The sequence below is a fragment of the Winogradskyella sp. genome (genome assembly GCF_013213835.1).
GTDB lineage: Bacteria > Bacteroidota > Bacteroidia > Flavobacteriales > Flavobacteriaceae > Winogradskyella.
Genome location: NZ_JABSSU010000010.1, coordinates 1 through 57,671 on the forward strand (window position 1 = coordinate 1; position 57,671 = coordinate 57,671).

42 protein-coding genes (1 of these 42 running past the window's edge) are annotated in these 57,671 nt (G+C 33.5%); 14 read left to right on the top strand and 28 right to left on the bottom strand.

The window, feature by feature from the left end; genetic code table 11:
• Positions 1–238: 238 nt before the first annotated feature.
• A complete protein-coding gene (locus HRU50_RS13875; protein ID WP_296351703.1) occupies positions 239–859 on the bottom strand; it encodes a MarR family transcriptional regulator in 621 nt (206 codons plus the stop codon).
• Between the two features lie 84 nt (positions 860–943).
• On the opposite strand from HRU50_RS13875, the gene HRU50_RS13880 reads away from it, so the two are divergent.
• Positions 944–3,292 (top strand): TonB-dependent receptor, encoded by a 2,349-nt coding sequence (locus HRU50_RS13880; RefSeq protein ID WP_296351704.1) that lies wholly within the window; start codon positions 944–946, stop codon positions 3,290–3,292.
• A 226-nt stretch (positions 3,293–3,518) separates the two neighbouring features.
• Here the strand turns inward: HRU50_RS13880 and HRU50_RS13885 are convergent, their stop codons facing one another.
• The 8 genes from HRU50_RS13885 to HRU50_RS13920 all read right to left on the bottom strand — a co-directional run bounded on the left by HRU50_RS13885 (position 3,519) and on the right by HRU50_RS13920 (position 11,201).
• On the bottom strand, positions 3,519–4,094 hold the full coding sequence (locus HRU50_RS13885; protein ID WP_296351705.1) for a hypothetical protein: 576 nt from the start codon (positions 4,092–4,094) through the stop codon (positions 3,519–3,521).
• A 496-nt stretch (positions 4,095–4,590) separates the two neighbouring features.
• Entirely contained in the window at positions 4,591–5,541 is a 951-nt protein-coding gene (locus tag HRU50_RS13890; protein WP_296351706.1) for a hypothetical protein, read from the bottom strand.
• A gap of 125 nt (positions 5,542–5,666) precedes the next feature.
• Entirely contained in the window at positions 5,667–6,383 is a 717-nt protein-coding gene (locus HRU50_RS13895) for an AraC family transcriptional regulator (RefSeq protein ID WP_296351707.1), read from the bottom strand.
• Between the two features lie 634 nt (positions 6,384–7,017).
• Positions 7,018–7,896 carry a hypothetical protein gene (locus HRU50_RS13900; protein ID WP_296351708.1) on the bottom strand — a complete coding sequence of 293 codons (879 nt, stop codon included), beginning with the start codon at positions 7,894–7,896 and terminating at the stop codon, positions 7,018–7,020.
• Positions 7,897–7,956: 60 nt separating this feature from the next.
• A complete protein-coding gene (locus HRU50_RS13905) occupies positions 7,957–8,544 on the bottom strand; it encodes a Crp/Fnr family transcriptional regulator (RefSeq protein ID WP_296351709.1) in 588 nt (195 codons plus the stop codon).
• A 177-nt stretch (positions 8,545–8,721) separates the two neighbouring features.
• On the bottom strand, positions 8,722–9,285 hold the full coding sequence (locus HRU50_RS13910; protein WP_296351710.1) for a hypothetical protein: 564 nt from the start codon (positions 9,283–9,285) through the stop codon (positions 8,722–8,724).
• A gap of 154 nt (positions 9,286–9,439) precedes the next feature.
• Positions 9,440–9,838, bottom strand: coding sequence for a hypothetical protein (locus HRU50_RS13915; protein WP_296351711.1), 399 nt, complete (start codon positions 9,836–9,838; stop codon positions 9,440–9,442).
• Between the two features lie 127 nt (positions 9,839–9,965).
• Positions 9,966–11,201: a serine hydrolase gene (locus tag HRU50_RS13920; RefSeq protein WP_296351712.1), complete on the bottom strand. Its 1,236-nt coding sequence runs from the start codon at positions 11,199–11,201 to the stop codon at positions 9,966–9,968.
• Here HRU50_RS13920 and HRU50_RS13925 point away from each other — a divergent pair.
• Positions 11,187–11,846 carry an IS6 family transposase gene (locus HRU50_RS13925; RefSeq protein WP_296351713.1) on the top strand — a complete coding sequence of 220 codons (660 nt, stop codon included), beginning with the start codon at positions 11,187–11,189 and terminating at the stop codon, positions 11,844–11,846. The genes HRU50_RS13920 and HRU50_RS13925 overlap by 15 nt on opposite strands.
• 60 nt (positions 11,847–11,906) lie before the next feature.
• Here HRU50_RS13925 and HRU50_RS13930 read toward each other — a convergent pair whose 3' ends face one another.
• On the bottom strand, positions 11,907–12,635 hold the full coding sequence (locus HRU50_RS13930; RefSeq protein WP_296351714.1) for a response regulator: 729 nt from the start codon (positions 12,633–12,635) through the stop codon (positions 11,907–11,909).
• The gene (locus tag HRU50_RS13935) at positions 12,632–13,681 is read right to left on the bottom strand and encodes a histidine kinase (RefSeq protein WP_296351715.1); all 1,050 of its coding nucleotides are present in this window, start codon (positions 13,679–13,681) and stop codon (positions 12,632–12,634) included. Before HRU50_RS13935 ends, HRU50_RS13930 begins: the two co-directional genes overlap by 4 nt.
• A gap of 187 nt (positions 13,682–13,868) precedes the next feature.
• Between HRU50_RS13935 and HRU50_RS13940 the strand changes: the two genes are divergently transcribed.
• Together HRU50_RS13940 and HRU50_RS13945 are read left to right on the top strand one after the other, a co-directional pair.
• Entirely contained in the window at positions 13,869–16,271 is a 2,403-nt protein-coding gene (locus HRU50_RS13940; protein ID WP_296351716.1) for an outer membrane beta-barrel family protein, read from the top strand.
• 14 nt (positions 16,272–16,285) lie between these two features.
• Entirely contained in the window at positions 16,286–16,879 is a 594-nt protein-coding gene (locus tag HRU50_RS13945; protein WP_296351717.1) for a hypothetical protein, read from the top strand.
• A 389-nt stretch (positions 16,880–17,268) separates the two neighbouring features.
• On the opposite strand, the gene HRU50_RS13950 is transcribed toward HRU50_RS13945, so the two are convergent.
• From HRU50_RS13950 to HRU50_RS13980, 7 genes are all read right to left on the bottom strand, one after another.
• Entirely contained in the window at positions 17,269–18,477 is a 1,209-nt protein-coding gene (locus HRU50_RS13950) for a serine hydrolase (RefSeq protein WP_296351718.1), read from the bottom strand.
• Between the two features lie 203 nt (positions 18,478–18,680).
• Positions 18,681–19,286 (bottom strand): hypothetical protein, encoded by a 606-nt coding sequence (locus HRU50_RS13955; RefSeq protein ID WP_296351719.1) that lies wholly within the window; start codon positions 19,284–19,286, stop codon positions 18,681–18,683.
• Positions 19,279–19,773: a sigma-70 family RNA polymerase sigma factor gene (locus tag HRU50_RS13960; RefSeq protein ID WP_296351720.1), complete on the bottom strand. Its 495-nt coding sequence runs from the start codon at positions 19,771–19,773 to the stop codon at positions 19,279–19,281. The genes HRU50_RS13955 and HRU50_RS13960 overlap by 8 nt, the downstream gene beginning before the upstream one ends.
• A complete protein-coding gene (locus HRU50_RS13965) occupies positions 19,763–20,356 on the bottom strand; it encodes an alpha/beta hydrolase (protein WP_366927381.1) in 594 nt (197 codons plus the stop codon). The genes HRU50_RS13960 and HRU50_RS13965 overlap by 11 nt, the downstream gene beginning before the upstream one ends.
• A 9-nt stretch (positions 20,357–20,365) precedes the next feature.
• A complete protein-coding gene (locus HRU50_RS13970) occupies positions 20,366–20,602 on the bottom strand; it encodes a hypothetical protein (protein WP_296351721.1) in 237 nt (78 codons plus the stop codon).
• 234 nt (positions 20,603–20,836) lie between these two features.
• Positions 20,837–21,535 (bottom strand): LytTR family DNA-binding domain-containing protein, encoded by a 699-nt coding sequence (locus HRU50_RS13975; protein WP_296351722.1) that lies wholly within the window; start codon positions 21,533–21,535, stop codon positions 20,837–20,839.
• Positions 21,532–22,482 carry a histidine kinase gene (locus tag HRU50_RS13980; protein ID WP_296351723.1) on the bottom strand — a complete coding sequence of 317 codons (951 nt, stop codon included), beginning with the start codon at positions 22,480–22,482 and terminating at the stop codon, positions 21,532–21,534. Before HRU50_RS13980 ends, HRU50_RS13975 begins: the two co-directional genes overlap by 4 nt.
• Positions 22,483–22,710: 228 nt before the next feature.
• Here HRU50_RS13980 and HRU50_RS13985 point away from each other — a divergent pair, with 228 nt between their 5' ends.
• The 3 genes from HRU50_RS13985 (at position 22,711) to HRU50_RS13995 (ending at position 26,146) form a co-directional block, all read left to right on the top strand.
• Entirely contained in the window at positions 22,711–23,802 is a 1,092-nt protein-coding gene (locus HRU50_RS13985; protein ID WP_296351724.1) for a serine hydrolase, read from the top strand.
• A 287-nt stretch (positions 23,803–24,089) separates the two neighbouring features.
• Complete coding sequence (locus HRU50_RS13990) at positions 24,090–24,653, top strand: hypothetical protein (RefSeq protein WP_296351725.1); 564 nt, start codon at positions 24,090–24,092, stop codon at positions 24,651–24,653.
• 560 nt (positions 24,654–25,213) lie between these two features.
• The gene (locus HRU50_RS13995; protein WP_296351726.1) at positions 25,214–26,146 is read left to right on the top strand and encodes an NAD(P)-dependent alcohol dehydrogenase; all 933 of its coding nucleotides are present in this window, start codon (positions 25,214–25,216) and stop codon (positions 26,144–26,146) included.
• A 3-nt stretch (positions 26,147–26,149) separates the two neighbouring features.
• On the opposite strand, the gene HRU50_RS14000 is transcribed toward HRU50_RS13995, so the two are convergent.
• Complete coding sequence (locus HRU50_RS14000; protein WP_296351727.1) at positions 26,150–26,731, bottom strand: Crp/Fnr family transcriptional regulator; 582 nt, start codon at positions 26,729–26,731, stop codon at positions 26,150–26,152.
• 956 nt (positions 26,732–27,687) lie between these two features.
• Between HRU50_RS14000 and HRU50_RS14005 the strand changes: the two genes are divergently transcribed.
• Positions 27,688–32,088, top strand: a complete 4,401-nt coding sequence (locus HRU50_RS14005; RefSeq protein WP_296351728.1) for a CheR family methyltransferase — start codon at positions 27,688–27,690, stop codon at positions 32,086–32,088.
• A 179-nt stretch (positions 32,089–32,267) separates the two neighbouring features.
• On the opposite strand, the gene HRU50_RS14010 is transcribed toward HRU50_RS14005, so the two are convergent.
• The 6 genes from HRU50_RS14010 to HRU50_RS14035 form a co-directional block, all read right to left on the bottom strand.
• Positions 32,268–32,609 (bottom strand): n-acetylglutamate synthase, encoded by a 342-nt coding sequence (locus tag HRU50_RS14010; RefSeq protein ID WP_296351729.1) that lies wholly within the window; start codon positions 32,607–32,609, stop codon positions 32,268–32,270.
• Between the two features lie 5 nt (positions 32,610–32,614).
• A complete protein-coding gene (locus HRU50_RS14015; protein ID WP_296351730.1) occupies positions 32,615–33,862 on the bottom strand; it encodes an FAD-dependent oxidoreductase in 1,248 nt (415 codons plus the stop codon).
• 84 nt (positions 33,863–33,946) lie between these two features.
• The gene (locus tag HRU50_RS14020) at positions 33,947–35,509 is read right to left on the bottom strand and encodes a response regulator (RefSeq protein WP_296351731.1); all 1,563 of its coding nucleotides are present in this window, start codon (positions 35,507–35,509) and stop codon (positions 33,947–33,949) included.
• A gap of 6 nt (positions 35,510–35,515) precedes the next feature.
• A complete protein-coding gene (locus HRU50_RS14025) occupies positions 35,516–36,082 on the bottom strand; it encodes a chemotaxis protein CheB (protein WP_296351732.1) in 567 nt (188 codons plus the stop codon).
• Entirely contained in the window at positions 36,075–36,911 is an 837-nt protein-coding gene (locus HRU50_RS14030; RefSeq protein ID WP_296351733.1) for a protein-glutamate O-methyltransferase CheR, read from the bottom strand. Before HRU50_RS14030 ends, HRU50_RS14025 begins: the two co-directional genes overlap by 8 nt.
• 1 nt (position 36,912) lies before the next feature.
• Positions 36,913–40,794 (bottom strand): response regulator, encoded by a 3,882-nt coding sequence (locus HRU50_RS14035; RefSeq protein WP_296351734.1) that lies wholly within the window; start codon positions 40,792–40,794, stop codon positions 36,913–36,915.
• Positions 40,795–41,575: 781 nt separating this feature from the next.
• Between HRU50_RS14035 and HRU50_RS14040 the strand changes: the two genes are divergently transcribed.
• The 4 genes from HRU50_RS14040 (at position 41,576) to era (ending at position 51,179) form a co-directional block, all read left to right on the top strand.
• Positions 41,576–43,099, top strand: coding sequence for a hypothetical protein (locus HRU50_RS14040; RefSeq protein ID WP_296351735.1), 1,524 nt, complete (start codon positions 41,576–41,578; stop codon positions 43,097–43,099).
• A gap of 59 nt (positions 43,100–43,158) precedes the next feature.
• The gene (locus tag HRU50_RS14045) at positions 43,159–49,737 is read left to right on the top strand and encodes an Ig-like domain-containing protein (RefSeq protein ID WP_296351736.1); all 6,579 of its coding nucleotides are present in this window, start codon (positions 43,159–43,161) and stop codon (positions 49,735–49,737) included.
• Positions 49,738–49,809: 72 nt separating this feature from the next.
• Positions 49,810–50,268: an RNA methyltransferase gene (locus HRU50_RS14050; protein ID WP_296351737.1), complete on the top strand. Its 459-nt coding sequence runs from the start codon at positions 49,810–49,812 to the stop codon at positions 50,266–50,268.
• Positions 50,269–50,294: 26 nt separating this feature from the next.
• A complete protein-coding gene (gene era / locus HRU50_RS14055; RefSeq protein ID WP_296351738.1) occupies positions 50,295–51,179 on the top strand; it encodes a GTPase Era in 885 nt (294 codons plus the stop codon).
• A 9-nt stretch (positions 51,180–51,188) separates the two neighbouring features.
• On the opposite strand, the gene HRU50_RS14060 is transcribed toward era, so the two are convergent.
• Positions 51,189–51,719, bottom strand: coding sequence for a hypothetical protein (locus tag HRU50_RS14060; protein WP_296351739.1), 531 nt, complete (start codon positions 51,717–51,719; stop codon positions 51,189–51,191).
• 123 nt (positions 51,720–51,842) lie between these two features.
• On the bottom strand, positions 51,843–52,361 hold the full coding sequence (locus HRU50_RS14065; RefSeq protein WP_296351740.1) for a GTP-binding protein: 519 nt from the start codon (positions 52,359–52,361) through the stop codon (positions 51,843–51,845).
• A gap of 139 nt (positions 52,362–52,500) precedes the next feature.
• Here HRU50_RS14065 and der point away from each other — a divergent pair, with 139 nt between their 5' ends.
• Both der and HRU50_RS14075 read left to right on the top strand, forming a co-directional pair.
• Positions 52,501–53,805 (top strand): ribosome biogenesis GTPase Der, encoded by a 1,305-nt coding sequence (der, locus tag HRU50_RS14070; protein WP_296351741.1) that lies wholly within the window; start codon positions 52,501–52,503, stop codon positions 53,803–53,805.
• A gap of 271 nt (positions 53,806–54,076) precedes the next feature.
• Positions 54,077–56,854, top strand: coding sequence for an outer membrane beta-barrel protein (locus HRU50_RS14075; protein WP_296351742.1), 2,778 nt, complete (start codon positions 54,077–54,079; stop codon positions 56,852–56,854).
• A gap of 68 nt (positions 56,855–56,922) precedes the next feature.
• On the opposite strand, the gene HRU50_RS14080 is transcribed toward HRU50_RS14075, so the two are convergent.
• Positions 56,923–57,671: the 3' portion of a YgcG family protein gene (locus HRU50_RS14080; protein WP_296351743.1), read on the bottom strand. Its footprint extends 103 nt past the window's final position; 749 of the gene's 852 nt are visible here — the last part of the coding sequence; its start codon lies off the right edge, out of view; the stop codon is at positions 56,923–56,925.

The window sequence follows — 57,671 nt, forward strand, 5'->3', positions numbered from 1 at the left end:
AACACATCTACTTTAAGATGCATTGTCTGCGAAGCAGCGCAGATTGAAGTTCGCCTTTGGCGAATGTGTTATCATCGTGTTCGTGTATGGTTTGTGGTGTTGTGACCTAAGTTAGCAAAAAAGGAGGGAAGAGTGATTGGATTTTGCAAGAAATCCACGAGTCATCTTTAAACACCATGAACTATACACGTTGTTGTAGCTAGTTCTTTGACTGAATGCTAAAAATCTTTAAGTTCATTTATTCTAATATATCTGTGGCATCAAACTTATTATCCAGGTAATTATTTAAATGATAATCATCCAACTTGTTTAATATTTTTATTAGCTGTTTTTTTTCTAATTCGTTCAGTGGAAAACTCACAACTTTTGCAGCGGGTCTGGCATTATTATAAGCTCTGAAAATTTCTTGTTCTCCCTTATTGGTAAGCTTAATCAATTTACTTCTTTTATCATTGGGATTATCTATTTGTGTAAATATATTTTTTTCGATTAATCGATTAATGATTTGCATACCAGATGATTTTTCATAAACCATCTTTCTAATAAGTTCCATTTTACTTAAAGGACCATACTGATGAATTATCGCAGTAAATGGAAATTCCATATCTGTAGAAAAACCTGTTTGTTTCAAAGCATCTTTCAGGTACAAATTTGCGTAACGATTTAAACGTGCTAAATGCACTATAATTTCTTGATTTATTTCTTCCTCTTGAAGTTTTAAAATTTTCCTGTATTCCTGTTTATGATCTTTATTTCTTAAGAATTCCATATAAGATTCCAATGAAATATCAGAGTTAACCTCCAATTTATATTTTATCGCTTCATCTACCAGAAGTTTTATTAATGTCTCTATTTTCATAATTAAGTATTATTTAACACTAAAAAATATAAATATAGTACAAAATAGAACTAATATTGCAAAAAAAAAAAAAAATTGAAAGTTATGAAAAGATTAGTTACAACAATTTGTGTTTTTTTTCCATTCATCTTTTTTGCTCAGGTTACAGGCGAAATCTATGGGACAATAGTTGACGAAAAAAACATCCCAGTGGCAGGAGCTTCGGTTATACTGGAAAATACAACAAAAGGAGCACAAACCGATTTTGACGGAAAATATATAATTACCAACATCGAACCTGGTTCTTATAATTTAATTGCCAGTTATATAGGCTATGAAACTCAAACCAAGTTTAATATTCTTGTAAAGTCTAAGGGAAATCAATCTTACGATTTTGTTTTGGTGGATTCCGCAGAAGCCTTAGAACAAGTGGTTATTTCTAATAAGAATAAAATAAGTCGCCCACGAGAAACACCACTTTCAACCCAAACCTTATCAGCGGTAGAGATAGCTACTTATCCCGGAAGTAATAATGATGTTGTTCAAGTTGCTCAAACTTTACCAGGAGTATCTCCGTCTATCGGAGGGTTTAGAAATGACCTAATAATAAGGGGAGGAGCTCCCAACGAAACAGTTTATTATCTCGATGGAATGGAAATACCAAACATAAATCACTTCAGTACGCAAGGCAGTGCAGGAGGTCCAGTAGGAATGGTGAATGTATCCTTTATTAGTGATGTCACATTATCTACTTCGGCGTTTGGCGCACAATACGATAATCCATTATCGGGTGTTTTGCAATTCAAACAGCGAAATGGAAATGCTCGAAATTTTACTGGAAATTTTAGAATTAGTGCAAGTGAAGCCGCTTTGACTTTAGAAGGGCCCTTATTTAAAAAGGAAAATGAAGAATCTAAAACGACATTCATAGCATCGGTTCGTAGAAGCTATTTAGAATTTCTCTTTGAAACCATTGGACTTCCATTTAGACCGAACTACTGGGATTATCAATATAAATTGAACCATAAAATAGATGACTATAATTCGATAAGCTTGATTGGTATTGGATCTATAGATGATTTTTCTGTTGAGGCACCAGATGATTTTGATGCCGAACAACAAGCTCAATTAGAGCAGGCGCCTTTCATTAATCAAAGAACTAATGCAATTGGTATTACTTGGAATAATCGATTTAAAGATGGTACGGGTTTTATGCAAACCACAATGAGTAATAACTATTTAAACAATCAATTTACCAGATATGAGGATTCCGAGAATGAATCAGGAGTTCTCTTTAATAACGATGCTATTGAGAATGAAACTAAGTTGAGATATGAACTAACAAAGTTTTACGGAGACTGGAAGATTAAGGCAGGTTCTAATTTACAGTATTCGTTATATGAGAATAACACCATAAATGTACAGGATAACAATCAATTTAATACTGAAATAGACTTTTTGAAATACGGTTTATTTTTGAATGCAACTCGATCTTTTTTTGATAATACTTTAGACGTGTCTTTTGGATTTAGAATGGATGATGATACGTTCACAAATGAAGACAATTTATTATCTACATTCTCTCCGAGATTATCTGTCTCCTACGAGTTCATTGAAGATTGGAAAATCAACGCCTCTGTTGGACGATATTATAAAATTCCACCATATACCATCTTAGGGTTTAGAAATAATCAAAATCAGTTGGTTAATGAGAACGTAAATTATACTTTAAGCGACCATTTTGTTATTGGAATTCAAAACTATTTAAGTCCGTCTGCCAGTATATCACTTGAAGGTTTCTATAAACGCTATGATGATTATCCTGTTTCTGTTCTGGATGATGTTTCATTGGCAAATAAAGGTGCTGATTTTGAAGTTTTGGGAAGTGAAGATATCGAGAGTGTTGGTCGTGGGAGAAGTTATGGTGCTGAACTTCAATTTCAGCAAAAGTTGACCAATAATTTTTATGGCATATTTGCGTATACCTTTTTCTACAGTGAATTCACTGGGTTTGATCGTGACAGATATTTGCCTTCTGTTTGGGATAGTCGTCATCTTATTTCATTTACTGGAGGTTATAAATTAAATCGGAATTGGGAAATTAGTGCACGTTATCGTTTTGCTGGAGAAACACCCTTTGTACCTACAGATATTGATGCCACATTAAATGCCTATCCTGAAATTGTTTTGGATTATAACCGCTTAGGTCAAGAAAACCTGAATGTTTTTAGTCAGTTGGACGTCAGAATCGATAAGAAATGGAATTTTGAAAAATTATCACTTAATATTTTTGCAGAAGTGCAAAACCTTTTGGCACAAGAGATTCCTCAGCCTACTCAATTTGGTCTCGCAAGAGATTCGAACGGACAGATTCAAAATCCAAGAAGTTTAGTAGCAATTGAAACCGACACAGGACAAATAATTCCAAGTTTAGGAATAGTTTTAGATTTTTAATATCCAGTTCGAATAAAGGATTAGCTACAACGGTTTAGCTATGGTGTCGTTGCGGCTGGCAACGCAGCGTAGCGCCACTCCGGTGTGATTGGCGTTTTCTAATCGGTAGCGAAGCGCGTTGCATTACGCAAATATTCATGCTTTACTTTATAGACTAAAAGTAGGAAATATTCTCAAAGCACCTAATAAGTAGCAATGCATTATAGGTGTTGTTACCTACAGTATTTTAATCCAGTGAGTTGTAGATTATATCGAGAAATGATTTACGGTATGCTATGTCACTAAATTGATCTGCAGGAATTTTATCCAAAGCGTTTATTAAATCTTTGACATTTGTATAAAGGTCACCAGAAGCTTCATATTTCCAATAAGCATCTCGAAAATCAAATTCCCAACTTGAGTTATCTAAAATTTTTAATTGGTTAATTAAATAGTCGTAACATCCCATTTGAGAACCGACTGGAAACAATAAGTCAGGATTGAATCCCAAGTCCAATTTATATTTTTTTAGAATCTTTTTGTTTAATTCTCTACTACTAACTTTTTCTAATAGTACAGCATATCCGCTTTTGCTTATGTCGGTCAGATAGTTTTCCGTAAGCAAGTAGTTCTCGAAGAGGCTATGAACATTGTTTTTATAGATTGGTAGCCCCTCAATCGGTCCGTCCTGAGTTATTAGTCGATTGTATTTAATATCAGAGCATAGCTTGAATTTTTCTTTGGCGGCACGGTCAGAATTACTTTTGGTTGAGCTACAACCTGTGATTAAGAGAACTAATGATATTTTGAGTAGTCTTTTCAATATTGTAGGTAACTAAAGGGTTAAACGTAGTTCTGATTAGAGAATGAAAAGATAATAAATTCCATAGCAATAATTAGAGAAAATTACATCCTTATAGTCTCTAATTATTGATTGTCAATTAGCTTCGCATAGCGAAGTGTAAATTGAAGAATTTATTAGATTGGGAATTCGATGATCAGGGCCAAATTACTTTTAACCGGCGATGTCGCACGTTTTGGCTCGAAGCCCGTAGAAGGCGATTGACTTAGGTAAAGCTGTAATAGTAATTTGGTTTAACCCTTTAGATGATAACACATCTACTTTAAGATGCATTGTCTGCGAAGCAGCGCAGATTGAAGTTCGCCTTTGGCGAATGTGTTATCATCGGGTGTGTGTATGAGCAGTAGCGCATATATAGCTACGACTTTTCAGTAAGAAATATACTTAAATAAAAGTAAAAACGGTTCGAGTTAACACCCAAACCGCTATTGCTTATACACGTTGTTACCTGCTGGCTTTATTCTGTTACTAAGCCATATTCATTTATTTCTTGAGTTGTCATTTGGTGCATTCCATTGAAAGGTGCTGAATTTATTGTGAAAAAATAAAAATCTCTACCTTTTGTTTCTCCAAGCATTTCGGTAAAATAATCTAATTGCTCAATGTGACCTTCAGAATCCTCAGGTAATTGGTCGGCTGTCAGTCCTTCATAACAGCACCAAGAATGGACTCCTAAAATGGCGCCTGCTTCCATAGTTCTAACTTTACCTGAACAAAATAAATCTACACCACCAGAAAATATCATACTGTTCAATTTTAAGTGTGTACGATATCCTGCCTGACGAATAAGTCTACCTGTTTGAACATTTACTTCATCGTTGATTGAACCATCAATTAATCCTAGTTCAATGGTATTTACATTAGGATATTCGGCATTAATTTCAAGTATTTGATTATAAGTTAGACTGCCTAAAGTACCTGATATTCTTGCAATATTACCGAGTACTTCAAATTCAGAATCTCCAGCTTCGAATTGACTTTCTTGTAATGTAATTTCTAAATCTTTAGTCTCTGAGCCATTTGAGACTTGACCTGTTAGGGTTAAAGAATTCTCGTTTTCGATAATTGTAAAGTTATGTCCAATATATTCACTCGTTTCATTTGGTTTAAATAAAACTATTGCTCCATTAGGAAAGAAAGTGTCATCTAATGATATAGCAAATTGACCACTAGATGTTATATTAGAGACAACGAAATTATTATCGTTAATTTCAGCATCAGTTAGCGCATCAACATTTTGGGAAACACCATTATTAAATACAAAAGAGCTTTGTATTATAGTAATTGGTGTTTGATTTAAAGTATTAATTGGGTTGTTTAAATCTATAGTTACGTTAATGTCATCATCCTTTTGACAAGAAGTTGTTGTAACCATTAAAATCGAAATAATTAAATAGATTGTTTTCATTTTTGTTTTTTTAATTGATTTATAAATTCTTAACAAAAGTGAAATTTAATGTAATGATAAAGGTCTAGAATACGGTTGTATGAGTCTAATAAACCGTTATTAAGACCTTTTTACATAATAGTAGACTATTTCGTCCTATTGTTATTCTGAATAAATTGTAATGGTGTAAACGACGTAAACTCCTTGAAAACTTTGTAGAATGAAGCTTTTGAGCTAAAACCAGAGTCATATCCAATAGCGATTATACTTAGATTTTTCTTTTCAGGACTTAATAGTAATGTTTTAGCTTCTTCTACACGGTAATGATTAACAAATTGACTGAAATTATTTTCAGTTTTCCTTTTTATTAATTCGGATAAATATCGAGGACTAAGAGATAATCGTCTTGAAAAATCAACTAAAGAAATATTTGAATGTAGAAAGACCTTTTCTTCCTCCATTAATTTAATGATACTTTCAAAATTATTATTATCCTTTTCTAATTGATTTTTATTTGTTTCTTTAATTTTCTTGTCATCTCGTTTTATAGACTCATCGATATTTTCAAACACAATGGTTTGTTTTATGCCAGCTATTCCAATCCAAAAAATAAAAATAACATTAAATAAAGAAAATATAGCATTTGATAAAAAACTGTCATCAAATAACCAAAACGTCATTACAAAAAGATAAATTAATAGATACCAAATTACAAACTTAGCCCATTTAAGTAGCTTGCCATTTGAATTAGAGTAATAATCATTAACTGTTTCTTGATGTTTTTTTATATGTTTTAAAATTAGAATGCAATAAAACACAGAGAAAAGATATGATAGATTTACTAGAATATCTAAAAAGTCCATAAATGAACTTTTACTATATAATTCTAGTTTCTGTTGAGAGTTTTGAAAATAAAGAAATGAAAAGAATATAAATTCAAAGATACCTGGGATTAGTATCAGAAAAAGTTTTGATTTTTTGAAACTTATGTTTGAGACTCTCTTTATATAGATATAGAATAGAGGTAAAGTGAGATAGTAAAAGTTCAAAGGTAAAAAGAGTAAGTTGGGATTGGTTTCAAGTATTGACATCTCTTTTAGAATAGCATTAAACAGTTCTAAACTATAGGCTATTAAAAAAAGACCTAAGAAGATTTTAGGTCTCTTTATTCTACTCTCATATAGAAGTATTAGTCCTAAGAAGATTCCTTGGATTAAACCTAGGATGTCAATAAGGTTTATAATGTTAATGCAAATGTCTTCCAAATTCTATTTTTTCATTCCACAGGCTTGCAGGTAACTGTTTTGTATATGAGCAGTAGCGGAACTTAAGCAACTACTTTTCACAAAGCAATATACTTTATTTAAATAAAAAAATGGTTCGTGTTAGCACTAAAACCGATATTGCTTATACACGTTGTTGGCGATAGTAATTATTTAAAATACAGAAAGTCTTTAATATTTAATTAGAAGATATATATTAAAGTATAAGTCAAAATTAGTAGCTAATCCTTCTCATATTAGTAGTAGATTTTGCTTCCCAAGTCTTACCATCGTCAGAAGATTGTTCTACAATAATTTGAAATAAATCATCATTTAATATTTTCCATCGATTTCGAGACAAGCCTTGTTGCTTGAATGCGCTTTGAGTAACACTAAGTAAGAAATCCTTTCCATCTTGGTTCCATTCGTATATTGAATATGCTCCGTTACTAAAAGTGTAGGTTTCTATCCACTTGTTTTTTTGTCCGTCAAAGTAGCCCAACGTGCTGTAGGTAAATGGTTGTTGAAGATGTGTAAATTCTTTTCTAATACCGCAACCTCGTGAATCTAATTGTATATTAAGTTTACCATACAATTCCTCACCATCCTTTGTGACTAAATATTCGTGCCACTGTCCAATGAATGGCTCTATTAATTTTATATGATTGCCTTGGCAGTTTAACTCATTATTTATCTCGGGTTCTGTAACTATTTCAGATTTAACGTAACTACCCAAATCTTTCATTCCTTTTCCATTAACTAAAACGGTTTTATGGTTCTTTCTAATTTCTTGCCACTCCTTTTCTATATCACTATAAGTGCCTGCTGTGAAATATTCTACGGCTACTATATAGTCCCATTCAGTCGAAGCTTCTTTGCTTGCGTTTTCAATAAGTTTGTAATTATTAAATAAGCCTTGACTTACAGCTATACTGTCCATAGCAAACCAATTTTTCACAAGGAACGTTTTAAAGTTCTCTTTTTCATTTTGCTTGGCTTTAAGGAAGGTATAGGTCCAAGTTTTTTGTTGCTTGTTTTCTGCTTTCTCTTGAGCACAAGAAATTATTGGAATTATATGAAGAAATACGATAAGAACGATAATTTTATTTTTCATCAAACTAAAGATTTGAATGCAAAATTATGGCGATTAAGGCTTAAATAAATCGTACTAGTACTATAAAGCACTTTTAATGTTCTTTTTTCTCAAACGACTTAAATAAGTCGGTGTAATCCCTAAATAAGATGCAATATGTTTTGCAGGTATACGTTGCTCTAGAGTAGGATAAAGCATTAAAAAGTTTGAAAATCTTGTTAAAGCAGATTCTGATAAATGTTTACTAATTCTATCTTGTGTAGCTAATAATCTGTTTTGAAGAAGTATTCTAAAATATCTTTCAAGTTTTGGGATTTTAGAATATAATTCATCCATGTTTTTTTTATGTATACGCATAACAACGGTATCCTCAACTGCTTGAATATAGAATTCCGATGGTGTATTTCTCACAAAACTTTTAAGGTTGCCTGTCCACCAACCTTCAATTGCAAAAAGAGTAGTATGTTCATTTGCATTTTCATCTCGATAAAAAGAACGTAAACAACCATTAATCACAAAATATTCGTAACCGCATCTTTCACCTTCTGTTAATAGGTATTGATTCCGTTTTATTATGGCTATTTCGACCAAAGAAGTAAAAATGTCCTTTTCATATTCGTCCAACTCTATAATTCTTTCTAAACTTTTAAAAACTTTTGATAAATCCATAGAATTTTAATGTACTCAATGATTTTGTCTTATTATCGCCAACGGTCTCGTATAACCGTCAGTTACGGGTTTATATGTTTTACTTTTCGGTTAAGCACTGACGCTTGCAATTCCGAGTGGATTCGGACGTAGTCGAATCCGCCGTAATTGCGGTTATACATTGTTGTGCATAGTTTTTTATCCATATTCAAACCAAATGGTTTCTGAATTTCGGTCAATCGCATAGTCAATAAATCTTTTGAAATTCCTCAAGTCTTGTCCAAAGTTATTTCTAATATAACCTTCTCCTTTGTCTTTGTTGAAGTCAGAAAAATAGTATTCAGAGTTCATAGAGTCAAAATCAGTTTTTATTAATCTTTCGTATAAATTATCAATTTTTTCAAGACTATTTATTAACTTTTCTACGAGAATTTTTACTTGGTTTATATTTCCATTTAAGTCCTGTTTTCTTTTTTTAAAGTCAGCCTTTAAGCGTTCCTTTTCTTCTTCGTTTTCCGCAAACTCAATCATATCTATTTCTTCCTCTTCGCTTGGGTATTCAGTCATTTTGTACAGATGAGATATATCGATATTCGTTATTACTCCAATTTGGTCAAATTCAGGTGTGTGTTCAACTACTCCTGGTCTACACATTAGATTACAAAATTCCCTACTCAGAGAATAGAGCTTATCATTCTCAAAGTATTCTGGTGTGATTACTTCACTATCATTATTTACTCTTAAACTAATATCTAATCCCATTTTCTCAAATTATGCACAACGGTCTCGTATAACCGTCAGTTACGGATAAATTTACGTTTTATTTGGTTTAGAACTGACAGAGGCAATTCCGAGTGGATTCGGACGTAGTCGAATCCGCTGTAATTGCGGTTATACATTGTTGACAGACGTTTTTTTATTCCAAATCTTCATCATAAATTTTGTATTCATTCCTGAAACCTCTTTTATATGGTTCGCTTGATATCCAGTATCCACCTATATTGTAGATATTTTTGCCAGAACTGTCAGGTTTGTAAATCTTTAGGATTTGGTCTATACTATTTTTAACTACAACAGAATCATATTCAATTAGTGAAGGCTCAAGAAAATCATTTCCAACATCAAAGGCTTCTTGAAAACGTCTGGTTTCTTCAATCGGAATTGCCAAAGTTTTACTCAAGTTTTGGTCAACCGATATAAATTCGAGAATTAAGTCTTGTGTAGTTAGATTTTCAATGTCAGCTTCCATATCGGATACAGGGTCGCAACTGCAAAATACTACTGTTATTAAAAATACGCAGATGGAATTTTTCATTATTACTTTTTGTAGTTAGATGATAATTTCATTGAAAGGTTGCGTCAACATGTTTGCTAACGTTCCTGCTAAATGCCGTGACCAGGCAGTCGCAAGACATGGGCATTTAGCTCATGTTATGGGCAGTTTATTCTAATACTAGTTTTTCAGATAGATTAATATCCTTTTGTGAGTTTATTGCAAATTTGTACGAAGCATTCACAATTTCATTCCAAATACTTTCTGACATACCAGTATTAGTTAAAATTACGATACACAAATCTTCTTTTTCCAGATGATAGTAAATGCTTCTTATATCATACCACAGAAATCCTCCTTGATGCCCATAAACCTTACCTATATTTTCCAGATTAAAGTTGACAATCCCATAACCATAGTTTAACTGTTGCTTAGTGCCATTCAGCATCATCTTCAGTAAATCCTTATTAATTAAATCTCCCTTGAATAAAGCTTGGTCAAATTTATAAATATCTTCTGCGGTCGAATAAACTGCCCCAGCTCCCTTTGTAGAAGAAATGCTAAACATGTTTGTTAAGTTTTCAATGAGGTTATCCTTGTCAGGATTAATAAAGTATTCTGAAGATTTATTTTGAATCACCTCACCACATCCTTCTACGCCAGTATTCATCATTCCAGCTTTTTTAAACATACTATTCATAGCAATGTCGAAGGTTACCCCTTCAACCTTTTCTATGATAAAAGAAAGTATAGTATATGCTGTACTTGAATAAGAAAACTTTTTCCCTGGTGTGAATTTGGGGCTTGAATTGTATAATAATTTTTCAAAGTCATTAATGTAAAAGTCTTTATATGCTGTTACAGTTCTGTAGTTTACAAAATCCTCAAATCCTGATGTATGTGTCAGTAGTTGTTGGATGGTTACCTCTCGGCCCTTTTTGTCTTTATACTTTGGAAAGAAGTCCGCAATTTTTTGATCAAGTCGCAGTTTGCCTTTTTCAACAAGCTGGAGTACTTTAACTGCTGTGAAGGTTTTACTTACTGAGTATGTTGCGATTTTAGTTTTTCTCGTGTTTTTTGCATTAAGTTCCCTGTTTGCGAGCCCAAAGGCTTCATGAAATAATACCTTTTGACCTTTAGAAACCAGTACTACCCCATCAAACCGTTCTTGAGAATTTAGTTTAGTGAGCAAGCTATCTAATTTGGATTGCTGAGCAAACACATCAGAAAAAGTCAAGAAGAAATGCAGGATACATATTAATCTAAAAATCATAAAATTTATTATTGATAATTGTCCATAACAAAGGTTTTGTATATGATGCGTTGTTTGGTGTTCTGTCGCATCTATAGATTCAAATTTAAAGAAATAATATCTTTGAATTAAAAGTTTATGTTCAAAGGTCATTGTTTTCCAAAGTCAATCATAGTTCAAGCCGTTTACTTTAAGTTTAGATTTGGATTGAGTTATCGTGAGATTGAGGAATTAATGGCTATACGTGGTGTAAAAGTCGATCATGCTACCATACAACGCAGGGTATTTAAGTTTACTCCACTTTTAGAAAAAGAATTTAGAAAACGTAAGAAATCTGTCAAAAGAAGATGGCGAATGGACGAAACCTATGTCAAAGTTAGAGGTAAGTCGTGTTATCTATATAGGGCAGTATACAAACAAGGGAATACAGTTGATTTCCTTTTGACTAAAAGACGAAAACGGATGAGTGCTCAGTCATTTCTGATAAAAGCGATTGAAAATAATGGCAGGCCTGTATTAGTCAATATCGATAAAAGTGGTTCTAATAAACACGCAATTAGAATCTACAATAAGCGTTCATTATCAAAGATTCAAATTAGGCAATGTAAATATTTGAATAATATAGTGGAGCAGGATCATCGTTTTATAAAAAAACGGATATCCAGATCTTTAGGGTTTAAGGAATTTGAATCTGCTCGACGGACATTATCTGGAATAGAAATAGTACAGATAGGGAAGGAACATTTATTATCGAAAAGGAAATCAGCCTTTAAAGCATTCTATTTATTGGCTAGTTAGAAAACCTAATTTAGTTAATAACTTCAATTCAGCTTTAATAGATGCGAAAGAACCCCTTGACTAAAACATTAACTTTTTAATATTATCCATATAACCTCGGCTAACTCTTACTATGTCACCATTCTTCATAGTGACATCATAACTTTTGGTGTACTTATTTAATTCCTTTACTGCATTAAGATTAATTATAGATGAACGATGCACTCTGATAAAGATGGCATCATTAAGTTTTTCCTCCAATGTTGAAATACCATAATTACTAACATAAGTTTTACTTTCAGTAACGAGTTTAGAATAATCACCATAGGCCTCAATTCTAATAACATCCTCCAAACCCACAGTCACCAATTTATTTTGGCTTTGCACCAAGATACGTTCTGGAAACTTTGGAGTATCCATCAACAAGCTTTCGGCTAGCGGTCTAGCCTTATTTTCATCTATGTTTTGTTTCAGTCGATCTACGGCAACTTTAAATCTATCCTTTGTGTAAGGCTTTAGTAAATAATCAACAGCGTGAACCTCGAAGGCTTTCAAAGCATACTGATCATAAGCTGTAGAAAATATAATTTGTGGTAATTCTTCAAGGTGAGTGAGCACATCAAAACCGGTCATTCCTGGCATTTGTATGTCTAAAAAAACGAGGTCAGGCTTAAATTCATTGATAATCTTAACGGCATCTACTCCGTTATTGGCTTCGCCCAACAAAATCAATTCAGGATAGTCCTCCAAGTATTCTTTTATAAGTTGCCTACCTGCGGCTTCGTCATCTACTATTACTACTTTCCTCATATAGCAAATGATATTTTTAATCCTCGCGGCATATTATCAGATAAACTCAATGTACTTTGGTACATTTTTTCAAGTCGAAGTTTTGTGTTGGTGAGGCCAATACCTTTTTCAAAAACAGCGTTTTTATCTATTATACCAACACCAGTATCTGCAATTTCAAAATGTAACTTGTCATTCTTTTTAAATATGGTGATGCTAATCTTTCCACCTTCAATTAAGGAAGCTAATCCATGTTTTATGGAGTTCTCTATTAAAGGTTGTAATAACATTGGTGGTACCATTTCACTTTTTAAATTTTCTTCTACATTTATGTCAACCTTCAATCTCTCTTGGAATCTTTCCTTTTCCAAGGCTAGGTATTTATTCACAAATTCCAACTCTTCACTGAGCGGTACTTTCTCGACTTGCGAAGCTTTGAGCTGATATCTAAACAAGTCAGAAAGCTCAGCAATCATATTTCTAGTCTTTTCATTTTCAGGTGGAACAGAGGCACTTATAGTATTAAAGATATTATATAAAAAATGCGGATTTAATTGTGCCTTCAAAGCGGATAGTTCACTCTTCAGTGCTGCAGTTTTTAATTCTCCTTCAACTTTTAGTTTTCTCTGGTTTTCTTTAAAATAACGATAGGCAAAAAAACAGCCAAACTGTATTGCCATAAACAGAGAAGGAATATACCAGTCCCAGACTGCTCCTACATCTTCCAAATGCCATTTTCCTAAATAGTCAAGTAATAAATATCTTATTTCCCTTACTGCATAAACCATAATAGGGATTAATAAAGTTACTGTATAGATTTGCAGTAATGGCTTACGGTTTTTCAAAAGATACACACCTAAATACCAAATTAAAATAGAAGCAAAAAAATAAAAGACGTATTGCATCCCAGACATATACCAATAACCCTGGGGATCTGCCCAACCAAAGAAGCCATCCTCCTTAAAACCAAAAGTATTGTACCATAATACTAGTCTATATAATAAAGAGAAGAAAAGGTAGAATAGAAATATGATGACTACATCGCGTTTTGAAATCTTTTTAATCATAATTCATTTATTGAGTTATAAAGATAGAATTTAATACTGTTTTCAATAATCCTAAAACGATGAGTTGACCTATAGACCGATAAGTTGACCATGCCCATTTAACTGGCCAATGGTCCATCCATCGGTTTGAACGTGCACATAATAATGGAATATCGCAGATTTGTATCAGAAATTAAAACGAATACTTATGAGAGCTTTTACTTCAATATTAATAATGTTAATTTTTGGTCTTACTACCGCACAAAATTCAATAACAGGAAAAGTAGTAACAGAAAACCAACAGCCAGTAGCATCAGCAATAGTATCATTAATAGATTCTGAGGCCAACGACTTTGTCAAAGGTGAATTATCTAATGATTCAGGGAACTTTAGATTTAAAAATATAGAGAATGGTTCTTATGTCGTCCTTATTACTAGTCTAGGCCTTAAGGACTATAAATCTGATGTATTCTTACTAAATAACAATGATAAAGCTCTTGGCACTATTATAATGACTGATGATTCTGCTGAACTTGACGAGGTAACTATAGTCGCAGAAAAACCAATGATTGAAGTAAGGGCAGATAAAACCGTATTTAATGTCGCTAACACTGTAAATGCCATTGGAGATTCTGGCTTTGAGTTATTGCGAAAAGCACCAGGAATAATTATAGACAATTCTGATAGTATTATTGTTGAAGGTAAGACAGGAGTGTTATTCTATATTGATGACAGACCTTCGGTACTTAGAGGTGCAGATTTAGTGAACTTTCTCAAAACCCTACAAGCTGCTGATATCGAAGCTATAGAAATCATTACTCAGCCATCATCTCGCTTTGATGCAGAAGGTAATGCAGGAATCATAAACATAAAGCTAAAAAGAGATAAGTCATTAGGAACCAACGGAACCGTTGCTTCATCTTTAACCGTTGGTGATTTTGCAAGAACCAGTAATTCACTCTCATTTAATAACAGAAACAAAAAGACGAGTTTGTATGGCACTTATAGCAATAACTTTGGGAGAAGTACAAATTACATCAATCTAAATAGAACACAAAGTGGTACAAACTTCGATGCCAGAACACAAAGTGTGTTTGAAAATAACAGTAATAATGTAAGACTTGGTTTTGATTATTATGCCAATAAAAAATCAACTTTTGGAATCATTGTAGCCGGAAACTTCAACAATTCTAGCTCTGAAAGTGATTCTAGGACACCTATTACCCCTAATAATGCTAATAATCCTTCTGAAGTATTAATTGCAGAAAGTGATTCTAAAAATAAAACGTATAATCTATTTTCTAACCTCAACTACAGATTTAAGGATACACTGGGACATGTTATAAGCATTAATTTGGATTATGGAAAATATGGCAGTGACAGAACAAATCTTCAGCCTAACCGCTATTTAGATGGCAATGAATCTCAAATATTGAGTGAAAATATTGTCTTCTTTGATACTCCTATAGATATTTCAATACTGTCGGGTCAAATAGACTATGAACAAAACTTTATGAAGGGAGTTCTTAGTTTGGGTACAAAATACTCTAAAGTAAATACAGAAAATAGCTTTGATGCTTTTGATAGAACCAATGGTAATAATGATTTGGATGAAACACAGTCTAATGACTTTAATTATGATGAACAGATCTATGCAGCCTATTTTAACTATAACAGAAGGTTCGATAAGTTCAATCTACAGCTTGGATTAAGAATGGAACATACCGTTTCCGATGGTCAATTAACAAGTTTATTGGGTGATCAAGACAATCGCGTAAAACGCAATTATACCAACTGGTTTCCAAGTGGTGGAATTACCTATCAAATGAATCAAAAAAATAGCTTCGCTTTAATCTACAGCAAACGTATTCAGCGACCTAATTATCAAAGTTTAAATCCTTTTCAATACCGAATTGACGAGCTCTCTTTTAGACAAGGCAACCCGTTTCTACAACCTCAATATACAGACAATGTTAAGCTTTCACACACTTATAATTACCGACTAACTACATCATTGAGCTATAGTTTTGTATCAGACTTTTTTGCACAGGTTACAGAAGCTGTGGGTGATGATCAAAACTTTATTATACAGCGAAATGTTGCCAATCAAGAAATCATTAACCTTGGTATATCCTACCCAACAAAATTTAATGATTGGTGGAGAGTTTACTTAAGTGTTAATGCTTATCGCAGTATCTATGACGCCACAAACCCAGACTTTGTTTCTACAAAGCAAAACACCTTAAGCTTATATGCTCAAAACACATTTAAACTACCAAGAAATCTAACATTTGAAGTCTCTGGCTGGTATAGTTCACCATCTGTTTGGGGAGGAACTTATGAAACACGTAGTCTTGGTTCTCTTAATCTAGCGTTTCAAAAACGCTACTTAGACAATAAGCTTACTGTTCGCCTTGGCTTTAACGATATTCTCTTTACCTCACCATGGCAAGGTACGACACGCTTTGGAGATTTATTTATTGATGGAAATGGAGGTAACGATAGCAGACAGGCACGCTTTAACCTAACTTATAACTTTGGTCGTGATGAAATTAAAAAGGCGAGAAAACGCAATACAGGAATTGAAGACGAAAAAAATAGAATAAATTAAAACATATAGAAATTATGAAAACTAAACTTTTAACGCTGGTCCTTGTGCTAACAATAGTATGGATTGGCAATGCACAAAAGACCTATCTGAAAATTACCAATAGTGAAATTGGAACAAATGTCATTATGTATCCACCAGGAACAAAATTTGAATTAAAAACCAAAGAAGGCTATATTATTTTTAAAAACAGTAGTGATCCTGGAAGTATAGAAATTAAAGAAAAACACACCTTATATGTGTATCCAAGTTGGAAAGACAGTGCAGATGTTTTTGTATTAAAAGACGGTAAAGTTGAAAAAGTACTCACCTCAACCTATGGAGACGCTGATAAAGACTACGACATAAAAGAGATATCAAGCAATGGAGTTACTGCCGAGTCCAAGGTTACAGATTCTAAAACTTTAGAAGGCAAAAAGAACTTAGAATTTACCCTAAGTAATGGTATTACGTTTAATTACATCGACGGTTTATATAGCGCTGTATTGGGAGAAAAGAACCTCACCATAAAACACAAATATATTGTTTACAGTGATTTAGGCACACTGAAACTAAGCTTTAATCCAAGCAACGGTGTGGTTTGGTGGGTCTTTGAAAATTATAATAATTAAAAACTTATAATTATAAAACCTTTACAGCTACTAGAATTGAGTTAATTTTTAAGGTGTTCTAAGCAGGACCTTATGTAAAAGTTTAAACCTTAATTCTGTATTAATTTTTAAGTTTAGGACATATTTATAAGTTATTCGTAATCACCTTAACAAAAATATCCTCTATTTACTGGATTGTATTTCCTTCATCATTATTTTGAATAAGGATAATGTCAATCTGTATTTTTTGAATAAAAGTATCCTAATATATTGATGTTAAATTGACAGGATTTCTCACAACATTTTAATAAAGTATTGTTTAACCGCAATAGCAAACTGTATAAGATTTGCATAAGAAAGTGCATACGATTTTAGAAAATATATAGTTAGATACCTTCAGAAATAAGCCATTACAGTTTCTCTGCAATTCTCATTAAATCACCATCATTATAGTGCTGTAATGAATTGCCACAGTGTACAATGATGATGTCTTTGTTTGGGATGACATAAATATTCTGTCCAAGATTTCCATTTGCAAAAAACTGAAAGCTAGAGTCACAATTGGTATTTCCCCACCATTGATAAGAATAGTAATTGTGTTTGCATCCTTTACCAAGCCAATCCGGATAGTTATCGCGAGAGATTGTTTTATCTTCTCTAGTTGATTTAATTACCCAATCCTTTGAAATAATTTGATCCCCATTCCAGTTCCCCTTTTTTAGAAAAAGACGCCCAAATCGCGCATAATCTATGGCTCTTGCGATGAGTCTACTAGGCATGTATTCAAAACCAGAGGCTTTACTGTCGATAGAAAACAATGCATCATACTCCATTATTTGCGACCAAAGCTTTTCTTCGAGATACTTTGATACTGTTTTTTTTGTGGCTCGTTCAAGAATTAATCCAAGGTAACTAGTGTTATAATTATTGTATTCAAATGCCTTACCAGGCTCAGATTCAATTTTTTGTTTTTCAAGTAATAACTTTCGAACGTTGGGATGGTAATATCCAATAACTTCATCGTTCCATGGTGCATGAATATTAATTAAAGGTATAAAATCGGTGTTATATTCAAGACCTGAACGCATTTCTAGAAGATGTTTAATAGTAATCTTTTCGAATCTTGTATCGCGCTTAGATAATTCAGGAATGTAAGTTGTCATTGGGTCATTAACACTTTTAATAAGTCCTTCGTCAATAGCAGATCCAATCAAAAATGAAATAAACGATTTAGCTACTGATTGGGAGTGGAAATAAGACTCCTTACTGAATCCGTTAAAGTACTTTTCATAAAGAATTGTATCATTTTTAATAAATATGAGGGCTGTAGTTTGAGATTTTTCTGCCCATTCGTTAAACGAATTAAAACCTGAACTAGCAACACGTTCATCAAAAAGTGATTCTACATAGGATTCTTCTAATTTTTTTTCAAATTGAAAAGTGTCTGTACTTGCATTAATAGTTCTGTTTTCAAAGTTTTGGTAATCATAAACATCAGCCACATTCATTGTAATTGTTCTGTAAACGTATGTTGGCGAGTACATAATAGAAAGTATGAGTAATAAAAGTAAGACTAGAATTATTGGAGATAGAATAACAATTTTAAGTACTTTTTTCATATCAGGTCTTTTGAATTACTTTTTTTGATTATTCTAACGACAGATTTTTTATAATCCCTTTCTTAAGTCTATTAAAGTTTCACAAAAATAAAGCTATTTACCATAGACTTTATTGCTCATCGGTCTTTTATTTAAGAAACTTTAATTGTGGTTTATAAATAGCTTCTTTTTTATTGGTTTTATGAGATGTAGTAATATGTTTTTTAAGTGTTTACGTTATTTAAAACACTATGTTTTAAATTAAAAGTAAGTTCAATATTTTGCATTTCCTTTTTAATTCCTTTTCTAAACTGTATGTATAAAACGATAATCATAATAAGATAAATTGCATCAAAGAGAATCACCAGTTCAACAGCTAAGTACTTTAAGAACTCTGGAGTGATCATATAGAAGCCAATTGTGTATAGCAGCAATATAATGGGCATGATAATGGTGTGTATGATTTTTCTGTGCTCATGAAAACGAATGACTTTTTCAATGGTTTGCATTGTATTTTCATGGATTTGTACCTTTTTTATTTTAGAAATACTTTTTAATTCTGTAAGAATCCGAAAACATAAGCCAAGAATCATTAGACCAGCTCCAATTATACTTGCGACATCTTTTACTGGTGCCACAAATTTAAAGAAACCTGTAATAACCACTAAAGTTAGTGTAAGAATCATAAGTGTGCCGTAGTAAAACTTGATATTGTCACTATTTATGCGACCAATTTTTTCATAGATAGATGTCATATTCATATCAGAATATTGAATGCTTTTTTTGCTCTTTTTCCATTTGTCTTCTATTGAAGTAAAACTATTATTCATTGCTCAATATTTTATTTAGACGTTTTTTTATTCGATGAATTTTTACGCGTATTGTTGTATGCTCAATTCCTAAGACTTCAGCGATATCTTCATTAGATTGCCCCTCTAAAACCATCATTATAATCAGTCGGTCAGCTTCTTTTAATTGTCCTATGGCATGGTATAGTTGTGCTGCGTCATCTTCTTTATCTTTCAAAGAATCTTCAGCAACAGGATTAGAATATTCATTAATTGGAAATGTAACCAGGTTTTTCTCTTTTCTTATTAACTGTAAACACGTATTAACTGTAATCCGATAAATCCAAGTTTTATAGGAGGATAAGCCTTTAAATGAATTTAGGCTTGTCCATATTTTAATAAAAACTTCCTGAACTAAATCATTAGCCTTTTCTCTATCACCACTCATAAATCCTAGACACATATGAAGCACCATAGTGGCATATTCTTTATGAAGTGAATCAAAAAGATCTGTTTTTTTAGTTTTCATTTATTAAAAATGAGTTTAGGATATCACAAAACCAATCTTGGTTATCAAACATTATAAAGTGCTTTCCTTTTGGTGCGAGTTTCACCGTCTTATTATTAAGTTTTTTATATTGATTTTCCATTGTCTCTAAAGCCATAGGTCCATAACTAGGGGCAACTAAAACTAAGGACTTTGCTTTAATTTTTGAAAGTTTTGGTCGAAGATCTAATTTTAATAAATCTGTATAACCGTAAACATAAGTTTTTCTATCGGCTTCTAAAATCCATTGCACAATTTCCTTTTGTTTGTCCTTATCATCAGTCATACCTATCGCTACATTGGTCACCATGGCCTTAAACTGGTCGTCTTCCATGTTTAACATTTGGTTATTATATCCACTTTTGTATGTAATGCTTTCTTCTGGAACACCAGGCATCATTACTTCTCTCATACATGCAAGTGCATCAACTATTACAAGTTTTTTAACTATGTTAGGGTATTCGGCAGCTATTTCTACAGCTAAGTTTCCTCCCATACTATGACCAATAATGGTTAAAACATCAAAATCTTTTTTCTTAATATAGGAGATTAAAGCTTCTTTTATTTTTGGATACTAAGGAGTTTCAATAGCAGGTATACCATTAAACCCTGCATAAGAAATTAAGTGTGCTTCATTGTTAAGTTTAAGTTGTTCTAATGTTTCTTTCCACACTGATCCTGGTGTTGTAAATCCTGGAAGAAACAAAATGGGTTCACCATTGCCAATGACTTCTACTTTGATTTCTTTGGTTTGTGCCCACGTAATACTTAAACCGAGTATTAAAAATGCTAAGAGCAATCGAGTTTTCATTCTTTTTTAATTTTATGTTTACCCTTTGATACATTTTTTAGGAAGTTGTTTCACTTGACTAATATTATTTTTCAACTGATAGTTTAACTGTTCAGTCATAAAGTCTATAACCGAGCGATGTGTTGTTGTGACTTTTGACAGGAGCTTTAATTATATATGATGGTGACAAAATATAATAAAGACAGACTTTTTTAAGTTAATCCTTCTCATGTGTATGGATCAATTATCTGAGACCTATTCTGTAAGTTTAGTAACATTTAATTTATACATTTTACCAATAGGAATTTTATGATTACTAATAACAATTCTATTTCCTTCAATAAGTTCTATTTTATCTATAGAAACCATAAATGATTTATGCACTCTTATAAATTGGTCTTCAGGGAGTTGTTGTTTAAGAGAAATTAAAGTCTGATGTGAAATTATGATTTTGTCAACTAAATATAGTTTTACATAATTGCCATAGGCTTCTACAAACAAAATGTCGTTCAGTTTGATGTGGTGGTATTTTTTATCTTCTTTTACAAAAATTTTTGATTCAGTTGAGCTTTCAAGTGCTTCTTTCGACTTAATTTTGGTAGTGCTCGATACTTCAATTTTATTAACAGCTTTTACGAAACGAGTGAAACTAAAAGGTTTTAATAAGTAATCCTCAATGTTCAATTCATATCCTTCTAGTGCGTAATCTTTATATGCACTTGTAATTATTACCTTAGGTTGCTTGGTCAGTGATTTTAAGAAATCTAAGCCAGAAAGTTTTGGCATGTTTATGTCTAGAAAAATTAGATCCACGGAATTCTTACTCAAATATGTAATGGCTTCAAATGCATTATAGCAGCTTTTTTGGTATGATAGAAATGATAAATTGGTTGCGTAATCTTTAATGACGTCGTGAGAGGCTGTTTCGTCGTCTACAATTATATATTTAATCATTTGTTATAGATTTCTAAGGTTGCTGTATATACATTGTTTTCAATCGTTTCTCTCAATTGATAAGAGTTTGGATAAAGCAAGTTTAAACGTTCTTTTAGGTTGATTAATCCTATACCATTATTATTAGTCACGTCTTCAACTTCATAATTGTTTTTAATTGTAAAGCATATACTTTGATTGTCTTGCTTAATATCAATAAATACAAATGCATTTTCAGTTGCTTTTTCTACACCATGTTTAAACGCGTTTTCTACTAAATTAATAAATAATAGTGGAGCTATGGTTCTATTTAAATCCTGAATGTTTTTCTCAAAGTTAATATCAATGTCTTTGTGATATCTAGCCGTTTGCAAGTCAATGAAATTAATTAAATAGTCTATTTCTTCAGAAAGTTTTATATGCTCTTTACTACTGTCATATATAGTGAAACGCATTAAATCAGAAAGTTTTAATACATAGTCTTGCGCCGCATCAGCATCTTTCTTAATTAATGAATACAGGTTGTTTAAAGTATTGAAGAAGAAATGTGGGTTAATCTGGTTTTTTAGAAGTATCAATTCTGCCTCCAGCTTATCACTTTTTAATTTTTGAATACTTTTTCTGTATTGAAAAATCCAGTAGAACACTAAATAAAAGATTTCTATAGCTAAAATAACTCTTACTATTTCTTTTAAAAATTCGTCTGAATCTCTCGTCAATTCGACACTGTATAAAAGCAACGGAATACTAACACCAAAGAAGATGTATTTTAAGGTTGTACTAGATGTTCCAAATCTGATTTTTTCCTTTTGAAAAAGGTAATATAGTATTGAGTAAAAGATGATGCCTCCTAAGGACAAAGAAAGAAAGGTGAAAATTTCATTTTCGACATTCCTGAAAATGATCATTAAAAGGATAATGATTCCAGATGAGATTGCTGATAATCTAAATAGTTTTTTTTGTGTCATGATTTCTAGTTTTTATTATTCTTAAACAAAACTATGTAGTGAAATCACGCTAACATTTTTTATTACACCAACATCACTTATTAAGATGTAAACGCATTGAAACTGGTGATAAAGGTACTTGGCATATTGATACAAGATATGTGTCATTTGTATGAGCTATTTCATCAAAGAGTTTAGAAAAGGAAAACAATCAGTTTTACGTTTGCCTCGAATTTAAAACTTTTAAAAATGAAAATACTAATTAAAATTATTATTATCGCATTTGTATCAATCATGTCAAATGCTCAGACCACTACAAAAAATGAATTATTAAATACATTAGATGAAGAAACTGCAAGTGCTTTAAAAAGGCATAATGTTCCCGGTATGGCTATTGCTATTATTAAAGAAGGCAAAACAATTATAAAAAAAGGATATGGATTTGCTGATAAAAAAGAAGGATTAAAAGTAAATGCAAAAACTGGCTTTAATATTGGCTCTATTTCAAAAATGTTTACGGCTTGGGGAATTATGAAATTAGTTGAGCAAGGAAGGGTGAAGTTAGATGAACCATTTACTAGTTATGTTAAATCATGGAATTTACCTAAAAGCGATTACAATCCTAATGAAATTACAATAAGACATTTATTGCAGCACACAGCAGGTTTATCTGTGCATGGCTATAATGGTTATGAATCAAAAGAAAAACTAACGTCAACAAAGGAATCATTGTCGGGACAAACAAATTTAGATGAAGCAGTAGAATTAATTATAGAGCCGAATTCTAAATGGCAATATTCGGGTGGTGGATATACGATCTTACAATTGGTAATTGAAGAAATTACAGATCAAACATTTGCTAACTTTATGAAGAAAACTATTTTTCAACCATTAAAAATGAAACATACCAGTTTCAATATTAATAAGCGTGTTTTAAAGACGTCAGCAAAAGCATATGATGAGACTGGTAGTGAAATTCCAATACGCTTATTTAATGCACAGGCAGCAGCAGGATTGCATACTACATTAGAGGATTTGATTTTATTTGCAAACGCTTCATTTTCTGATAATGCAGTATTATCTCAAGAAAGTATCTTATCGTTAAGAACTCCAACAGAATTGTCTAATGGTGATTACGGCATGGGTTATATGGTTATGAATCGTTTTGGTGATTTTACATTGTCTGGACATGGCGGTTCTAATGAAGGTTGGCAAGCAGGTTTTATGTTAGATTTTGATTCTAAATCAGGGTTCATTGTACTTACTAACGGATCTTCTGGTAGAAATGTCTTATTTAAAAGTATGAGGACTTGGGCACAATGGCATTCAGAAAATTTATAATTACAAATTTATTTAGGTATAAGAAATGCTCTATTTAGAGCATTTCTTTTTGTGATGGACGCATTAGTTAAGGGATAATATTCATTAAATGGTTTATGAATTTTTAATCATCGTAGAACTTTATTTTATCCATTTTTATGTGTTAACTATCACTAAGTCATGCACTTAATTCAGGTTGAGATGAATACTTTTAAAAAGAATAAAAAAAGATCAATTCAGCCTGTAACAATTCTCTGCCAATTGCATCTTATGTAAACAATTAAATCAACAATAATCAATAATAAAAAATGAAAAAAATCAATCAAAAAATCACAGTATTACTTGCATGTCTTGCTCTATTAATGTTTTCAAATTGTAGTTCAGATGATTCTGAATTTTCAGGTAAGGAAAGAATCCCAGTTTTTGCAGAAGATGATATGTCCCTAATTCACGGTGATTCGGAAAAATCATGGAGAATTACTGAAGTTATTAATGAATTTTATGATCCAAACTATCACTTAGAAATTGATATTGACTGTTTAGAAGATGATATTTATACCTTTAATAATGAAGACCTGTCTTTTGCTGTTACATTAGGTGAAAGTAAATGTTTTGGACAAAATAATGATGGTGTTTTTATCGCAGATGAAGAGATTTTTGATGGTGAATTGGTTTATATGGACGCAAGTCAAGGAGAAACAATTTATATGAGATTCTCAAGAGGATTTGTTAATAGTCAAGGTTCAGCTCAAGGGATATCAATACGGTATTATACACTTGCTGAATTATCGGAGAATAGAATGGTTTTTCATAGAGAAGGTGCGGAGTTTTTAGGTGAATATAGAGAGGCTTTAGTGTTTGAAGCAATTTAGATGACTATAATAAAAACTAAAAATGCTTATGTACTTATTAGGCGCTGTGCTTTCCGGTTTTCCGCTCATTTGGGGATAGTATGGTATAACTGTGCATCATGATATGTTAAAACTACATACCCAATAATAATTTATTTTTAAAAATTTTGTTAACAGAAAACCAAACCCTTATTGATAGAGGGTTTGGTTTTGTTTCGAAATGGAAGCTTAATATCTCTTTACATATCGCCTTTAATATATTTTGCTTAACTTGTTTATAAGATTGAAATAGCTTGGCCTTTTTTTAATAAAGTTTTTTATTTACTTACCTTTAAATGACAGGAAAATAGCATTTTGATTAATTTTAACAATTTAGCTTTGATCATAACTATGACACCTGTTACGAAAGCGTGCTAATGGTCTGTGTATATCTCATATCCCGAAGAATTTGCACTATGCACCTTATTTTCGTTTTTTCCTAGGACGTACTCTAGTGATCTTCTATCTCACATTTCTTAACTCAAGTCAATGATATTAGATTGGTTAATGGACAATTTTGCTGACATAAAGAAGTAAATATTATGAAAGCAATTGAATGTTTAAAATACGGAGGTCCAGAAAACTTAGTTTTAGCTGAAGTTGAAAAGCCATCACCAAAAGACAATGAAGTACTTATTAAGATTTGTGCTACCAGTGTTACGACAAGTGATGTACTTATTCGAAGAATGAACGAAAAACCTATTCCAAAGTTTATCCTTCAATGTATTTTTGGTTTTGGAAAACCAAGAAAACCTATTTTAGGAATGGTATCTTCTGGTGTGATAGAAAATAAGGGGAAAAATGTGTCTTCTTTTAATATTGGCGATGAAGTTTTTGCTTACGGTTCTGTGTCATCAACAAAACGACATTTTGGTTCATATGCAGAATATATATGCTTGCCTGAAGATTGGCACATTGCCCTTAAGCCAAAAAATATTAGTCACAATGAAGCAGTAGCTATTCCATATGGTGGCTTATTAGCGTCACACTTATTGGGTAAAACTGCAATAAAAAAAGGAGATAAAGTTTTAATCTACGGCGCTTCTGGGAGTATTGGTACTATGGCAATACAATTGGCAAAGAATGCGGGAGCTGTTGTAACGAGCGTTTGTAGTGAAAAGAATTTTGAGTTAGTGAAGTCATTGGGGAGTGATTTTGTTATTGATTATACCAAAGAAGGCGCAGAACTAAAATTAGAGACCTACAATTATGTTTTAGATGCTGTTGGTAACTCTAAGTCGTCAACTCTTAAAGAGAAAAGTAAGAAAGCCCTTTTGCCAAAAGGTAAATATATTTCGATTGATCACGGAATTCCATTAACTCCCAAAGACGCTTTTATGAATTTAAAATCTTTGGCTGAACAAGAAAGGATTAGATCTGTAATAGATAGGATTTATCCTTTAGAAAAATTGTCTGAAGCTCATGCTTATGTAGAGAATGGACATAAAAGAGGAAATGTTGTAATTACTGTCTGACCATTAATGAGAGGATGAAGCAATGCGCTTTCTAATACGACTTAAAGATTCTGGCTTTACACCGATATAACTCGCTATATGATATTGGGCAACTCTTTGCACTAGTTCCGGTCTTGTTTTTAATAGCTTTAGATAGCGTTCTTTAGGTGAGTCTGTATAATAGGAAGCTAAGGCCTCTTTTTGTTCTGCAAAAGCCATTTCCATAATCACTCGAGAAATTGTTTCGAACTTAGGGAAGTTTTTGAAAAGTTGTTGGGCTTTTTCTTCGTTGCCAACAACAACAATTGTATCTTCAAGGCAAATCCAATTGTGGTTTGCAGAATTTTTATAAGATGAATTATTTAGAGAGATTGCCCACTGATTCTCAGAAAAGAAATTCGTAGTCTTTTCTTCACCATCAGATAAAATGTATTCTCGTATACATCCTTCAAGAACAAAATAAGTGTTTACCGAAATCTGTCCTTCTTTTAATAAGTACTCTCCTTTTTTTAACACTTGAGTTTGCATGCTAGTCATAAGCGCTTCAGATTCCGCAGTCGAAAGAGGCGATATTTTGGAAAAGTAATTAATGATTTTTTCGTGCATCAATGTTTTTTAATAATTGCATATTATGGCTAGATAGGTAAGGTGAGTGAGTTTTTTAATTCACAAATATAAAGAATAAAAGCCTTTAGACGTGATTCGCTTTACCTGATGTTAGTTGTAGAGTCAACAGTCTGAGTTTTAGTTACGGTTTCTTTAATAAATGATATTCTATTACTACAAACGTCTATATAGGTCTTCATTTATATTTTTTATGATAAATAGGGGATTTTGCTAAATCTGTATTTTATTGAGGTATTCGTTTTTACGCTGCATAAAACATCTATTGCGTTCGTAATGCTCTTAAACAAAGTATTATAAAGCACAATTATGTGAGTTTTAAAAATTTAATTTTCGATTCTTTGAATTAAAGTATCCGAATATATTGATGCTAAGTTGAAAGGATTTTACTTAACATTTTAATTTTAATAAAGTATTATCTTTGATAATAAATTATTGTTTAACTGCAACAGTAAACTGCATACGATTTGCATACGAAAGTGCATACGATTTTAGAAAATAAATAGCTGGAAACCCTAATAAATAGGTTGGGGCAAGTCTAATATTCGAGCTCATAATACGAAGGTCACTGGTTCGAGTCCAGTTCCCGCTACAACAAGCCAAGTACGAAAGTATTTGACTTTTTTTGTACATGAAATTTCTCAAACAAATTGGGGGATATTTTTATGTTAAAAAAGGACAAGTTCCATTAAAACTTTGGTTATTGTTCTAGTTTCTTAGTTTGATCCAATCCGCACAGCGAGTTGCTCTAGTTATAACTATAAACTAAAATAAAGAGGCATTTTTATACAAGGTGAGCTAAATTAAATTAACCAAAGAGTTTTTAATCATTTATAACCCAGCACTCAGACTTTTCAGATATAACTTTAAAATATTATTTGTTAGCGGCTATTTTTGGTGAAAAAAATGTATCTTTTAACTTTTGTAATTAATCATCTATGAGTAAAAAAAAGCCTCTTAACAAAGAAGATTCTCTAAATATAATTGCTATCGGGGCATCTGCTGGAGGTTTAGAAGCATTACAGAGTTTCCTATCTAACTTACCTCAATTGCCAAATAGTGCTATAATCATTGCGCAACATCTTAGTCCCACTCATAAAAGTTTGTTGGTAGAACTGCTTAGTAAGTATACCAGTATGAAGGTGGATGAAGCAAATCATGGTACAACCATTGCTAAAAGAACTATCTACATTACAGCACCTGACAAAGAAATTCAACTCATTAATGGGAAGATTTCATTAAAGAAGCCAACGGCATTAATTGGACCCAAACCAAGTGTTGACATACTTTTTCAGTCAATGGTTAATTTAAAAAAGGAATTGGTAGTAGCTGTAATACTTTCAGGCACTGGTAGCGATGGAGCCAAAGGTTTAGCAAGTCTCAATGGTAAAAATATCTTAAAAATTGCGCAGGCTCCTAAAAGCAGTAAGTATGACGGAATGCCTAATGCTGCAATTCAATTAGGAGATGTAGATTTAATTCTTACTCCTGAAGACATGGGTGATGAAATATCACTTTTTCTTAATAAACAAGAATCATCCAATCGAATTGCCCAAGTTAACGAATTAAAAGAAAAGACACACTTCGAAAGGGTTTTGTTTTTAGTTGGAAACCATACAGGTATTGATTTCACCAATTACAAAAAAGCAACATTAGAAAGGAGATTAGACAAGCGCATGCAAATGCTTAAAATTGAAGACATAGATGATTATGTAAATATTTTAAAAGGGAACACACAAGAGATCGATATCTTGTTTAACATGATGTTAATTGGCGTAACTCACTTCTTTCGAGATAGCAAATCGTTCTCTGCATTAAACGAATCTCTTGTGAAAATACTTTCTAAAAAGCCAAAGAATGAAGCCATTCGTATATGGGTACCTGGATGTTCTACAGGAGAAGAGGCATATTCAATCGCAATATTAGTTAATGAGATTTTAGAAAAAACTAATCCAAAATATCAACTTCAAATATTTGCAACAGATGTAGATGCAAAAGCGATTTCTTTTGCTCGCAAAGGAATATACTCTGCGAAAAATGTAGAAGGAATGCCAGATGAGATACGTGACAAATATTTTAGTCGAAAGGGGAATTTCTTTGAGCTTAATAAAGAAATACGAAGTAGGATTCTTTTTTCTGTTCACGATCTCATTAAAAACCCGCCTTTTTTAAGATTAGATCTCATTTCATGTCGTAACCTGCTTATTTATTTTAATGCTAAACTGCAACAACAGGTACTTCCTATTTTTCATTATGCATTGCGAAATGATGCGATTCTTTTCCTCGGTAGATCAGAAACTATAGGCCAATTTACCAATCTTTTCGGAACCATTGACCAAAAAAATAAAATCTTTATACGCAAGACTAGCAAAAGACTAAATGTACCTAAGTTTTCATCATTTATTCCGATGAAAAACAGGACAGAACCAAATCTTATCAATACACCATATGTGAAAAAAGATAATAATGTTAGTGATCGGATTAAAAATACGATTTATAGCTCATTTGAGCATCCTTACGTCATTATTAATAATGAATTTGATATACAAGAGGTATATGGGGATGTGCGATTATTTTTAACTCTTAATGAAGGAAGTATTCAGGTAAACCTTATAAAAATGGTAAACCCTGAGATACAAATTGAGCTTAGAGGATTGTTGATTAAAGTTTTGAAGGATAACCATGCACAACGGAGTGAAATTAAAAAGTTTGACCTGTACGGCAATGAGTACTATGTCAGAATAATAGCCAAACCTCTAATTTCCGTTGAAAATTCACAAGATCTTTTCATTGTAATTTTTGAAAAGCTCGACATAGAGGAGTATATTTCAAGAGGCTCGACAGACAATGATCAGCAAATTATTGATCATAGAATACAAGAGCTTGAAATTGAGCTTTCTACAACTAAGCAGCATCTTCAAACCTATATTGAAGAGATGGAAACCAGTAATGAAGAGTTGCAATCATTGAACGAAGAGTTGCAAAGTACAAATGAAGAGTTGCAAAGTACCAACGAAGAACTCGAAACGACCAATGAGGAGCTTCAAAGTACCAACGAAGAAATCCAAATCGCATATTCAGAGTTAAAGGATATTCATGATGAGCTTGCGCAAAAGGATAGCAGGCTTAAGGATAGCGAAGCAAACTCTAGGGCACTTCTCAATAATAATCTTCAAGCCTTCCTACTTATTGATAATACCTATCAAATTCTTGATTTTAATAAAAAGGCTGAGCAACTTTATGCAAATATTAGTGGCATTGTACTTGAAAGGAATAAGTCAATCATAGATTATTTGCCTACCAGTATAGTAAATTATTACTTGGATGCTTTTAAGAATTTGTTTGATCAGAGATCTGTGTCTTTAAGTTTTGAACTAGAAGTTCCAACCAAGAAAACCGATCAAATATGGTTATTAAATAATTTCACACCAATTAAAGAAGCTAATGGTTCAGCTAAAAGGATTTCCGTGAGTCAACTTGATATAAGTGAAATTAAAAAAGCGGAAATTGAAAGGAACGCGGCAAATATAAAACTTCAGGGCTTGCTAAGTACTCAGACTTTCTATGTTCTTAGAACTGATCTTGAAGGGCTACATACATACTGGAATGAAATCTTTGAAAGAGATTACGGTTGGGTGTATCCAAATGGTATTGCTAATACCTCTGGGCTCGATTCTATTTGTCCTCACCATCACGAGAAGACTCAAATAACAGTTGTGAAATGTCTAGAAAACCCAAATACTCCTGTTCAAGTTGAATTAGATAAACCCGGCAAGAATGGGGAGATACGAACTACCCTTTGGGATTTTGTTTGTTTAACAGACGATCAAGGTAACCCAACAGAGATTCAATGCTCTGGTATCGAAATTACTCGTTTAAAACAGCTAAGACTAAATGAAAAGCGCTTAAAAAATGCTCAAAAACTTGCAAAAACTGGGAGTTGGGGATATGACTTAAAAAATAAAACCTTCAGTTACTCTGAGGAACTCTTAAATATTCTTGGGATGGATTCTTCAAGAAACAACTATACCTATGAAGATTTTAATAATTTATTTACAAAAGATGTAAAGAAAAAGTTAAAGAAAAATAGGGAAGAATGTATTTTGCAGGAAAACAATAAAAATACACTTTTCAAATTTACTGATAAAGATAATAATGAAATCACTCTTGAAGAGTGGTGTCAAATAGAAAAAGATGAGAATGGAGAAGTAATTTTATTATCGGGTACCATCCAAGACATCACTGATAAACTCGAAACCCAGGAAAAATTATTAAATTCTGACAGAATATTTGATTATTCTCAAGATATGCTTTGTATTGCAGGACATGATGGTTATTTCAAAGTCCTAAATCCTGTTTGGAGCAAAACTCTTGGATGGAGTATAGATGAACTGAAAGCTAAGCCTTACATGGAATTTGTTCATCCTGAAGACAAAATTGAAACTTCTGCTGAAGCGGAAAATTTGCAAGATGGACTCCATGTTTACGATTTTGAGAACAGATATCTTTGTAAAGATGGAAGCTACAAATGGCTTTCATGGAAGTGTTTTTCATACTTAGCAGAACAAAAGATTTATGCTGTAGCAAGTGATATTACTGATATCAAAAAGGATATTAAGCTAAAAGAAGAAATGATAGAGGTTCAAAAGGAACAGAATGAGCGACTTTTAAATTTTGCTCACATTGTTTCGCATAATTTACGCTCGCATACTTCAAATATGCTCGGTATTTTTGATGTTCTTGAAATGGAGGAATCGCAAATCCTAGAGAATGAATATATAGGCATGTTTCAAACTTCAGTACATAACCTGAATGAAACTTTAACACATTTAAATGAAATCTTGGATATTTCTCGCGAAATAGACACTAAATATGAGTCGGTAAATATAGAGGAGATTATAGACAATTGTATGGGGTCCTTATCACAACTTGCTATCGACTCCCAAGTTGAGATTAGCAAACATATCAAAACGACCAACACAATAGTAAGCACAGTGCCAGCATACATTGAGAGTATTATTTTTAATATGATTACTAATGCAATTAAATTCAAAGCTACGGATCGTGAGTCATTCTTAAAGATTTATTGTTTAGAACAAGAAAACCATATGTGCCTCCGGTTCGAAGATAACGGTTTAGGCATCGATCTAGATATGCACGGAAGCAGACTGTTTGGTCTTTATAAAACCTTTCACAACAACAAGGATTCAAAGGGATTGGGACTATTTATTACGAAAAATCAAGTTGAGTCTATGAAAGGAAGTATATCCGTTAAGAGTACACCTGATGTTGGAACTACCTTTAGCATATTACTACCAATAAATACTGGTAAGAATTAGGCTAAAATATACTTAATTTGAATGCGCTTTATCACAGAAAACTTTAGATAGAGCTATTGGTAAATTAAAATAATTAAAGAATATACCTTAAATAAGAGATGCTACCTTAATTACTAGAGCAAAGAAGATCGAATCAGTAAAATAGTTTTGAATACTAATTAAACTTAACTCACTAAAATTTATACTTCTTCAAGTACAGATTGTCCTATAGATTTATCTCCTGAGGTCCATTGCCAATGTTCTATGAGTCTAATTTTTCCATTGTTAAGCAACTGTGGGGTAGATGTACAAACCCCTGTCATAATTTCGTTGTTATGAGTTATCTGATGATAGTGCATATCAATTGTGCCTGCTTCATCCACAAGTCCTATGAGTTGACCTAATTTTATTTTACCACCAAAGTATTGGCACGTCAATATATTACCAGTTTGGTGATAGTGAAAAACCATGTCCATAGAAACATCGCCATTATCTGAATTTAAGACGGCTCTAAACTTTTTGTTATTGTAGTTGAACTTCATATAAACTATAGGCTACTTTTTTTGATTGTATCTATAACTGCAATTGCAGCTTTTTCACCTGACAACATTGCTGCATTTAGAGAACCATTTAGGAGTTGATCACCTGCTATAAATATGGTAGAACTTACTTTGGTCTTTGGAGAATCATATCTTAAATCACTTATATCAGGCAGTGCTTTTTTAATCTTATAACGCTTTAAGAATTTCACCTCTTTAATATTACAGAACACAGATAAATCAGAACTTACTTTTGTTATTAATTCATCTTCAGATAGCTTATGATTTTTAACAACTGTAACTGATAACAATTCCTGATTCGCTTCATTCTTATTTGCAATTGAGGTATGGTAGAAAATGTTATTAATTAATGATTCTTGGTCTGAAATAAGACCAATTAATGGTTGGCTATAACTTTTAGAAGACGTTTCAAAATATAACGTATCGCAAGATTTCCACTTCAAATTAATGGTGTTCGAGCCTTTAATTAAAGTACTGGCTTCAGTAGCTATAATAGTAGCATTACTATTAAGTTTTGTTCCATCCTCTAGAATAATTTCACCCTCTAAAACTTCTTTAACTTTGGTGTTAAATTGAAAGGTAGTTCGTTTTAAATTATTTTGTAGCTGTTTAGAAATAGCTTGTATTCCTTCTTTTGGAATAACCGCTAAACCTTCACCAAACATTTTATAAACAAACTCAAACATTCGACTAGAGGTGATGAGTTCTGTTTCTAAAAAAATACCTGTAAAAAAGGGTTTAAAGAAATTAGTAATAATATTATCAGAAAAGCCAAGATCTTTCAAGTATGCTAATGTTGCAACCTCTTCGGACTTGAAAATCTCATCAATAGACTTGTTTTTTAAATACTGGTTTAACTTAAAAATCTTCAATTTATCTGACAAAGAACCAACAGATGATAAGAGCGTAGGAAAAAGAAAGGAAATATGTCGTATCGGATCTCCAATAACTTGATCTTTACCGTTTCTGTAGATTTTTGCACCAGGTTGTAGTTGTTGCAAGTCTAATTTTGAATAATCTAAATACTTTTGGGCTGCAGGATACGCTCCAAGTAATACTTGAAATCCATGATCTAAGACGTATCCGTTATAAATATCAGATTTTACACGACCACCTACACGATCTGTTGTTTCAATAATATGAGGATGAAATCCGTGATTTTCTAAAACTTGTGCAGCAATCAAACCACTAACACCAGCACCAATAATATGTATGTTATAATCTGTCTTTTTCATAAAGACAAAGATAAAGTATCCGAGTCTTCGTATAAAATCCAAAAATTAAATTATCAAGAAATAATTTATACAGAGACATATGAATTAGCTGGCTAACATCTTTTTATTTTTCCCCTTGGATTCTAAAATATGCTGTAAATCAGAACGGTTAATTGGCTTTTCTAGATAACGTAATGAATCTGAGTTGTTACTTGCATTAACAATATCCTCTGTTATTTTACCAGTAAGTACTACCACATCAACATTAAGGTCTTGTTTTTTGATTTGGTTAATTAATTCATTTCCACTCATTACTGGCATATTAAGATCAGTAAAAACCAAATCGATTTTAGAATTTGTTTTTAATATATCTAGACCTTCTTTACCATTCATTGCAAAATGAACTTTAACATCAAATACTTGCAATACATGTTTCATGAGCATTTGTATCATTAAATCATCTTCACAAATAAGTAATTCTCTATAACCGTCAGTATGATCTTCTTTGGCACCAAATGGTGTTGTTTGTCGTTCTTCTTGTTCGACTCTAATTATTGGTATTGATACCGTGAACGTACTACCATTACCAAGCTCACTATCCACTTTTATACTTCCATTATGGGCTTCTACCATTTTAGAAGCAATTGTTAATCCCAATCCAGTACTTTTTTCGCCTGCAGTAGCTTTAATTGAAGTTGTCTGGAATGGTTGAAAAAGTTTTTTAATGTCACTTTTTGGTATGCCTTGACCTTCATCAATGACCTTAATAGTTAGATTGTCATCATTAGAACTTGCGAATACAGTGATTTTTGATTTTGGAGCGGAATATTTTATTGCATTACCAATTAAATTGTTTAATACTTGAGTAAGTTTTGGGTAATCAAGCATCATACTAGGTATATCATTAGATACATCTGCTGTAATTTCAATCTTTTTCTTATGAGCAAATATTCTATTAACGCTCACAGCTTCCTTAACTAAACTTATTGCACTTGCAGCCTGCTTATTTAAAGTAAATGTACCAGATTCAATTTTAGAGATATCTAATAGTTCATTCACCATATTTATCATAAAATTTGATGATGAATGAATAACTTCAATATGTTGGTAAAACTCTGGCGTTAGCATTTCCTTCGCTTCTTCTAGTAAAATACTGCTGAAATACTGCATTACACCTAATGGATTTCTGAGGTCATGAGCTGCCATACCAAGGTACTTATTCTTTTGCACATTAACTTGTTGCAGTTTTTGTTTTTGCAATTCTAACTGCTGCTTTTGTTTATGTAAAGTTATAAAGACCTCAGTTTTTGCTTGAACAATATTTGCATCTAAAGGTTTAAATAGGTAATCAACCGCTCCTTCGTTGTAGCCTTTGTAGACGTACTTTTCTTCTTTGCTTATTGCTGTAACAAAAATTATAGGAATATTTTTGTTTTTTGGATTTGATCTTAAAATTTCTACCATTTCAAAACCATCCATTCCTGGCATTTGCACATCAGTTAAAATGAGTGCAAATTCATGTTTTATGGCCAATTTTAATGCTTCATTTCCAGAACTAGCTGAGATAATTTCTCGGTCATTTCCTTCTAAAATAGCTTCAAGAGAAAATAGATTTTCTGGTTTATCATCGACCAGTAGTATTTTTACTTTTTCTGTTGTAGGTTTCATAGGTTATTAATTAGAGGCTTCTGTAAGGGTTTTCAATATGTCATTTGAGGGAACTATTTTGGTTATTTCTGGATTAATTTTTAGAGTTCTTAGGGGCATGATGTCTACATCGGCATCGTTTGGATCCTGCACTATAACAGTCCCATTATGTTTTATTACTTCTTTTGCTCCTTTGGCACCGTCTTCATTAGCGCCAGAAAGAACAACAGCAATTAAGTTTTCCTTAAACACTTTTGCAAAAGAGATAAAGCTTACATCAATAGAAGGCCGACTATATAATACTTTTTCACTTAAATCGAGTTCTAGATGGTGATCTGTGCCAACCAGTAAATGATAATCTGTTGGAGCTAGGTAAACATTTCCATTTTCTAAATGATCGTAATGTTCAACTTCTATCACTGGTCTTTTTGATCTAGATGCGAGTAAATCGAGTAAAACATTTTGGTCGTTTTTTCCGCGATGTACTACAATAACAAAAGGAGGCTCAAAATCTGTAGGACATTTTTCAACCAGTTGCAAAACAGCAGATAAGCTGCCTGCAGAACCACCTATTATGATTATTTTGTTAATCACTTATTATTGCTTTCTTTCGATATATTTTATATTGTTTGTCCACCAGTTCTAGCTGTTCTTTATTTTTATAAAAGCTTATAGTCTCCTTGTCTCCAAGTACCAAATAGCCATAAGGTGCAAGACTATCAATTAATAGAGATAGTACTTTGTTTTGAAGATCTCTATCAAAATAAATAAGTACGTTTCTGCACATAATAAGTTGAAACTCGTTGAAGCTTGGATTCTTTACTAAGTTATGGCTAGAGAATACCATTTTCTTCTTTAACTCTGAGTTCATCTTTGCTAATTGATATTTTGCAGTATAATAGTCTGATAAGCTAAACTGACCGCCAGATGAGAGGTAGTTTGCTGAATATTTTCTCATCTCTGAAATACTGTAGATACCACTTTCAGCAGTTTTAAGAACTTCAGTATTTATATCAGTACCATATTGAAGTGTTTTTTTTAATAGACCGTGTTCCTTTAAAAGTATGGCTAATGAATACATCTCTTGACCAGAAGAGCAACCTGCATGCCAGACCTTAAACTCTGGGAATGACTCCAAATAAGGAAAGACTACTTTGGTTATTTTATAAAAAACCTTCGGGTCTCTAAACATGTCTGTAACATTAACGGTAATCTCATTGAGAAGTGTTTCTCTCGATAATTCCCCATTTGTGATGGCATATTGAAACTCATATATGCTAGAAAACCCCCATTTTTCTATAAGACGAAGCATACGTCTTTTTAATGATTCTGGGGCATAGCCTGAGAAGTCGAAATCAAAAATGTGTTTTGAAATCGAAATCATTTGTTCAAGGTCGGTATCTGAGAGGCTTGTTATTGTCATATTAAACAGTTTCTCTATATAACCATACTCTCAGTAAGGATAATAGTTTGTCTACATCTAAAGGTTTACTCATATAGTCTGATAAGCCTGCCTCTAGAGTTTTTTCTCTATCGCCTTTCATTGCCTTGGCTGTTAATGCAATAATAGGAAGATCCTCATATCCCATTTCTCTGATCTTCTTTGTGGCTTCATAACCATCCATTTCAGGCATCATAATATCCATTAAGACAGCTTCTACATCTTTATGATCTTGCATTGCCTCAATAGCCTCGAATCCATTAGTTGCTACAACAGTTTCTATACCTTGATCTTCTAATATGGTTTGCAATGCATAAATATTACGCATATCATCGTCTACCATAAGTACTTTTCTGCCTTCTAAACTATCGGCGTCACTTAGTTGTTGACTGCTCAGTTGAGGTCTGTTTGCATTAATTTTTATATCATCTTGTGATTTATCAATCTGATGCATGAATAATTCTGTTTCTTCTAAAAGACGTGAGTAAGACTCTTTGCTTTTTAAAACAACAGAGGTTTCCTTGTGTTTTTGAATTTGACTTATCTCCTTCTTTGAAAGATCTCTTGCAGTAAATACAATAACAGGTATTTCTGATTGATTATCTCTTATTTTGTTCAGAAGACTAATTCCATCAACATCAGGCAATCCTATATCTAGAATAATCAAATCTGTCTTATTCTTTTTCAAGAATTCTAAAGCCTCTTTTCCACTAAAGGCTGAGGTGGAATTTAAATTTTTCTTCTTTATAATGTCTTGGATGGTGAGGTTTTGCACTTTGTCATCTTCAATAACTAATACATGCTTGGAGTCCTTAGAAGTATTTAACTTCATATTATCAAATACATTATCTAAGGTTTCGGCAGATATAGGTTTCACCAAATAATCAACAGCGCCTAAGTCTAATCCTAATTGACTTTTATCCATACCAGACATCACATGCACAGGAATATTTTTATACGGACTATTTTTTAGCATTTTAAGAACATCCCATCCATTTAAGCTAGGTAGTTTCATATCTAGGATGATAGATTTTGGTTGGTATGCTTCTACGTATTTAAGTGCTAATTCACCATCATTTACTACAATACCTGCAAACCCTTTTCTCCTTGCAAAGTCAAGTAATGTTTTCGCAATCTGTATATCATCTTCAACAATTAATACCGATTTTTCAGCATCTGAAATTATGTTTCTATCATCTGCTATAATTGGCTCATAAGTTTGACCTAAGCCTCCAAAAGTTGAATGCTCTTCAACTTGTTCTTCAGAGTCATTGAGTAATCCTTTAATTATATCATCGGCATTAGTTTTTTCCTCACTAGATTTTTCCTGTTTTTGATTTTCAAAAGGAAGATAAATTGTAAACGTAGCTCCTTTACCTAGATCGCTTTCAAGATGAATTTCACCACCTAACATTTCAATTAATTCTTTTGAAATAGAAAGGCCTAAACCTGTACCTCCATATTTCCTCTGTGTAGAACCATCGGCTTGTTTGAACGCCTGAAATACAGTATTGTGTTTATCTTCAGGAATACCAATGCCACTATCTTTCACTGAAATTTCGAGTACAGTCTCATTTTTAAGTAGTTGTTTCTGGTAAAAACGAGGACTTGAAAGTGTTTGTTTAAAACTTAAGTCTATTGTGCCATTCTCAGGTGTGAACTTAAATGCGTTACTCAATAGATTTCTTAAAACTTGATCTAATCTTAATTTATCAGTAGAAATATGTTCAGGTAAGCTATCATCGTAGTGTAGTACGAAATCTATTTTATTATCATCTGCAATCGCCTTAAACGACATTTCAATATCATTAGCAAGTTTATTAATCTGATGTTGTTCTATTTCAAATTCAATTTTACCAGATTCTACCTTAGCTAAGTCTAGAACTTCATTGATAAGGGTTAGTAAGTCAGATCCTGACTTTTGAATTACATTCGCAAATTCAATTTGCTTTTCGGTTAAGTTTTCATCCTTATTGTCAATAAGTAATTTAGAAAGTATAAGTATGCTATTTAAAGGTGTGCGCAATTCATGCGACATATTGGCTAAAAACTCAGACTTGTATTTACTACTGTTTTCTAATTCTTTAGCTTTAATTCCTAATGCTTCACGAGCTTGCTTTAATGCAGCATTTTGTTCTTGAACAGATTGGTTTTTTTCTTCGAGTAAAGATGCTTTTTCTTCTAATTCTGCATTTACTTGAGCCAATTCTTCTTGCTGCACTCTCAGTTCTTCTTCGGAAGCCTGTAAAGCCTGTGTTTGTTCGGTCAATTCTTCATTTTGAACACGTAATTCTTGTTCTTGTTCTTGTAATTTTTCGTTTGCGCTATTTAAAGCAACTTGTTGACGTTTACTTTCTGTAATATCAGTTACTATTTTTAGAATTTTGTAAGCATTTCCTTTTAAGTCTAAAATAGGGTTGTAATTACCCTTTATCCAGACAGATTCTCCTTTTTTAGTAAATCGTTCAAACTCTGCGGTCCTAAACTCACCATCTCTAAATGATTCCCAAAATGCCTTATATTCCTCACTTTTAGCATAAGTTTTATCGACAAATATTGAGTGGTGTTTACCAACAATTTCATCTAATGTATAACCCATTAGATTTAAGAATATATCGTTTGCTCTTTGAATATTCCCTTCCAAATCAAACTCAATAACCGCATTAGAACGATTTATAGCCTCCATTTGGTTGTTAATTTCTACAGATAATTGTGCTGCTTTGCGCTGCTGCTCTACAGATTCAGTAATATCTGTAGCAATCTTCATAATTCGATAAGGTTTGCCATCAGAACCAATAAGTGGATTATAACTACCATGTATAAATATTTCGTTGCCTGTTTTTGAATACCTTGTAAATTCGTCTGTTTTGAAAGCTCCTTTTGCTAATTCTTTCCAGAACTTTAGGTAATCTTTACTTTTTGCATACTCAGGATGTACAAAAATTGCATGATGTTTTCCTTGAATTTCTTGTAAGCTATATCCCATTAAATCTAGGAACAGTTGATTAGCCGTTAAAATATTCCCCTCTAGATCAAATTCAATTGCTGCATTAGATCTATTGATAGCCTCAATTCTATTTTCAACTTCAATTGAAAGTTGTTCTGTTTTGGCTCTATCAATAACTGCATGTATTGAAATTCCAAGTCCTTTTTCAATTTCTTCTAAATATCTTACCTCTAATGGAGAAAGAGAAGATGTAAATCCCATTTCTACGATTGCTACAACCGCTTTATTGTGTAAAATTGGGAATACAACAATTTGTTCTGGTGGAGTTGTTCCAACACCTGATTGTATGCTAATATATTCTTTAGGTACATTGGTAATTCGTATTGCTTTCTTTTCTAACGCTACTTGTCCAACAATGCCTTCACCTAAATTAAATTTAGTTTTAACTGATTTTCTATCATTAAAAGCATAGGAGGCTTTGAGTACCATGACATCATCATCGTCATCAACATTTGAAAAGAGACTCTCATTAATATAAAATGCCCCAATGCCTGCATTTAGTTGAGCACTAAGAATTGATATAATTTTTTCACTAATAATTTGAATATTATCAAGTCCATTAGTTTGATCAAATAATTCGGCTAAATGACTTTTTAACCAGTTTCTGTCATATACTTCCTTATTTAATTTATCAAGTCTATTTACTTTTATTTGAGCATTAAGCCACAGAATAAAGAATGTCACTGTGATAACTAGAGATATAATTGCAGGAATAATTCCGATTGAATTGAATAACCAAGTTGAAAGTAAGGAAGCGATTATAGCAAATGATGCTCCTGCTGCACTGTATAGTAGAAGTCTTTTAGTTTTAGCTTCTGACCTTTTTAAATCTTCATCTTTTTGAAATGAACTATTCATGATAGTAGGTGTTTATTTTTTTTGGAAAAAAATTTTAGAATTTTCATTAAATAAAGGTGTCGAAGAAGTATAATTAAGAGACTTTATTTTCACCGTTTTAATCTAATCCTTCTTCCAAGATAGATACTTTTACAACTACAAAAAAAGATTTAATAATCTTAACACGTTTTAACCAGATTATTTTAACATAGGATAATTTTTTAAGGCAATTTTTAGCCATTTTTGGTTAAAAAAATAGATTAAGTGTAATATTTTACCGTTTAAAAGCGTAATTTTTTAGGTTTTAGGGTGGTCTTAGTTGTGTTCTAAACGGCATTGTTTTTTAAACTTTGAATGCAGATTGTAGACTTAATTTGCTATCAAGTTTTTAATCAATTTCTAAAGTATATTTCGGTGATACTAAAGTGTTGAAATTCAAACTAGGCAACCTCAAAATAATCTTAATCCTTTTTTGTTATGCTCACAACATTTAGATCTTGGTTTTGTTCGCTATGAGTTCAAAATCTGTAACAGTTATTATATGCTCAATTCATGAACTATAGGTCATTTTGAAGCTTAGATAGTTTTTAAAATTGTGTTTACTCTTTTATGTATTCTATTTTATCATAAGTCAACTTTTTAAAATTGAAATTCATCTACTTTCGTAAAATAATCAGACAAAGTGTTTTATTTTATCGTTAAAAGTTCGCTTTTCGATAATACTTGAGGAATGTAATGTTGTGGAATGTCAGATTTAAATATCAAGAAATTCTTTAATAATCAATTCAATTCCATATAAGTTATGAAGTCACTTTACGCTAAGCTGATCTATAAAAATGTATGTATTTTTACGTTTGTAGCTTTCCTATTTAATTTTAATGTAGTCGCCCAAACCTTAACCACTCAAAATGGTGGTCAAACAGGTACTTCTGGTACCAACTGGAGTATTTCAGGAACCACACTTACGGTAACCGGAACAGCCAGTATAGATGCCTCAACTGTTGAAACAGCACTTGGTAATGGTTCCTTAACGATAGTAGGTAATACCACAGATTTCGATGTGACGATTAGCGAAAGTATTATATCAAGCACTGCGGGTAATGGATTGACCATCGGTAATGATGGGGATACTGGACAGATTCGCATCAACCAAAGTGTAACAATAGCTGGTGCTATTACTTTTAATGGTGGTTATGTTTATACTTTAGCAGACGTTGAGTCTACACAAAGCGGGGCAGATATAATACTTAAAGCTTCAGAAAATGTGCCAGGTTCTAATTTATCTAATGGCTGGATTATTTTCACCAATTTAGTTGATGTTACAACAACTAATAGCGACATTATTATATGGAGTAATGCGGCTAATAGAACCTCTGGTCAAGCCAACAATGAAGTTGTCCTCCAAGGAAATAATATTCTTAGTACATCTGGTGGGAAAATAGTGATTGCTGGTGGACTGGACGATGGCAGCAATGGTGGTACTGCAGCAGATGGCATTCCTGACGGTTATGCCTACAGAGGTAGTTATACTGGTGAAGCAGTTGATATTCGTGCCAATGTTACCATAGACTCCGATGGTGGTGAGATTATTATTAGAGGACAACAAAATGGAGCAGACACGGCTGTAAGGAGTGATAATACATTTAATATCAATAATGCAGGCGCCGTAACGATTGATGGTAAAAATACCGGAATCTATTCAGTGCTCTTCGGAATTGCAAACCTAAATGTGAGCAACGCAAATGCCTCTTTAACCCTGAATGGAACGACCAGTATTGCTGCTTTAGGGTTACTAACGGTGACCACACAAGGTGGTGATGTGCTATTTGCATCTAATGTAGACGACGCAACAGATGGCGAGACTACAGTCAATGGATTTATAAGAATGAATGCCGGCTTGTCCATAACTACCAATGGTGGTGATATTACTTTGGGTGGCGAAAACGCTTCAGCAACTGGCTACGCTATGGGATCCTCTAATGGTTCATTAACAGAAGGTATCCGTGTAGATGTCAGTAATAATCTTAATTCTGGAGGAGGTAGCATTAGCTTAAAAGGAAAAAGTTATGCTGCTTCAGTTGGTGCTGCAACAGGTGCCGCGGGTGTGATGTTTTTCAATGTTATTTCTGGAGTTGTTAATAGTGGTACAGGAACAATACTATTAGATGGCTATAGTCAAACATCAGCTGGCAATGCTATAGCTGGAATTCTATGGTGGAATAACTCAACCGCAAGTGATTTTACTATCCAATCGGCAAATACCAATGCCAATGCATTACCATCAACGGCTTTTCTGCAGGCATCTCAGGGCAAGCTTATGGTATAGAAGTAGAAGGCTTAAATACACTCAATGTTTTTGCGACCGCTTCTGGCGGCGGTATAACTGTGAATACTGGTAATTCTAGAGCTAGTTTTTATGATGCCGTTTTTAGAGGACCTACAAACATTTTGGCGGTTGATGGGCCAATAGCCTTAAAAGGTGGGCAACTTGGTGGTGTAGCCAACGGACGTCTATTTCTGAATAATGATCTTTATGTAGGATCTAAAGCAGCGACAGCAATCACCACAAGTAATAGCGCCATTAATATAGAGTTTGATGAATACGACTTTGCCAGTGGTGCTAAACCTCAAATTGCAACAACTGGTGCGGTCTCTTGGTTATCTGGTTCAAGTGATAGTTTTACAAGTGATATGTCTACAGGCAGCTTCAATTGGAATCAAAACAGCCAAATCATGTCGGCTTTAACCATTGGTAAATCTACAAACACTGAAACTATTGTACATGAGACGACGGCTATTACAGTTAATGGGCCGATATCAGTTTATGGTGGATCCATTCAGATAAATCAAGCCATGTCCGCTGTTGGGAATATTTTATTAGATGGCGACACAGGGAGCTTCTTAAGTCAAAATACAATAGGAGTTGATATTGGAGCTAATATTTCTACTTCAAGTAACGGTAACATTACCATTTTAGCTCGTGGAGGTAATACAACTAGTCAGGGTCAAAGACATGGTGTTAATATTGGCAATTACCAAATAGAGGCCGGTGGAACAGGTGATATAACCATCACAGGATATGGTGGTTTATCTAACAATGGTGTTAATGGCAGTTGCCATGGTATTAATTCAACAGATGGTGATATTATTTCTAATGGTGGAGATGTTAATTTAACAGGATTTGCTGGAGGCGCGAATTTAGGCTCTTACAGTCAGGGAATTGCTTTTGCTTCTAATGCACAAATACTTGCTGGAGGTACTGGTACCATTACAATTGAAGGTACAGGAGGAGTGAATAACGTCATAGGGTTACGAGGTGTTGTTTTTGTAACAGGTGTTACCGTTGCGACTGATGGTGGAGATATTTCTATTACTGGATTTCATGGTGCTAATGGTTCTGATAATAGTGATGGTGTGACTTTTAGTAATACAACTATTGGAGATGATAATTCTGGGGCTATTTCTATTGTAGGTACACCAGGTGGTGGTTCAGGAAGTGAATCTATTTTCTTAGATAATGCAACGATCGGAAGCGCTAACTATGGTGGCAATGTCCTTATGCAAGGCGATAGTTTTGCAACCTCAAATTCCAACAGTTTAACCACAACGGGAACTGTAACGATAGAACCTTATACCAACAGTTTTTCTTCGACATTATCATGGCCGCTGTCTAACCTTGCAGTAGGAAGCAATTTGACTGGGTTAACTATTGGTAAGTTAGCTAATGTACAAGATATTACAATTTCAAGTACTCAGTCAATTTCAGGTCCTATTTCAATTTATGGTGGTGATATTGCACTAAGCAATACACTTACCGCGACTAGTAGTACTATTCATCTGCAAGCTACAGGAAATGTGACGCAATCGGCCGCCATATCAGCAAATAACTTAAGCCTAGCGGGTACAGGTAATTTTATCTTACAAGATAGCGCTAACAATATAGCTACTATTGCTGGTGGTGAAAGTGGAACGCGCTTGGGAACTTTGGCATATAGAGATGCAGATGCCTTACAAATTGGTACAGTGGGTTCGCTAAGCGGATTCTTCTCTAGTGATACCATGCTTATAGAAACTGAAAGTGGAGATGTAACGCTTGCACAGAATGTAAATACAACTTCTACCTCAGATGATGCCATTACTCTTAATGCTGGTAGAACGGAGTTGGCTGGCACAGGTACTGGTGGCGATATAATAATAAGCGGAAGTCCTACCTTAACATTTCCAAGTACAGCAAGAGCAAAATTGTTTAGTGGAAGTGAAGCGAGCTCTACAGGCTTAACAGCTTTTGTAGGTGGGTTAAGTAATGTACGCTATAATTTTGATGAAACGTCTGATTTAAGTGGTGAAGGTTTAACCGATGATAATGCCTACGCTATCTATCGTAGTCCAGCGACATTTACTTTAAGCAGCAATGTACCAGCAGCAAATGCGGTAAATATAGATGCTAGTTCTAATATAGAATTGACTTTTGATACCACTGCAGATGGGACAACATTTAATACCACAAATGCTATTGTTCGTGGTCAGCAGTCGGGTGATATAGCTGGTGTATGGAGTGTTAACAGCAATGTAGCCACCTTTAATCCTACCTCAGATTTTACAGCAAGAGAAGTCATACATGTAGAGCTTACCAGTAATTTAGCAGGCACTAACGGGGCGACTTTAACGGGTACCAATGCCTTTTCCTTTACGGTGGCAACCACTCCAACTAATTTAGGTGAAACAGGAACATGGGAAGCGGTGGCAGCAACCGAAGCAAACTCCTGGAGATCTGTTGCTTACGGTAATGGGCGCTTTGTTGCGGTCGCAATTGATGGTAGTAATAGGGTGATGTATTCCGACAATGGTGTACAATGGTTTGCAGGCTCAGGCGCACCAGCTAATTTATGGCGTAAAGTCACTTATGGTAATGGACGTTTTGTAGCGGTAGCATCTTCAGGTACCAATCGTGTAATGTACTCAGATGATGGTATCAATTGGACGGCTGTCTCTGTACCAGAGAATCTTTTTTGGTATGGTGTTACTTATGGTGAAGGGAAGTTTGTTGCGGTGGCTTATGGCGCTAACAGGGCAATGTATTCAAATGATGGTATTACCTGGATGGGAACAGACGCTGAATCCACCGAAGATTGGGTCTCTGTAACATATGGTAATGGACGATTCGTCGCTATAGGAGATAATTCAAACGATGTCATGTATTCAGATGATGGTATTAACTGGACGGGTGCATTGGCCACTGAATTTGCAGGTTGGTGGGATGTGACCTATGGAAATGGTCGTTTTGTAGCTGTATCATTTGACAATGCCACTAATAGTATTATGTATTCTGATGATGGCATTAATTGGTCTAATAGTTCTTCTAATAACAGAACATTCCTTGGTGTTACCTATGGAGGTGGGCGTTTCGTGGCAGTGGCTTATACAGGAGCCGCTAGCGGACAAGTAGTCTATTCTACAGATGGTGTTAATTGGACTGATTCAACCTCTGCTGAAGCTAACGCATGGTATGGTGTTACTTATGGTGAAGGCAAATTTGTAGCTGTTGCAGAAACAGGAAGCAACAGAGTTATGGTGTCACAATCCGATTTTAGTTTTAGTTCTTCGACACCATTGGCTAATGCTATAAATGTGGCAGCAAACTCAAATATCGAATTAACCTTTAATTCAGAACCAGATATCTCTAGTTTTACGAGTACTAATGCTGTGGTGCGTGGTCAACAATCTGGGGATATAGCTGGAGTTTGGAGTGTTAATGGAAATGTAGCCACTTTTAATCCTACTTCAGATTTTACAGCACAAGAAGTGATCCATGTAGAATTGAGCCCTTACATTACTAATATAGAATCAGGTACGTTATCAGACAAAGAGGCCTTTTCGTTTACCGTAGAAACTACAGATATTACCACAGGTGATACTTGGACTTCAGCATCTGCAACTGAGGCTAACGAATGGTATTCTATTACCTATGGAGGAGGCCGATTTGTAGCAGTAGCAGTTACAGGTACCAATCGTGTGATGTATTCTGACAATGGTAGGCAGTGGTTTGCAGGCTCAGGTGCACCAGCAAATGAGTGGCGTGAAATTACTTATGGTAATGGGCGTTTTGTAGCAGTAGGATCAAATCGTGATTCTAATAGTACCACCAATGAACGTGTGATGTACTCTGATGATGGTATCAATTGGACAGCAGTACCTACTTCAGAATATGATGAAACTCAAGATTGGTACGGTATTACCTATGGCGATGGAAAATTTGTAGCCGTAGCAAGAGAGCATAATCAAGTGATGCACTCGACCAATGGTGTCACTTGGACAGCTGAAACTGCCCATAACAGGGATTGGGTTGGGGTTACCTATGGTAATGGACGTTACGTGGCTGTAGCTTCTGGTGGTTCTAATACAAGTAAAACCATGTATTCTGATGACGGTATCAACTGGACAATGAGTACAACTACGAGTGCTAATACCTGGTGGGATGTCTCCTATGGTAATGGCCGTTTTGTGGCTGTAGCTTGGACTGGCTCAGATTCCAATCATATCATGTACTCCGATGATGGTGAAGAGTGGTTTGATTCAGCATCAAGTCCAAATAGAGATTATCAATATGTGACCTATGGCAGTGGACGTTTTATTGCGGTTGCTTGGACAGGTGCTGCTAGTGGACAAGTTGTTACTTCTACGGATGGTTCTACTTGGACAACACTTAGCTCCGCAGTAGACAATGCTTGGTATGATGTGGTTTATGGTGAAGGTCGTTTTGTAGCCGTTTCTAGTAATGGTACAGATCGTGTAATGTTATCCGCGCCAATAGACGATGCCGAGTTAAGTACTGCGGTGGCAACAGATATTACAGGCGTTTCTGCAACCCTTGGCGGAAACATTACCTATAATGGTGGTACTGCTGTAACCGATCGAGGTATTGTCTATTCTACCACAGATACCACACCAGAAATTGGTGAGCTTGGAGTAACACAAGATACTAATGGTACAGGTACAGGTGTCTTTAACGAAACGATTTCCGGTTTAACTATTAATACTGATTATTATTACCAAGCGTATGCTATAACCTCTAAAGGCACGTTTTACGGCGGTGTAGAGACCTTTACGACTTTAGCTTGTGATGTGACTTTTGCCTATGATGCAGCAGAGTATTGTGATAATGCTTCAGACCCAACACCGACGGTATCAGGTTTAACAGGTGGTACATTTTCGTCAACTGCTGGCCTAAGCCTTAATACTTCCACAGGTGAAATTGATATTAGTGCTTCAACAGCAGGAACTTATACTATAACCTATACTACTACTGGTAATTGCCCAAATAGTTCTACACAGGATGTCACTATTTCAGCAATTGCTACGGTAACTTGGACGGGCGCAGAATCTTCAGACTGGAATGATCCATTAAACTGGAGTCCTAATGCAGTGCCAGGTACGTGTTCAGATATCGTTATTCCCGATGTCATAACTAAACCTGAGTTACCGGCAACGGCTTCTATAAATAACATGGAGGTTGCTGCAGGATCTAGTTTAACTGTTGATGTTGGCGAAACTTTAAATATCTCTGGTGATTTAGATTTGCAATCAACATCTACAAGCTATTCAAGTTTATTGGTAGATGGTGCTTTAAATGTAGCTGGCAACACAACCTATAATAGATTTGTCAATTCTACAGCTTTAGGAAATGATTTAGTTTCTGCCCCGTTATCAGGTCAGACATGGGCAAGTTTCTTAAGTGCCAATGCAACACCACTTTTAGATAATGGAACAGTATATGCGTTTGCGCCTTTTGATAAAACTACAGGTGCTTACGAGAATTATGATAATAGTACTATTGCAACTTTAACTAGCGGAATTGGTTACAGGTCAGCCACAGAGAGTGGACAGACCTTGGCATTTACAGGTGATTTACCTGCTAATACAGTAGCAGTAGATATTATTAATTCTGGACCAGCATTTGCGAATTGGAATTTAGTAGGTAATCCTTATCCATCATATTTAAATGTTCAATCTTTTTTTAATCATGATGTTGGCAGTGGTGTAACCAATATAGATTTATTGAGTACAGGGATTAAGGCAATATATGGTCACGATGGCGATGCATCAGATGGATGGACTATTTATAATTTAGCTAATACAACACCTTCTACAGTAATTGCACCTGGTCAAGGCTTTTTTGTAAGTGCTGATGCTACATTGGTTGGGGCTCACGATTTAGAGTTTACCAAAGCGATGTGTGCTATTGGGTCGTCTGATGATTTCATTTCAGGAAGAAATAATGACTTATCATTTTTAAAACTAAACTTGAGTGCCATAGACAAAACATATCATACTGAGTTTTATGTTAATGACGTCGCAACATTAGGATTTGATGATGGTTATGATGCTCAATTATTTGGTGATTCAGCACCTAGCTTTAGTATTTATTCTCATTTAGTGGAAGACAATTTAGGTGCGCCTATAGCACTACAATCCATTAATACGCTAGATATTTCAGAAGTTTCAATTCCTTTAGGAGTTAATGCTAGTCAAGGTGAACAATTAACATTTAGTATTCTTGAATCTACATTACCGCAGTCTGTTGAGGTCTATTTAGACGATACTTTAGAAGGCACATCCACTTTGCTAAATACTGGTAATTATGTAATGACTCCAAATACAAATATTCAAGGTGTGGGACGATTTTATTTGAGATTAGGAAATCAGTCATTGGGTATCAGAGATAATGATTTATCAAATATCAATATATATGTAGACGCTGTGAACGGGCTTGTTGTTAGTGGAATTTTATCAAGTAAAACAACTTTAGATTTATTCGATGTTCAAGGTAGACTTGTGTTGTCTCGTAATTTAAATACATCTCAAGAAGAGCATCGCATTGAAGTATCTCATCTTAATACAGCTGTTTATATTGTAAAACTAAAACAAGGTGAGCAAGAATTTATAAAAAGAGTGATTATTAGGTAGATGACTATCGATTAAAAATGAAATAAGTTATAAAGCCTTTGATGTCATGTCAAAGGCTTTTACTTTTGCATTATGTTAGACAACTTCACAAACGAATTTTTTGGTATTGGTATTCAAAATGGAAAAACACCTGAAAATCTTGGTGTGTTATGGCGATCAGCACAGAATCTTGGCGCTAGTTTTATTTTTACAATAGGAAACCGTTATGCCAAGCAAGCATGCGACACACATAATGCCGTAAAAGCAATGCCTTATTTTCATTATGAAAGTTTTGAAGACTTTTACAATAATTTGCCTAAAGGTGCAAGAATTGTAGGCGTGGAGTTAACAGATAAAGCTGAAGATCTGGAAACTTTTCATCATCCGAGACGTTGTGTGTATTTATTAGGTGCTGAAGATCATGGTTTAACAAAAGAGGCTATTGAGAAAAGCCATTTTTTGGTCAAGTTTAAATCGCAGTTAAGCCTTAATGTGTCTGTTGCAGGTAGTATTGTGATGTATGATAGAGGAATAAACAAACCAAGGTCGTAACTTTGCCCGTAACAAAAATCACAAGTATGGCTCATAAAGCAGGTTTTGTAAATATTATTGGTAATCCTAATGTGGGAAAGTCTACCTTAATGAATGCATTTATAGGTGAAAAGCTTTCTATTATAACTTCAAAAGCACAAACCACTAGACATCGTATTTTAGGGATTGTTAATGGAGAGGATTTTCAAATGGTGCTCAGTGATACACCTGGCATTATTAAACCTGCGTATCAGTTACAAGAATCTATGATGGACTTCGTTAAGTCTGCTTTTGAAGATGCTGATGTTTTGGTGTACATGGTAGAAATAGGGGAAAAGGAACTTAAGGATGAAGCGTTCTTCAAGAAAATTACTAATTCTAAAATTCCGGTATTACTACTGTTAAATAAAATAGATAATTCTAATCAAGAGCAGTTAGAGGAGCAAGCAGAGTTATGGCAAAGTAAAGTACCTAATGCTGAGTTTTATCCTATTTCAGCGCTTAATGGGTTCAACGTTCAAAATGTATTTGAAAGAATTGTAGAATTACTGCCAGAATCACCACCATTTTATCCTAAAGATCAATTAACGGATAAACCTGAACGTTTTTTTGTGAATGAAGCTATTCGTGAAAAAATCTTGTTGCATTACAAAAAAGAAATTCCATATGCTGTAGAAATTGATACTGAAGAATTTCATGAAGAAGAGGACATCATTAGAATGCGATCAGTGATTATGGTTGAGCGAGATACTCAAAAAGGCATTATTATAGGTCATAAGGGTTCAGCATTAAAGCGTGTTGGAATGGAAGCTAGGAAAGATCTAGAAAAATTCTTCGGAAAACAAGTTCATTTGGAACTTTATGTAAAAGTCAATAAAAATTGGCGTTCTAGTATGAAACAATTAAGACGTTTTGGTTATAATCAAAAATAGGCGTAATAACTAAAATCTCTTTGCGATACCTAAACCAATTGAAATCGCATAATTGCCATCAAACTTTTTGTCATAAAACAAGTTAATAGGTACATCCCAGTGATTATGCAATGCAAGGTCGTGTTCCACACCAATTCGCACTAAAGGTTCAATGTCTCCTTGTTCAGAAATAATACCTGGGCCAAAAACCAATTCCCAATGTTCAATTGGACTCCATAAGGCGTCTAAGGTTACCACAAGAGGATATTGTCTCTCAATATCTATGTCATGTAACGATAAACTAACTTCTTTAGTAATTAATTCAACATCACTAAAGATTCCAATACCCCAATGATCACCAAGCCAATATTCATAGTCTAAACCAAATGTTGGTATAGATAAAGTGTTATGATTATCAATAGAAATAAAAGAATGTCCTAGAATAAAAGCAACTCTGTGCCTAGGTTCATGGCTAGCTGATTCTTTTATATAATGTTCTTGGGCAAAATTGAAGTTTGTAGTAAATAGGGTCAGTATCAAAGCTACCATAAGAGGTTTCATGCGACATATTTTACTTCAAAAGTAGGTCTACTTTATGAATGATTTACTGATAAATATCAGTGTTTTATAAATTTAATTTGAAGTGTTTGATATGACAAAAAATAAAAATCACATGTTATGAATTTATATGGCATGAATGTCTTTACTTCTTAAAGTATCTCGCATAAAATGATGCAATTCATGCATCTGACTCATACCAGCCTTTTTTCCTAAACGACCGCTAAAATACAGCGCAAACCAAATCACCACCATTAGTAAGGTTGTAAATAACTGAATGGCATAACTTGACTCTAAAGACCAATTGACATAAGCCCAAATAGCAAAACCTATAAAGAAACCAGCAACTACAAAATGAAAAAACATAAACATGGTCCAGACTGTTGGGTTTGGTCCAAATAAACCATAAATGGTACTGAGCTCTTTTTTATCGTAGTCTTCATTGATTTCTAAATGTAGTTGAGGAGACCAAAAATGTTGTTTGTCTTTAGGTATTTTAATGAACACATGATCATCAACTCTGGTCACAATAAAATTATTCTGTTTTTTACCAGAATCTTCAAATAAAGTCAATAGATCTTCATTTGGCTCATTGACATTAAACTTAAACCGAGGTCTTAAGATGATTTCATTAGAGAGTTCCATGGTTGATTGTCTTAGTGATATCAATGTACAAATTTTTGTTTAACCTTTTCAAACGGATTTGATTCTACTTCAAATACTAGTGAAAAGCCGGCATTGTATTCTCATATTATATGCTACCTTTGCGGCAATATTTTAGATTATGGGAAATATAGTTGCAGTTGTAGGACGTCCAAATGTTGGAAAATCTACTTTTTTTAATCGTTTGATTCAAAGAAGAGAGGCCATTGTTGATGCAGTGAGTGGTGTAACAAGAGATCGTCACTATGGTAAAACCGACTGGAATGGCAAAGAGTTTTCACTTATTGATACAGGTGGATATGTCGTTGGTAGTGATGATATTTTTGAAGCTGAAATAGATAAACAAGTTGAGTTAGCTATTGATGAAGCAGACGCGATCATCTTTATGGTAGATGTTGAAGATGGTGTTACTGGTATGGACGAAGATGTTGCGAACTTACTTAGAAAAGTTGATAAACCTGTCTTTTTGGTAGTTAATAAAGTAGACAATAATAAACGAGCCGAAGATGCGGTTGAATTCTACGCTTTGGGTTTAGGTGAATATTATACAATAGCAAGTATAAATGGCAGCGGTACAGGTGATTTACTAGACGCTGTTGTTGAAGCCTTACCAGAAAAAGAGGAAGTAGAAGAAGAAGTATTACCAAGATTTGCTGTTGTAGGAAGACCAAATGCAGGTAAGTCATCTTTTATAAATGCATTGATTGGTGAGGATAGATATATTGTGACTGATATTGCAGGAACCACGAGAGATTCTATAGATACAAAATACAATCGTTTTGGATTTGAATTCAATCTGGTAGACACCGCAGGAATTCGTCGTAAGTCTAAAGTAAAAGAAGACTTAGAGTTTTACTCTGTAATGCGAAGTGTAAGAGCAATAGAACACTGCGATGTTTGTTTACTAGTTCTTGATGCAACACGTGGGTTTGACGGACAAGTGCAAAACATATTTTGGTTGGCAGAACGTAACAGAAAAGGTATAGTTGTTCTGGTTAATAAATGGGATTTAGTAGAAAAGAATACCAAAACGGCTAAAGAATATGAACAACATATCCGTAAAGAAATTGCACCATTTACAGATGTACCAATTGTGTTCATTTCTGTACTAAATAAGCAACGTATTTTTAAGGCAATAGAAACTGCTGTTGAGGTTTATAAAAACAGATCTAAGGGTATTAAAACAAGTGTACTTAATGAGACCTTGTTACCAATAATTGAGAATAATCCACCTCCAGCATACAAAGGAAAGTATGTAAAGATTAAGTATATTATGCAGCTCCCAACACCACAACCTCAGTTTGCATTTTTCTGTAATTTGCCTCAATATGTTAAGGATCCGTATAAACGCTTTCTAGAAAATCAATTACGAGAACATTTCGACTTTAATGGTGTGCCAGTTAGTGTGTATATGCGTAAAAAATAGAATGTATTTGTCACCTGTTTTTAATAGATTCTACTAATTAGATATCAATGTTGTAAATTCTAGAAGTTGAATTTGTAACAACTCTTTTAAGTTTTAAAACTCTAAAAAGAATTGTGAGTAAAGTGATCGTCAAGTAATAGTGATTAATGAGCGTTCTTTAATCATTTCACTTTAAAACGTTAATTTTTTCATATACAGAAGAATTTTCATACGAATTTGCGTAATTTTCCGTTAAGCGTTTAGCTACAACAAACCATCAATCAAAATCAACATGAAAAAACTACTTTTAGTTTTTACATTGCTATCTTCATTTGCAATTTTTTCTCAAAGTAAATCCTTTGAAATTTCAGGAATATTAAAAGCAGCCGACACTAAAGAGGCTTTGGAGTCTGCGACTATTTATTTAGAGCGACTAAAAGATAGTAGTGTAGTAACTTATACAATCTCTGACAAAGAAGGTAAGTTTAAATTAGAAAACTCAACCTACGATAATACATTGAATTTATATATCTCCTATGTGGGATATAAAACGTATTTAAAAGAAATTACCATTGACAAAAAGGAAATTGATTTGAAAACCATTTATATGGCAGTTGATGATAATCAATTGGGAGAGGTTTTAATTAAGTCTAAGGCACCAATAACTATTAAAAAGGATACACTGGAATTTAACGTAAGTTCATTTAAAACTAAAAAGGATGCGAGTGTAGAAGATTTACTTAAAAAATTGCCGGGTGTTGAGGTAGATGATGAAGGTCAAATTACGGTAAATGGTAAACCGGTTAATAAAATATTAGTAAATGGTAAACCTTTTTTTGGGGATGACCCTACTATTACAACTCGTAACCTTACCAAAGATATTATTGAGAAAGTACAAATAGTAGATACCAAAACAAAGTCGGAAGCTTTCTCTGGTGAAGAAGGTGATAAAGAAAATAAAACCATTAATCTAACCATAAAAGAAGAAAATAATAAAGGACAATTTGGTAGAGTTTCTGCAGGTAAAGGCACTGATGATCGCTGGGAATTTGCTGGTTTGATTAATTTTTTTGATAATGACAGGCGCCTTAGTGTGCTTGCAGGTGGAAATAACACCAATTCACCAGGTTTTAGTTTTGGTGAAATACAGAAAATGTTTGGTGGTGGCAATTCTATTAGTGTATCAAGTAATGGGGCATTTTCTATTGATGGACGTTCATTTGGTGGTGGTCAAGGTATAGTGACTTCTAAAAATGTTGGTGCAAATTATGCAGATGTATTATCTAAAGGAGTTGATATTTCAGCTGACTATTTTTACACAGAAAGTGACTCTGAAAATGAAACAAAGGTAGACCGAGAGAATATCTTACCAGACACTAGGTTTTTTACAAACTCGAGAGGTAAATCTTTAAGTGATAATTCTAATCATAGTTTTAATTCAGAATTTGATATTGAAATTGATTCCACCTTTTTAGTAAATATTAGACCGTCATTTAGATTCGGATTATCACAACAGATAAGCGAAAATTCAGAAGAGACATTTGATATTAATAATATTTTAAGTAACTCATCATCTGTAAGTAATTTTAGTGAATCTACGGTTAGAAACTTTAGTAATGATATAGATGTTACTAAAAGATTTGGTGATAAAGGAAGTTTCCTTAAGTTTAATTTCGAAACCCAATTTAATAGAACAGATAGAGAGAGCTTTTTGCGTTCAGAGACTTTAATTGAAGATCCAAATGAAGAAGATATACTTAGAGATCAATTTACAGAATCAGAGTCTAAATTTAATAGACTGCGGTTAGGATCCACGTTTAGATTACCAATAATACCTAAAACGTTTTTTATAGATGCTAAGATTAGTCATCTATCTGATAATAGAAATAACGTTAATAGTACTTTTGATGTAGATACTAATACAGATCAGTATAGTCTTTTCAATACGGAATTAAGTACAGATTTTAGATTTTTTAATATAAGAACAACACCTTCACTAGATTTAGTGTATAGAAAAGACGATTGGTCATTTAGTTTAGAAACAGGTTACGTATTTAGAACGTTAGAGAATAGAGATCAGTTAAGACCAGAATTAAGTTTAAAAGAAACCTTTGAAGCGGTTGAGTTAGGATCTAATTTTTTCTTTAAGTTTAGTGATAAAGCATCGATGTATGGCGGTTATAGTTTAAGTAATAGACCTCCAGAAATCAGTCAGTTACAGCCTTTTCAAGATGTATCAGATCCTTTAAATACGGTTACTGGTAACCCTAATCTAGAACCAGCAAATAGTCATAGCCTTTATACCGGTTACAACAGTTTTGACTTTCAAAAGGGTACAGGTTTTTACAGCTATTTAAATCTAGATATTACTAACAATCAAGTTGTTGCAAGAACTACAGTAGATAATAATTTTGTAAGAAATACAACCTACACCAATGTCAACGGTAACTACAGAGTAAGTGGTAGTATGAGTTACAGTAAAAAGGTAAAGTTAGATTCTGTTAGAGAATTGAATATTAGAGTTGGGACTTGGGGAAATATGAGTAGAAATGTTAATTTTAATAACGATATACAATTTGCTTCGAGAAATGTGTCATTTACACCAAACATGCGCTTAACTTTCAATTGGAAGAAAGTCTTAGAGATTAGTCCAAATTATCGTGTGTCGTTTACCAGAAATACGTTTAACCTTCCAGATTTTGAAGATCAAGAGTTTTTAAGTCATAATCTTCGAATAAACACAGCATTGTTTGTTCCTAAAAAGTTTGAATGGAGAAATGATATTAATTACAATTATAATCCTAATGTTGCACCTGGATTTCAAAGAAGTGTCTGGTTTTGGAATTCTACTTTAGCATATAGCTTCTTAAACGATAAAGCTACAGTCACTTTAAAAGCCTATGACTTATTAAATCAAAATAATAATGCGAGAAGAAGTGCTAATGCTAATTTTATACAAGATACTCAGAGTACCGTATTACGAAGATTTTTTATGTTGAGTTTTAGTTATAAGTTCAATAGTTTAGGAGATAAAGGCAAGGTTAATGATGGACCAATGTTTTTCTTTTAGATATGTATACTTTCTGCATTACCTCTCATAGTACTTTTTACTTAAGACTAATGACTTTACACTAAAGATTACCATCCACCTGAAGCTCCGCCGCCGCCAAAACTACCACCACCAAAGCCACCACCAAAGCCTCCGCCACCAAAACTGCCACCAGAACTACCTCCGCCAAAACCACCAAAGCCGCCAGATCTTCTAGAATACCTGCCACGACCCATATTACTTAGAATAATTGCTTCTAAAATGCTTCTAGCATCGTCACTATTACCGCCACGATTATTACCTCCTTTGCCACCTTTTCTATGATTTGAAATGGCAATAACAAAAACGATAAAAATCACAAATAGCACAAAAAATACAACTACCGGAAAATCACTAGTATTACTTTGTCTTGTGCCTTGATATTCACCTGTCATGACCTCAAAAATGGCATCTGCAGCGCGGTTAAGTCCGCCGTAATAGTCACCTTGTTTAAAGTAAGGCACAATATCTCTATTGATGATACGCTTACTCATAGCATCGGTTAAAAGATGTTCTACGCCTTTACCTGTATTTATGCCGATTTTCCGATCGTCTTTTGCTAGTATAATTAATATACCATTGTCTTTGTCTTCTTGACCAATTCCCCAAGCTTCTCCCCATTGCGCTCCTAAATAATTGATGTATTCACCTTTTGTGGAACTTATTATTGCCATTACAATCTGTGTGGAAGTTGTATCTGCATATCTAATTAGTTTCTGTCTAAGGTATTCTTTTTCAGTTTTCTTTAGAAGTTCAATTTCATCAAATACTATAAAATTCTCTTTAATATCATCTGGGT

What these genes read in the sequence shown, in the direction of transcription:
- HRU50_RS13875 (WP_296351703.1), bottom strand. Translation starts at nt 859, where the DNA reads ATGAAAATAGAGACATTAATAAAACTTCTGGTAGATGAAGCGATAAAA.
- HRU50_RS13880 (WP_296351704.1), top strand. Translation starts at nt 944, where the DNA reads ATGAAAAGATTAGTTACAACAATTTGTGTTTTTTTTCCATTCATCTTT.
- HRU50_RS13890 (WP_296351706.1), bottom strand. Translation starts at nt 5,541, where the DNA reads ATGAAAACAATCTATTTAATTATTTCGATTTTAATGGTTACAACAACT.
- HRU50_RS13895 (WP_296351707.1), bottom strand. Translation starts at nt 6,383, where the DNA reads ATGGACTTTTTAGATATTCTAGTAAATCTATCATATCTTTTCTCTGTG.
- HRU50_RS13900 (WP_296351708.1), bottom strand. Translation starts at nt 7,896, where the DNA reads ATGAAAAATAAAATTATCGTTCTTATCGTATTTCTTCATATAATTCCA.
- HRU50_RS13905 (WP_296351709.1), bottom strand. Translation starts at nt 8,544, where the DNA reads ATGGATTTATCAAAAGTTTTTAAAAGTTTAGAAAGAATTATAGAGTTG.
- HRU50_RS13910 (WP_296351710.1), bottom strand. Translation starts at nt 9,285, where the DNA reads ATGGGATTAGATATTAGTTTAAGAGTAAATAATGATAGTGAAGTAATC.
- HRU50_RS13915 (WP_296351711.1), bottom strand. Translation starts at nt 9,838, where the DNA reads ATGAAAAATTCCATCTGCGTATTTTTAATAACAGTAGTATTTTGCAGT.
- HRU50_RS13925 (WP_296351713.1), top strand. Translation starts at nt 11,187, where the DNA reads ATGTTCAAAGGTCATTGTTTTCCAAAGTCAATCATAGTTCAAGCCGTT.
- HRU50_RS13920 (WP_296351712.1), bottom strand. Translation starts at nt 11,201, where the DNA reads ATGACCTTTGAACATAAACTTTTAATTCAAAGATATTATTTCTTTAAA.
- HRU50_RS13930 (WP_296351714.1), bottom strand. Translation starts at nt 12,635, where the DNA reads ATGAGGAAAGTAGTAATAGTAGATGACGAAGCCGCAGGTAGGCAACTT.
- HRU50_RS13935 (WP_296351715.1), bottom strand. Translation starts at nt 13,681, where the DNA reads ATGATTAAAAAGATTTCAAAACGCGATGTAGTCATCATATTTCTATTC.
- HRU50_RS13940 (WP_296351716.1), top strand. Translation starts at nt 13,869, where the DNA reads ATGAGAGCTTTTACTTCAATATTAATAATGTTAATTTTTGGTCTTACT.
- HRU50_RS13945 (WP_296351717.1), top strand. Translation starts at nt 16,286, where the DNA reads ATGAAAACTAAACTTTTAACGCTGGTCCTTGTGCTAACAATAGTATGG.
- HRU50_RS13950 (WP_296351718.1), bottom strand. Translation starts at nt 18,477, where the DNA reads ATGAAAAAAGTACTTAAAATTGTTATTCTATCTCCAATAATTCTAGTC.
- HRU50_RS13955 (WP_296351719.1), bottom strand. Translation starts at nt 19,286, where the DNA reads ATGAATAATAGTTTTACTTCAATAGAAGACAAATGGAAAAAGAGCAAA.
- HRU50_RS13960 (WP_296351720.1), bottom strand. Translation starts at nt 19,773, where the DNA reads ATGAAAACTAAAAAAACAGATCTTTTTGATTCACTTCATAAAGAATAT.
- HRU50_RS13970 (WP_296351721.1), bottom strand. Translation starts at nt 20,602, where the DNA reads ATGAAAACTCGATTGCTCTTAGCATTTTTAATACTCGGTTTAAGTATT.
- HRU50_RS13975 (WP_296351722.1), bottom strand. Translation starts at nt 21,535, where the DNA reads ATGATTAAATATATAATTGTAGACGACGAAACAGCCTCTCACGACGTC.
- HRU50_RS13980 (WP_296351723.1), bottom strand. Translation starts at nt 22,482, where the DNA reads ATGACACAAAAAAAACTATTTAGATTATCAGCAATCTCATCTGGAATC.
- HRU50_RS13985 (WP_296351724.1), top strand. Translation starts at nt 22,711, where the DNA reads ATGAAAATACTAATTAAAATTATTATTATCGCATTTGTATCAATCATG.
- HRU50_RS13990 (WP_296351725.1), top strand. Translation starts at nt 24,090, where the DNA reads ATGAAAAAAATCAATCAAAAAATCACAGTATTACTTGCATGTCTTGCT.
- HRU50_RS13995 (WP_296351726.1), top strand. Translation starts at nt 25,214, where the DNA reads ATGAAAGCAATTGAATGTTTAAAATACGGAGGTCCAGAAAACTTAGTT.
- HRU50_RS14000 (WP_296351727.1), bottom strand. Translation starts at nt 26,731, where the DNA reads ATGCACGAAAAAATCATTAATTACTTTTCCAAAATATCGCCTCTTTCG.
- HRU50_RS14005 (WP_296351728.1), top strand. Translation starts at nt 27,688, where the DNA reads ATGAGTAAAAAAAAGCCTCTTAACAAAGAAGATTCTCTAAATATAATT.
- HRU50_RS14010 (WP_296351729.1), bottom strand. Translation starts at nt 32,609, where the DNA reads ATGAAGTTCAACTACAATAACAAAAAGTTTAGAGCCGTCTTAAATTCA.
- HRU50_RS14015 (WP_296351730.1), bottom strand. Translation starts at nt 33,862, where the DNA reads ATGAAAAAGACAGATTATAACATACATATTATTGGTGCTGGTGTTAGT.
- HRU50_RS14020 (WP_296351731.1), bottom strand. Translation starts at nt 35,509, where the DNA reads ATGAAACCTACAACAGAAAAAGTAAAAATACTACTGGTCGATGATAAA.
- HRU50_RS14030 (WP_296351733.1), bottom strand. Translation starts at nt 36,911, where the DNA reads ATGACAATAACAAGCCTCTCAGATACCGACCTTGAACAAATGATTTCG.
- HRU50_RS14035 (WP_296351734.1), bottom strand. Translation starts at nt 40,794, where the DNA reads ATGAATAGTTCATTTCAAAAAGATGAAGATTTAAAAAGGTCAGAAGCT.
- HRU50_RS14040 (WP_296351735.1), top strand. Translation starts at nt 41,576, where the DNA reads ATGAAGTCACTTTACGCTAAGCTGATCTATAAAAATGTATGTATTTTT.
- HRU50_RS14050 (WP_296351737.1), top strand. Translation starts at nt 49,810, where the DNA reads ATGTTAGACAACTTCACAAACGAATTTTTTGGTATTGGTATTCAAAAT.
- era (WP_296351738.1), top strand. Translation starts at nt 50,295, where the DNA reads ATGGCTCATAAAGCAGGTTTTGTAAATATTATTGGTAATCCTAATGTG.
- HRU50_RS14060 (WP_296351739.1), bottom strand. Translation starts at nt 51,719, where the DNA reads ATGAAACCTCTTATGGTAGCTTTGATACTGACCCTATTTACTACAAAC.
- HRU50_RS14065 (WP_296351740.1), bottom strand. Translation starts at nt 52,361, where the DNA reads ATGGAACTCTCTAATGAAATCATCTTAAGACCTCGGTTTAAGTTTAAT.
- der (WP_296351741.1), top strand. Translation starts at nt 52,501, where the DNA reads ATGGGAAATATAGTTGCAGTTGTAGGACGTCCAAATGTTGGAAAATCT.
- HRU50_RS14075 (WP_296351742.1), top strand. Translation starts at nt 54,077, where the DNA reads ATGAAAAAACTACTTTTAGTTTTTACATTGCTATCTTCATTTGCAATT.